Genomic DNA, 57,531 nt, shown 5'->3' with positions numbered 1-57,531 from the left:
ATGTCGAATTCTGCGCCATCGGCGCTATTTGTCGTTGAAACGGCGCCGTTGACCGTGAGGATCACCTCATCGGTCGGGGTGGCGATTTCGGCGGCGACGGGCTGGCCGATGGTCATGAGCAGAACAGCCGAAACCGCCGCGATGCGGCGTCTTGCGAAGGACAGGATCATCACACTCTCCCAAACCGGAACTTCTTGGCGGACAGGATAGCGCAACGCCCTGGATTCACGATTCCAATTACGGATGCATTCCCATCCGAAAGTATGGGACGTGGTGAAGTTAGTCGGGCCGGGGCCTGTGTATGATTGTTTTATCGCGTAAACGTCGTATCGTTAGGTCTGGGTGATGCAGGCCCTTGAACCGTAACTGTTTGTTTAGATGGCCCAAGGAATGTGTGTGTGGGCGAAGGAATGGAGCAAGGCAGTCAAATGAGCGCGTTGAACGGTATGGCGGCAGATAAGATTCGCATTTTGATCGCTGACGACCATGAAATGGTGCTGGATGTCTTTGCGATGTACCTGTCTTCGGCCTCGGACATGGCGGTGACAACGGCGAAAACGCTGGACGAGGCGGTGGAGCGGATCAGCGCGGAGGGGCCCTATGACGTGGTCCTGCTGGACCTGAACATGCCGGGCATGAATGGCGTGGCGGGTTTGCGCCGGGCGATCAAGCTGAACGCGGGCAAGCCGGTGGCCATCATTACCGGGAACCCCACGCCGCGCATGCTGGACGAGATCATGAATGCCGGATCGTCCGGCATCGTGCTGAAGACGACCGGGGTGCGGTCGCTGGCCAATGCCATCCGTTTCATGCATGCGGGCGAGCATTATATGCCGCTGGAGCTGGTGCGGGATCGGCATAACGCGGGCCGGACGACCAAGAACGGGCGCCTGTCAGACAAGGAGATGATGGTCCTGTCCTATCTGGCAGAAGGCAAGCAGAACAAGGAAATCGCCAACGATCTGAAGCTGGCGGAACCCACGATCAAGATGCATGTGACCAGCATCTGCAAGAAGCTGACGGCATCGAACCGCACGCAGGCGGTGATCGTGGCGCGGGATCTGGGCCTGATCTGAGGCTGCTGCGCGGCCCCTTCCCGGGCGTGACGCGGGACCTATTCACATGCGGTGGGGCCCCGGGTCAGGCCCGTGGCGCAATTGCCTTGAGGGCCGCCTTTCGTTCGCGGATCGAGATATAGGTAGCGCAGGCGATCAGGATGGCGACACCGAAGAACGTCCAGCCATCGGGGAAGTCGCCGAAAAACCACCAACCCGCGAGGGTGGCCATGATGATTTCGGTATAGGCGAGGGGCGCGAGGAGCGATGCCTCGGCATGGTCGTAGGCGCGCACGATCAGGAAATGGCCCACGGTCGCGAAACAGCCGATCAGGAAGAGGAGGCCCCATTGCGCGGCGGTCGGGGGGTCCCAGAGGGGGATCACGGCGAGGGTGGTGAGGATCGCACCCATCAGGCTGGTGTGGAAGGTGGTGACCATGGCGGGGGCGCTGCCCGCGATGCGGCGGGTCATGGCGAAATAGACGGCGAGGGAGGCGCCCGCGCCGAGGGCGAGGAGCGTGCCGGGGTTCAGGTCGGTGAAGCCGGGGCGGATGATGATAAGGGTGCCCACAAAGCCCACAGCCACGGCGGCCCAGCGGCGGGGGCCGACCTTTTCGTTCAGCAGGATGGGCGAGATGGCGGTGAGGATCAGGGGCTGAACGAAGAAGATCGCCAAGGCGTCGGCGATGGGCAGGTATTTCAGCGCCGAGAAGAAAAGGAAGGTCGCCGCGATGAGGAGGGCGGCGCGCAGCGTGTGGTAGGCCGGGCGATCGGGGCGGATGGCCGGAATGCCGCCGTGGCGCAGGGTGAAGGGCAGTGTGAGGAGTGCCGAGAACGCCATGCGGGCCCAGACGATTTGCAGGATGGGCATCCCCTGATTGCCCAGCATCTTTGCCACGACATCGAGGAAGGGCAGCACCGCCATGGCGCCCAGCATGAGGGCGATGCCGATGATCGTGCGGGGTTTTTCAGGATCCATCAGCGATGGGTAGCGGGCGGCGGCGGGGAAGCCAAGGGCGTTATCCGATCGGATTGCGGCGAAGCCAGTCGGCCACGAAGCGCGCCGCCGTTCCGGGGCGAAGGGGGCGGTCGGACCAGAGGCGGAGGCCTGTGGGAAGGGTGAGGCGCTGCGGGAAGGGGGCGATCAGGCGACCGTCCTTCAGGTGATTGGCGATCAGGGTTTCGTGGCCGATGAGAAGCCCTGCGCCGTTCACGCATTCCTCGACCGCCAGCGCATAGAGCGAGAAGGTGGGGCCTTGGGGGATGTGCGGCGGGTCGGGCAGGGTTTGCGCCCAGAGCTGCCAGTCGTCGGACCATGTCGCATCTGACAGGCAGGGATGGTGCGCGATGTCCTGCGGGGTTTTCAGGCGGGCCGCGAGGGAGGGGGCGCAGACAGGGAAGAGGGTGTCTTGGGTCAGGCGTCCTTCGGCGGCGTCCGAGTAGAAGAGCGAGAGGTCGTAGGGGCTGCGCTTGAGGTTGGGCGGGATTTCGAGGGCGGTGATGGAAACCGTGATGTCGGGCGCGGCCGCGCGCAGGGCAGGCAGGCGGGGGGAGAGCCAGAGTTGGGCGATGGCGGGCAGCGTGGCGATATGAACGATGCGCGGGGCTGCGGCAGCGCGGAGATCGTTGACGGCCTGACCAAGCGCGTCGAAGGCCTGCGTGAAGTGCGGCAGCGCCTGCTGGCCCAAGGTGGTGAGGCGGACGCCACGCGGGGTGCGAGTGAAGAGGGGCGCGCCGAGGGTGGCTTCCAGTTGCTTGATGTGGGCTGTCACCGCACCGGGAGTGACGCCCAGTTCCTGCGCGGCGGCGGCAAAGCCGTTGAGGCGGGCGGCAGCTTCGAACGCGCGCAGCGCGGTGAGGGGGAGGTCCTTGGGGCGGGGTGGGGAGACGGGCATCGCAAGACTTAGATTTTCTGAGCCTAGATTTCCGCATTTCTGATTTGCGGGCAAGGGGGGATGGTGGTCGGATGGGCGGGCAACAGAGGAGTTTCCGCCGATGACCCATCTTGAACGCCGCGGCTGGGTGCCTGCCGCCTGCGAGGATCATGTGATGACGCTGGCCGCGCAGGCCGCTGCCGGGACGGCCGAGGCGGTGGAGGCGCGGTTGGAGGCGCTGATGGCCTGGAACAGCGATATCCACGACCGGGAGTGTTTCAACCTGAACCCCGCAACCAATGTGATGAACCCGCGGGCAGAGGCGGCGCTGGCGCGGGGGTTGGGATCGCGGCCATCGCTGGGCTATCCGGGCGACAAGTACGAGATGGGGCTGGAGGCGATCGAGGAGATCGAGGTCATCGCGGCGGAACTGGCGGCAGAGGTGTTCGGCGCCTCGTTCGCCGAGATCAGGTGCGCGTCGGGGGCGATGGCGAACCTGTATGGCTTCATGGCGCTGGCGCAGGCGGGGGATACGATCATCGCGCCGCCCCCAGCGGTGGGCGGGCATGTGACGCATCACAAGGCGGGCTGCGCGGGGCTTTACAGGTTGGTGACGCATGACGCGCCGGTCAATGCAGATGGCTATACGGTGGACCTTGGCGCGCTGCGCGAGATGGCGTTGCGGGTACGGCCGAAGATCATCACCATCGGCGGATCGTTGAACCTGTTTCCCCATCCGGTGCGCGAGGTGCGGGCGATCGCGGATGAGGTGGGGGCATGGGTCCTGTTCGATGCGGCGCATCAATGCGGGATCATCGCCGGGGGTGTCTGGGCGAACCCGTTGGATGAGGGGGCGCATCTGATGACGATGAGCACCTACAAGAGCCTTGGCGGGCCTGCGGGCGGGTTGATCGTGACGCGGGATGCCGGGATTGCCGAGCGGCTGGACCGGATCGCCTTTCCGGGGATGACGGCCAATTTCGATGCGGCGAAGTCGGCGGCTCTGGCGATTTCGCTTCTGGACTGGCGGGTGCATGGCCGGGCCTATGCGCAGGCGATGGTGGATCTGGCGCGGGCGCTGGCGGGGGAGTTGGCGGCGTTGGGGCTGCCGGTCTTTGCTGCCGACCGGGGGATGACGACGAGCCATCAGTTTGCGGTGGAAGCGGCGGCGTTCGGGGGCGGTCAGGCGGCGAGCAAGACCTTGCGGAAGGCGGGGTTTCTGGCCTGCGGAATCGGGCTGCCGATTGCCGCGGTGGAGGGCGATCTGAACGGGTTGCGGATCGGGACGCCAGAGCTGGTGCGCCGGGGGGTGACAGTGGCGGATGCGCCGGCGCTGGCGGCGCTGATTGCCGAGGGGCTGCGGGGCAATGATCCGGGGGCCGTGGCCGCGCGGGTGCGCGAGATGCGGGCGCGGTTCACGGGCGTGCATTACATCCGGGGCTGAGGGCGCCCAGCAGGGCGTCCAGCGCGGGGCGCGGGTCTTCGGGGGCCTGCGCCAGAGCCATGCCATGCGCCCAGTCGATGAGGATGTCGCGCCAGAGTTTGGCCTTGGCTTCGGGGAGGGTCTGGCGGAGCAGCGCGTCGAGCGTGTCGGTGATGCGCTGCGCCCCTATCGGTAGGGGGCCGGGGATGCGGAAGAGGGCGAGCGTCAGGGTTGGGTGGCGGCGGATGGTGGCGGTGTAGGCGGTCAGGAGTTCACGGATCGTGGTGCCCGTGACGCCCCTGTAGGTGCGGTCGGCAAGGCTGTGGATCAGGGCGTCGCGGGTGCCGATATGGTGCTGGATCGCCATGGGGGTGACGTTCATCCGTGCCGCCAGGGCGCGGATTGTCAGGGCGGTTTCGGATTGGTCGAGGAGGGCGAGGGCTTCGGTCAGGATCGCGTCCTGCGTCAGGCGCGGGGTGGTGGGGCGGCCTGCGGTCATGCGATGCGCCATGTGGATTGGACGAGGCCGGAGGGGAAGGCCGTGGTCGCCTCATGGGTCAGCGCGATGTCGGCGGGGAGGGTGCCGAAGAGGGGGCGGCCTTGGCCCAGAAGGACGGGGACGGTGGAGATCGTCAGGGTGTCGATCAGGCCGTCGCGGAGGAAGGATTGGATGATCTGGCCGCCGTCGATATAGGCGCGGCGGTGGCCTTGGGCGGCGAGGTGGTCCATCGCCCGGTTTGGGGAGAGGTTGGCGAGGGTGACTTTGCCTTGCAGGTGGTCGGGGATGGAGCGCAGGCTGCGGGACAGGACAAGGACCGGAAGCGTGTAGGGCCAGTGGGCGAACTGCAGGATCGTCTCGAAGCTGCCGCGCCCCATGACGATGCAATCCATTCCGGCGATGAAGGCGTCATAGCCATGGTCTTCGGTCGGGTCATCGCGCGAGAGCAGCCAGTCGAGGCTGCCGTCGGGGCGAGCGATGAAGCCATCGAGGCTGGTGGCGATGAAGACGTGGCCGGTGGTGGGGCCGGTGGTGGGAAGCATGGGGAGGTTCCGATTTAATTATACGTTGTATAATTTCATCGGGGACTTCCGGCAAGTCACCAGAAACAGGGAAGGTCCGGCAGGGTTGCAAAGGCGGGGTCTTTGGAGATCAGGAGAAGGCCCGTGACTTCGCAGGTCGCGGCGAGGATGCGGTCGAAGGGATCGCGGTGATCCCATGGCATGGTCGCGGCACGCAGGCAGATGTCGGGCGTCAGGGGGGCGGGACTGCCACCCTGACGGTTGAGAATGGCGGAGAGGTCGTGGACATGACGCTCCATCTCGGGCCATTTGCCGAGGCGCACTTTCTGGCCGATTTCAAAGAAGGTGATGGGGCTGACCTGAACCGAGGTTGCGCCCGTGATCAGGGCGCGGGCGCGGGGGGAGAGGTTTTCGTCACCCGACAGGGACCAGACCCATGCATGGGTGTCGAGGAGGATGGCGGTCAATCGCGGGGCTCCCACCCGTCGAGTTCTTCGGGGGAAAGGGGGGCGAGGAAGTCGGGCGGCGTCCCGAGTTGCCCTGCAAGCAGGCCGAGGTGAAAGCCGCATTGCGGGATCGGAACCAGACGGACGACGGGCTGCGAGTCGCGGGCGATGACGACGTCTTCGCCGGCAAGGGCGGATTCGATCAGGCGCGACAGTTGGGTCTTTGCGGCGTGGATGTTGTATTGCATCGGATTACCCTAGCTAGGCTAGTCCATATAGCGCATCGGGCGGCAAAAAGAAACCCGCCGGATTGCTCCGGCGGGGATGGATGACACGGATGCGGCGCGGGCGTCAGATATCCAGCGTGTTCTCATGCTCCCAGCGGGAGAAGTGAGAGACGTAGCTGTTCCATTCCTGCGTCTTGAGCTTGAGGTAGGCAGAGGAGAATTCCTCGCCCATCATCGCTTTCAGCGTCTTGTCCTTGTCGTATTCGCGCAGCGCATCGAGCAGGTTCAGCGGCAGCTTCGGCGCGCCCTTCACGGTATGGCCCTGCTGATACATGTCGATGTCGTAGCGACGACCGGGATCGGCCTTTGTGCGGACGCCATCAAGGCCAGCTGCGATGATGACGGCCTGCAGGAGGTAGGGGTTGGCCGCGCCATCGGGCAGGCGCAGTTCGAACCGGCCGGGGCCGGGGACGCGGACCATGTGCGTGCGGTTGTTGCCCGTCCATGTCACCGTATTGGGGGCCCATGTCGCGCCGGACGAGGTGCGGGGCGCGTTGATGCGCTTGTAGCTGTTCACCGTCGGGTTGCAGATCGCGGCCAGCGCCGAGGCGTGTTTCATGATCCCGCCGAGGAAGTTGCGGCCCTGATCCGACAGCGACAGTTCCTTCGACGGGTCGGAGAAGGCGTTCTTCTTGCCGTCCAGCGACCAGACCGAGATATGGGCATGGCAGCCCGAGCCGGTGAGGCCCTTGAAGGGTTTCGGCATGAAGGTGGCGCGGAAGCCGTGCTTTTCCGACACCGACTTCACCATGAACTTGAAGAAGCTGTGTTTGTCGGCGGTTTGCAGGGCGTCGTCGTATTTCCAGTTCATCTCGAACTGGCCGATCGCGTCTTCATGGTCGTTCTGGTAGGGTTCCCACCCCATTTCGAGCATGTAATCGCAGATCTCGGAGATCACGTCGTAGCGGCGCATGACGGCCTGCTGATCGTAGCAGGGCTTTTCCGCGGTGTCGTAGATGTCTGACGCGGCGGTGCCTTCGGCGTTGAGGATGAAGAATTCAGGCTCCACCCCCGTCTTGACGCGCAGGCCTTCCTTGGCGGCTTCGGCGATCAGCTTTTCGAGCACGTTGCGCGGGGCCTGATCGACCAGCGCGCCTTCCATCGTGGCGCGGGCGGCAACCCAGGCCACGTCCTTCTTCCACGGCAGTTGAATGACCGAGTCGGGGTCCGGCACGGCCATCAGGTCCGGATGGGCGGGGGTGAGGTCGAGCCAGGTGGCGAAGCCTGCGAAACCTGCCCCTTCCTCGGCCATGTCATTGATCGCCTGCGTCGGCACGAGTTTCGCGCGCTGACCACCGAAAAGATCGGTGTAGGAGATCATGAAGTATTTGACGCCCTTGTCCTTGGCCCATTTGGCGAGGTCTTTGGCCATGTCTAGCTCCCTGTCCTTATTCAGATCGGCTTTGTGCCGTTGTTGTCAGAAACCGCCGTTGCGGCCCGGTATCCAATTGGTGCCCGCCAGCGGGACGCCGGCCATGGCGGCGGCTTCGATGGAGAGGGCGCAGAGGTCTTCGGGTTCGAGGTTGTGGAGGTGGTTCTTGCCGCAGGCGCGGGCGATGGTCTGCGCTTCCAGCGTCATCACCTTGAGGTAGTTCTTCAGGCGGCGGCCGCCGAGAATGGGGTCGAAACGCTTGAAGAGTTCGGGGTCCTGCGTGGTGATGCCGGCCGGATCCTTGCCTTCGTGCCAGTCGTCATAGGCGCCTGCGGTGGTGCCAAGCTTGTTGTATTCCGCCTCATAGGCAGGGTCGTTGTCACCCAGCGCGATGAGGGCGGCGGTGCCGATGGCAACGGCATCGGCGCCCAGCGCCATGGCCTTGGCCACATCGGCCCCGGTGCGGATGCCGCCCGATACGATGAGTTGCACCTTGCGGTGCATGCCAAGGTCTTGCAGCGCCTTCACGGCCTGCGGGATGCAGGCGAGGATGGGCATGCCGACGTTTTCGATGAAGACGTCCTGTGTGGCGGCGGTGCCGCCCTGCATCCCATCGAGCACCACCACATCCGCCCCGGCCTTCACCGCAAGGGCGGTGTCGTAATAGGGGCGCGCGCCGCCGACCTTTACATAGATCGGCTTTTCCCAATCGGTGATTTCGCGCAGTTCGAGGATCTTGATTTCAAGATCGTCCGGCCCAGTCCAATCCGGGTGGCGGCAGGCGGAACGCTGGTCGATGCCTTTGGGCAGGTTGCGCATCTGGGCGACGCGGTCAGAGATTTTTTGGCCGAGGAGCATGCCGCCGCCGCCGGGCTTGGCCCCCTGCCCCACCACGACCTCGATCGCGTCGGCGCGGCGCAGGTCGTCGGGGTTCATGCCGTAACGCGACGGCAGGTATTGGTAGACGAGGGTTTTGGAGTGACCGCGTTCCTCTTCCGTCATGCCGCCATCGCCGGTGGTGGTGGAGGTGCCAGCGGCCGAGGCGCCGCGACCCAAGGCTTCCTTCGCGGGGCCGGAAAGGGCGCCGAAGGACATGCCCGCGATGGTGATGGGAATGTCGAGGTGGATCGGATTCTTGGCATAGCGGGTGCCGAGCCAGACGTCGGTCGCGCATCTTTCACGATACCCTTCCAGCGGGTAGCGCGAGATCGAGGCCCCGAGGAACAGGAGGTCGTCGAAATGCGGCAGCTTGCGCTTCGATCCACCGCCGCGGATGTCATAGATGCCGGTGGCGGCGGCGCGGCGGATTTCGGCGTTGATGTCGTTGGAGAAGGTCCACGACTGCTTGGGCGGCGTACGGGGAAAATCGGACATTCTTCTTGCGGCCTCAGTAGGACGATGCGTTGTCGATATTGAAGGTGTAAAGCTTGCGGGCGGAACCGTAGCGTTTGAATTCCTCGGGTTTCGCCAGATGGTCGGCCTCGCCGCGTTTCAGCAGATCGGCCAGCAGGGCGAGGTGTTCGGGGCGCATTTCTTTTTCGATGCAGTCGGCGCCGAGGGATTTGACCGAGCCGCGCACGAAAAGGCGCGCCTCATAGAGGCTGTCGCCCAGCGCTTCGCCCGCATCGCCGAGGACGACCATGTTGCCCGACTGGGCCATGAAGGCGGACATGTGGCCGATACTGCCATGGACCACGATGTCGATGCCCTTCATCGAAATCCCGCAGCGCGAGGAGGCGTTGCCCTTGATGACGAGAAGGCCGCCGCGCCCGGTGGCGCCTGCATATTGGCTGGCGTCGCCGTCGATGATGACGGTGCCGGACATCATGTTTTCCGCCACGCCCGGGCCGGCAGAGCCCTTCACGCGGACGGTCGCCTGTTTGTTCATCCCGGCGCAGTAATACCCGGTGGAGCCGCGCACGGTGACATCGACGGGGGCATCAAGGCCCACGGCGATGGCATGTGCGCCTTTTGGGTTGATGATTTCCCAGGCGGTCTGGTTCGTCTGGCCCTTGAGGCCATGGAGCGTGGAGTTCAGCGCGCGCAGCCCTTGGGCGGCGAGATCGAATGTCTGCATGGTTCTCAGCGTTCCCAGAAATAGACAGTGGCGGGTTCGGGTTCCCAGACGCGGGCGTTGTCGATGCCCGGCAGGTTGACCATCGCGCGGTATTCGGAGCCGAAGGCCACGTATTGATCGGTTTCGGCCATGACGGCGGGTTTGCAGGCGATCGGATCGCGGACAACGCCAAAGCCGTTTTTTGTGCCGACGACGAAGGTGAAGAAACCGTCGAGGTCGGTCAGCGTGGCCTCCATCGCCTCGCCCAGTTTGGCGCCTTCTTGCAGCTTGTGGCTGATGAAGGCGGCGGCGACTTCGGTGTCGTTTTCCGTCTCGAACGTCATGCCCGCCTGACGCAGCACGCGGCGGACGGAGTTGTGGTTGGAGAGCGAGCCGTTGTGCACGAGGCACTGGTCCGCGCCGGTGGAGAAGGGGTGTGCGCCCATGGTGGTGACGGCGGATTCGGTGGCCATGCGGGTGTGGCCGATGCCATGGGTGCCGGACATGCGCGAGACTTCGAAGCGCGCGGCAACATCTTTGGGAAGGCCGACTTCCTTGTAGATTTCAATGCCTTCGCCCGCCGACATGACCTTTGCCTTGGGGCGCAGATCGCGCATGGCATGGCGTGCGGCTTCCAGCCGATCCTCGGGCAGTTCGAGGACCATGTGGGTGTCCTTGACCACGCCGGTCACCTTGCCCGCGATGGCCTTGCCCAGATCATCGGCCAAGGTCGCAAAATCGGCATCCGGGTTGGCGGATTGCACGGTCAGCTTGGCCTTGCCCTTTTCGGGGCGGCCATAGATGGCGATCCCGGCGCTGTCGGGGCCGCGGTCCGTCATGGTGATGAGCATGTCGGTGAGCATGGCACCGAGTTGCGGTTCCAGCTTGGGGTCTTTCAGGAAAAGACCGACGATTCCGCACATGGCGTCGACTCCTCTGCTTCGTCTGCTTGAGAGGAAGCTAGCATCGAAGGTGTCGCCGCTCAACTGGCAAGAAACTTTTTTAACTGCTGGGCAATGAATTTCTTTGGAACGTGTAAAAAATGGGCAATGCCCGGCATGCCGAGGCAGTGCCGGTTCGATTACGGGCGACTTTCAGGCCTGCGGGTAGCTGATGATCGACAGATAGCGGGCGGGGAGTTTCACGAGCACTTCCGGCCCATGCGGCGCATCGGCATCGAAGAACAGGCTGTCGCCGGGTTCGAGGTGGAAGAGGCTGTCGCCATGGCGATAGGTGACTTCGCCTTCGAGCATGAAGAGAAGCTCGATCCCGTCATGCTGGAAGGCGGGGAAGGTGTCGGACTCGGTGGTCAGGGTGATGATGTAGGGTTCCACCACCACGCCGGAACTGTTCGATCCGATATGACCCAGGAGGTGATACTGATGCCCGGCGCGGGTGCCGCGGCGTTCGATTTCGAGATGTTCGCCTGCCTTGACGTGCTGAACCTCGCGCCGTTCTTCATAGCCCCGGAAGAAGGAGGTGATGGGGGTAGAAAAGGCGTGTGACAGGATCTGCAGGGTGGTGAGCGAGGGCGAAGTGATGCCGTTCTCGATCTTGGACAGCATCCCGATCGAAAGACCGGTCACCGAAGCGAGATCGGCCACGGTCATGCCCTGCTGGCGGCGGAAGGCGCGGACGGAGCGGCCGATGGCCATTTCCAGATTGCGTTCGGCCAGTTCGCGGACGCGGTGGGGATCCTGGCTGAACACCGGTTTGGAGCGGGGGAGAGCAGCGTCGGACGCGGCTTCGGACGCGGTGTCGAGATCTTCCATCACTTCCCCCATAGTGAACATATACGAATGGTTTTTTACTATAGGGAAAAAAGCGCATTGGACAAGTCGGCAAGGCCGTCTGCAAACGGCGGCGCGGCATGTTGGGCCGCGCCCTGTGGCCATGCGGCAGGGAAATGAACCGCGGGACGGGTTGCCAGCCTAGAAGGCCGAGCGCGCGGCGGTTTCCAGAGCGTGGAAGAGCGAGGCCGCCGAAGAGCGGGGGCCGAGCACCGACAGATGGCCCGGCGCGCGGATCACGACGTAGCAGCCCAGATGTTCGATCACCGTCCGGGTGGCCGCGCCGGGGCCATGCGCGCGCAGGTCGAAATTGCAGAGCCGTTCGAACATGGCGGGCAGGTCGGGGGCCGTCACATCGAAGCGCGCCCAAGCGTCGGTCTGTTCGGTGAGGGAGGCGGTTTCGCCGAAATGGGGTTTCAGGATCGCCACGATATCCTCATGCGTGGCGAAGGGCGCCTCTACCATCCACATGTCGGGCGAGAGCCAGAAGGCGGCGAAGGTCGCGCCCTGCGCGGCGTGGCCGGAGCCGGGAAGCGGGATGCCTGCGGTATCCGCGATGTCGGCCACGGCCTTCCCCTCGCCCAGACGGGCGGCGAGGGAGGCAAGCGCCGTGTCGGTGACTTCGGTGATCGTTACGGGGCCGATGGTCACGCTGTGGGGCGTGTCGTGGCCGAGGGGCGTGATCGGGTGCAAGCGATGGTCAGCCACGGAGGCGGTCTCCTTCCGGGTCGAAGAAGTGGGGCGAGACGATTTCCACCTCCACCTCTGTCTTGGCGAGCAGGTTCACGGCGCGCATCTTCTGGCCGATGCGGGCGGTGCCGTTCTTGAGATAGCCCAGCGCGATGGAGGATTTGAGGTGGGGCGAATATACGACGGAGGTGAGCCAGCCGCCATCGTTGGCCGCCACCGGGGCCGCGCCGATATCGAGGAAATGGGAACCTGCGGTGAGCGGTTTTGACGGGTCCACCGGTTTGACGCCGACAAGGCGGAGGCCATCATCCGCGTTCAGCCCTTCGCGTTGCGACAGGACCATGCCGATGCTGTCTTTCTTCTTCGACACCATCTTGCCCAGCCCCATGTTGAGGGCGGTGGTCTGGCCGTTGAGTTCATTGCCCGCGACGTGACCCTTTTCGACGCGCATGACGCCGAGGGATTCGGTGCCATAGGCGACGGCGCCGAACTCTTCGCCTGCCTTCATCATCTCGCGGATCAGGGCATCGCCATAGCGGGTGGGAACGGCGATTTCATAGGCCAGTTCGCCCGAGAAGGAGATGCGGAAGAGCCGCGCGCGCAGGCCGCCACAGACAGTGATGTTGCCGCAGGCCATGTAGGGGAAGGCAGCATCGGAGATGTCCTGATCCACCACCTTTTGCAGCAGTTTGCGTGCATTGGGACCGGCGACGGAGAATTGCGCCCAAGCCTCAGTGGTGGAGATGAGCTGCACGTCCATGTCAGGATAGAGGCATTGGCGGACATATTCGAGGTGGCGGAAGACCGGGACGGCGTTGGCGGTGGTTGTCGTCATCACCCATTCGTTTTCGCCCATGCGGGCGGTGGTGCCGTCATCCATGACGATGCCATCCTCGCGCAGCATCAGGCCGTAGCGGACCTTGCCGATGGGGAGGGTGGAGAAGGTGTTGGCGTAGACGCGATCGAGGAAGGCGCCTGCGTCGCAGCCCTGAATGTCGATCTTGCCCAAGGTGGTGACATCGCAGATGCCGACGGAGGCGCGGGTTTGCAGAACCTCGCGGTCCACGGATTGGCGCCATGTGGTCTCACCCGCCTTGGGGAACCATTGGGCGCGGAGCCACATGCCCACCTCGACGAAGATCGCGCCTTGTTCGGCGGCCCATTTGTGGCTGGGCGTCAGGCGGGTGGGTTTGAATTCAGGCCCGCGCGAGCGACCTGCGAGGGCACCCATGGCGACGGGGGTGTAGGGCGGGCGGTAGATGGTCGTGCCGGTCTGCGGGATGGAGCGGCCGGTGAGTTCGGCCATGATCGCAAGGCCGAGGATGTTGCCGGTCTTGCCCTGATCCGTTGCCATGCCCAGCGTGGTGTAGCGTTTCAGGTGTTCGACGGAGGTGAAGTTTTCCTGTTTCGCCAGTTTGACATCCTTCACGGTGACGTCGTTCTGCTGGTCGATCCAGGCCCGCCCCTTGCCTTCGCCGACATACCAGAAGGGGGTGAGGTTGAGGGGGGCGTCCTCGGCCTTTGGCAGGTCGGGGGTGTGGGTTTTGAGGCCCAAGGCTTCAAGCGCGGCATTGGCCTGGGCAGCGCCTGTTTGCAGGGCGGCATGGGTGGAAAGCGCGCCTGCGGCTGCCCCTGCGGCAGTCAGGTTCTTCGGGCCGCCGGTGGGGGGCGTGAAGGCGTGGATCGCGTCGTTCCAGACCGGGCGGCCGCGGTGGTGGCTGGCGATGTTGAGGTTCGGGTTCCAGCCACCCGAGACGCCGAGGGCGTTGACGGAGAGGGTTTCCGAACGACCGTTCGCGTGGCGGATGGTGATGGATTTCAGGCCGAGTTTGCCTTTCGTGTCGATCACCTGCGCGCCTTTGAGGTGGCGGATACCGGGGAGGAGGTCGCCTTCCTGCCGCGTGTCGATGACGGCGGCGATGTCGATGCCCTTGGCTTGCAGGTCGGTCGCGGTGCGCAGGCCGTCATCATTGTTGGTGAAGACGGCGACGCGGTCGCCCACGGCCACGGCGTAGCGGTTGGCATAGGTGCGCAAGCTTCCTGCGAGGAGGATGCCGGGGCGGTCGTTGTTCTCGAACGCGATGGGGCGTTCGGTGGCGCCTGCGGCGAGGATCGCGTGGGCCGAATAGATGCGCCAGAGGATCTGGCGCGGCTTGCCGGGGGCCGGGATGGGGAGGTGGTCGGAGACGCGTTCGACGGCGGAATAGATGCCGTGGTCCATCGCGCCCAGCACGGTGGTGCGGGGCATGAGGCGGACGTTGGGCATCTGCGCCAGCGTGCGGACGGTATCTTCGGCCCAGTCGGCGCCGGAATGGTTGCCGACGGTGAGGGTTTCGGCGTTGAGGCGGCCGCCCATGCGGAAATCTTCATCCGCAAGGATGACGCGCGCGCCGGCGCGGGCGGCGGTGAGGGTGGCCATCAGGCCTGCGGGGCCAGCGCCGATGATGAGGATGTCGCAGTGGAGGAAGCCCTTGTCGTATTGATCGGGGTCTTCTTCGCGGGTCAGCGAGCCGAGGCCTGCGGCGCGGCGGATGATGGGTTCGTAGATCTTTTCCCAGAAGGCCGCGGGCCACATGAAGGTTTTGTAGTAGAAGCCTGCGGCGAAGAAGGGCGACAGGCGGTCGTTGATCCCCATGAGATCGAATTTGAGCGAGGGGAAGCGGTTCTGGCTGTTGGCTTCCAGACCGTCGAAGAGTTCCGCAACGGTGGCGCGGGTGTTGGGTTCCTGCCGCGCGCCGGTGCGCAGTTCGACGATGGCATTGGGTTCTTCGGACCCCGCCGAAAGCGGGCCGCGCGGGCGGTGGTATTTGAAGCTGCGCCCCATCAGGCGGACGCCGTTCGCCAGCAGGGCAGAGGCCAGCGTGTCACCCGGATGGCCCGTATAGGGGTGGCCGTCGAAGGTGAAGCGGAGCGTTTTCGTGCGGTCGATCTGGCCGCCCTTGATGCGGTTTTCTTGCGTCATTTGCTGCGCCCCCGGCTGCGGGCCACATCGCGGGCGAATTCGACCTTGGTGATTTCATGCGTCACGGTGTTGCGGGTGACGACGAGCCATGACCGGTCGCCCTGTTCGTGGAACCAAAGCTCGCGGTGTTCGCCTGCGGGGTTGTCGCGCAGGTAGAGGTAATCGTGGAAGGCGTCCTGCGCGGCGGTGGCGTCAGGGAAGGCCATGCCATCGGGCCGGTCGATCAGGGCGGCGTCGCCAAGATAGGTGAATTCCTGCGCGTCGCGGGGGCCGAGGAGGGGGTGGTTGATGATCATCTGCTTGCCCTCAGTGCAGGTTGGGCTGCGCGCCCTGCCCTTTTTCGTCGATCATCAGCCCCTTGCGGAAGCGATCAAAGCGATAGGCGGTGGCGGTGGGATGGGGTTGATCGGTGGCGAGGAGATGCGCGAAGCACCAGCCGGAGGCGGGGGTGGCCTTGAAGCCGCCATAGCACCAGCCGCCGTTGAAATAGAGGCCGTCGATATCGGTCTTGTCGATGATGGGGCTGCCATCCATCGACATGTCCATGATCCCGCCCCATGAGCGCAGCAGGCGGGCGCGGCCGATCATGGGGATGAGGGACATGCCGCCTTCGGCCACGTCTTCGACCACCGGCATGTTGCCGCGCTGGGCGTAGGAGTTGTAGCCGTCGATATCGCCGCCGAACACAAGACCGCCCTTGTCGGACTGGCTGACGTAGAAATGGCCTGCGCCATAGGTCATGACACCGTCGATGAGGGGTTTGAGGCCTTCGGATACGAAGGCCTGCAACACATGGGATTCGATGGGCAGGCGCATGTTCACATGGCTCATGACCTTGGACGAATTGCCCGCCACGGCGACGCCCACCTTCTTCGCGCCGATGAAGCCGCGCGTGGTGTCAACGCCCGTCGCGCGGCCTGCTTCCGTGCGGATGCCCGTGACTTCGCAGTTCTGGATCAGGTCCACGCCGCGCTGGTCTGCGCCGCGCGCATAGCCCCAGGCCACGGCGTCGTGGCGGACGGTGCCGCCGCGCCGCTGCATCAGCGCACCCTTGATGGGGAAGCGGGCGTTGTCGAAATTTAGGAAGGGATACATTGCGCGAACCTGATCGCGGTTCAGCAGTTCCGCATCGGCCCCGTGCAGGATCATGGCGTTGCCGCGACGGGTATAGGCATCGCGCTGGGCATCGGTGTGGTACAGGTTGATGATCCCGCGCTGGGACACCATGGCGTTGTAGTTGAAGTCTTGTTCCAGACCTTCCCAGAGTTTCAGGGAAAACTCGTAGAAGGGTTCGTTCCCATCAAGCAGATAGTTGGAGCGGATGATGGTCGTGTTGCGCCCCACATTGCCGCCGCCGAGATAGCCCTTTTCCAGCACGGCGATGCGGGCCTGTTTGAATTCCTTGGCCAGATAGTAGGCCGTGGCCAGACCATGGCCGCCGCCGCCGATGATGATGTAATCATAGGAAGATTGCGGTTCTGGGTCGCGCCATGCGGGTTTCCATCCCTTGTGGCCGGTGAGGGCCTCGGCGATCACACGGAAGCCGGAATAGCGCATCGGTACAGTCCATTCTGATGCGGGCCTTGCGGTCTGCGGCCCAGCGAACACTCCGCCGGAATATGCGCCGGGGCGCGCGAAAACCTCCATCCATTCCCGCCACGCAACCGCCCATATCCGACAGCAGCGATGATCCGCGCCCGGGCGGTTGGGATGTTTGGGCGGGGAGATCAGAACACCCAGCGACCGCTGAACAGAAAGCCCAGCAGGAAGCCCAGAACGATCAGGCTTCCCCGCGACAGCACGGGCAGAATGACGCGGGTCGCCGCGAACAGGGCTTTTGCAAACTGGGCTGACAGAATTGCCCCCTTCCTGCGCAGAGCATGGCTGCGGAACTGCCTTGGCAGATTTGCGCAGCTGGCGGCGGAAGTGCAGGGCGAAAGGTTGGGCCCGTGATCAGACCTTTGGCAGGGACAGGGTTGGCAAAAGGTCGGATGGGGCGGCGGACCCCGGTTCGGGGTCCGCTCGTCTGGTTCGTTGCGACGCTTATTCTGCGGCGCGGGTCACGCCGTCGCCAAAGATCGTGTCGCGGGCGACGCGCGCTTCGGCGGCGGTGAGGCTGCGGCGGGCCGATGGGCCATAGGCGGCGAAATCCATGTCTTCCAGCTGCGGGAAGAGCGACAGGATTTCTTCGCGTGCGGCTTCGGCCAGCGCACCCCAGCCGACATGGCCGGGATGGAAGCTTTCCGACGGTGCACCTTCGGCGTAGACGATTTCATGCGCGTCGAAGAGCATGTGGAAGTATTCCACCTGATCCACCTCTTCGGCACGGATCGTCTGGTCATTGACCAGCATCTTGGCGGCCACCAGCACCTCGGGTTCGTCGAACAGAAGTTCGGCTTGCCAACCGGACACAAGCATACGGTGCTGCGGCGACACGCGCAGGGTGCGGGTGTTGCCGAGGGTGCCTGCCTCGATCACGATCGGGGCAAAGCGGCCCTTGCCGGCGACGGTGCTGGACCCGATCCAACGGATCGGCTGATAGCCGTGGTCCATGGTCAGAACCAGATCGCCCGCGGCGAGATCTTCGATCGCCTTTTCGCCTTCCGCCGTCAGGATGCGGCTGCCCCGGGTGAAGCAGACAACGGCGGTGTTTTCGACGTTGAGCAGATCGCCCGCCACCGCCGCGCCGCCGTTCTGGATGCGCAGACCCGCCGCCCCTTGCAGGACGCCATCCGCCTGATCGGCGCGGAGCCATTCCAGCGGGTTGTCGAAGGTCGCGCCCGGATTGGCCGCGTTATAGGCGGCGAGGTTCGCCTCGTTGTAGAAGCCCGACAGATCGACAAAGTCGTTGTCATCGGTCGTTGCGCCATCGGTGCCCTGGATGCCGGTGGTGGCATCGAAGTCGGTGATGGTGTCGGTGCCTTCGGCAACGAAGAGGTCTGCCCCGATGCCACCGACCATGAGGTCGGCCCCGCCCCCCCCTGCCAGACGGTCGCGGCCTTCGCCACCCTGCAGGGTGTCGTTGCCGGTGCCGCCTGTCAGCGTGTCATTGCCTGCGTCGCCTGACAGCGAGTCGTTGCCGATGCCGCCGTCGATGCTGTCATCGTCCAGCCCGCCGAAGATGACATCGTTCCCGGCATCGCCGATCAGGGTGTCGTTGTCGTCACGCCCGAAGATGGTGTCGTTGCCCTCACCGCCGCGGATCGTGTCTTCGTTGTTGCTGACTAGCGGATCGCTGCCGTCATTGGGCAGATCGGCCGCGGTTTCGGTTGTGGACCCGCCATAGAGCAGATCATTGCCGACCCCGCCATCGACACTGTCATCGCCTTCTTCCGCGATGATGGTATCGTCGCCCTGCCCGCCGAGGATGGTGTCATCATCCACGCCCGCGTCGATGGAGTCATTCCCATCGCCGCCGTCGATCAGATCGGCATCGTCGCCCGTCAGGATCGTATCATTGCCGATACCGCCGAACACGGTGTCACGGTCATCGTTCGGGTTGGGATCGGACAGGGCGCCCGCCTCATCAGGGACCGCCGCCGTGGCGCGGGTGTTGATGAGGTCATTCCCGGCACCGCCGATGACCTGATCCCGACCGTCCCCTCCAAGGACACTGTCGTTTCCGTCGCCACCGTCGATCTGATCGTCACCCTCATTGCCGGCAAGGCTGTCATTGCCATCGCCGCCCTGGATCGTGTCATTGCCGAGGTTGCCTTCGACCGTGTCATCGCCGCCACCGCCGATGATGCTGTCATTGCCCTGGCCGCCCTGCAGGCTGTCGGCATCGTCGCCGCCATCCAGCGTGTCGTTGCCCGGACCGCCGATGAGCGTGTCACGCCCTTCGTTGCCGGTGACGCTGTCATCGCCATCCCCGCCGGTGAGCCGGTCGTCGCCTGCGCCACCAGCGAGCGTGTCGTTCGCGGCACCGCCATCCATGGTGTCGTTGCCGTCACCACCCGACAGAAGATCGCGCCCGTCGCCGCCATAGACGGAGTCGTTCCCCGAACCCGCATCGACGGTGTCGTTGCCTGCGCCTGCATCCAGCGTGTCGTTCCCGGCCCCGCCGAGGATGCTGTCATTGCCGCCATTTGCGGTGACGAGGTCGTCATCGGCACCGGCGTCGATGATGTCGTTGCCGGCACCGGTCGTGATGGTGTCGTTGCCACCATTCGTGCCGATGTCGATGGGACCATTGGCCCCCGCCCCGTTGACGGTATCGCCCGCAGACCCGGTGAGGACCCGTTCGATTTCCGCGAAGGTGACGTCGATCCCCGCATCGCCGTCCAACCCGTTGACGGTGCCGTTTTCCGGGTTGGCATCGAAGTTCACCGTCTGTGCCGTGGTGCCCGCGGAGAGATCGAGCAGATCGCCCGCATCACCATTGGCCGCATCATCCGGGTTTCCATCCGTGCCGTCGCTGCCGCCAAAGATCTGCGCGGCGAGGTTCGGATCAGAGGCATCGACGGTGAACACGTCATCGCCAGAGTTGCCGCTGGCTGTATCGGCCCCGCCGACGGTGATGTCGTCATCGCCCGCGCCGCCGACCACGCTGTCGGCCCCGGCCCCGCCTTGCAGCGTGTCGGACCCTGTGCCGCCTTGCAGCGTGTCATTGCCTGCACCACCTTCGAGACTGTCGGCTTCGGTCCCGCCATCCAGCAGGTCGTTGCCGATGCCACCCAGCAGGGTGTCGGTGCCTTCGCCGCCGGTCAGCGTGTCATTGCCGTTGCCGCCCGACAGGCTGTCGGCGCCTTCGTCGCCGGCAAGCGTGTCGTCGCCAAGATCGCCCGCAAGCGTATCGTCGCCCGCGCCACCGATGACGCTGTCATTGCCGACATTGCCGGTGAGGCTGTCATTGCCGGTGCCGCCATCGACGGTGTCATCACCCTGGCCGGCATCGACCGTGTCATTGCCCTGACCGGCAGCGATCGTGTCGTTCAGGCCATCGGCGCCGTCGATCTGATCGCCCTGGTTGTCCCGGAACGGCGTGCCGCCCGCACCCGAGGTGGGCGTCATCAGATCGCCCGCCGTGGTGCCATCGACCACGCCGTTGCTGTCCAGAAGGACGCGCTCGATTTCCGAGAAGGCGATGGTGACGGTCTGGCCGCCGCCGTTCTGATAGCTGGCCGTGCCGCTTTCCGCGCCGGAGAAGGCGACGGTGGCATTGGTCAGGCCGCGCAGATCGAGGACGTCACCGTTCCCGCCATTCGTCGGATCGGTCAGGTCTTCGCCCGCCTCGCCGCCGATGACGGTGATGCTTGCGTTGCCCGACAGGGCCGGGTTGACGCGGAATTCGTCGTCGCCATCCCCGCCATCGGCCCGGTCGCCCGCGCCGACGATGATGTCATCGTCATTGCCGCCCCCGAAGAGGCTGTCATTGCCTTCGCCGCCGGTCAGCGAGTCAGACCCGGCATTGCCCGACAGCGTATCTGCCCCTGCCCCGCCTTCGAGCGTGTCATTGCCCACATCGCCGATCAGGTCATCCGCGCCATCGCCGCCCCGGAGCAGATCCTGCCCTTCGCTGCCGACAAGGATATCGTTCCCTGCACCGCCATCGACAACATCATCGCCCTGCCCCGCAATGATCGAGTCGTCCCCGCCATCACCGTTGACCGAGTCGTTGCCCGCAGCGGCAAGGATGGTGTCGTTCCCGCCACCGCCAAGGAGGGTATCGTTGCCCTCTTCGCCGTTGAGGTTGTCGGCCTCGTCGCCGCCATCGAGCAGGTCATTGCCCGAACCGCCGAACAGCGTGTCGCGCCCTTCGTTGCCCGACAGGGTGTCATCGTCATCCCCGCCGACAAGGCGATCATTGCCTGCACCGCCTGCCAGCGTGTCGCGCCCGGCATCGCCGTTGAGCGTATCGTCGCCGATACCCCCGCTCAGGCTGTCATCGCCCGCGCCGCCCGACAACACATCGTTGCCCGCGCCGCCATCGAGCGTGTCAGCCCCGGTGTTGCCGATCAGGCTGTCATCGCCCGCGCCACCGGCCAGCACGTCGTTGCCGGTGCCACCATCCACGGTGTCATTGCCCTGACCTGCATCCACGGTGTCATTGCCCGCGCCTGCGGCGACACTATCGTTCAAGCCATCGGCCCCGTCGATCTGGTCGCCCTGCGGATCGGTGAAGGGCGCGCCACCCGGGCCGCTGGTCGGCGTCATCAGATCGCCGCCACCCGTGCCATCGACCACGCCATCGGCGCTGGTCAGCACCGTCTCGATTTCCGAGAAGTTGATCGTGACAAGCTGGCCCGATGTGTTGCGATAGGTCGCCGTGCCGCTTTCAGACGTGCCGCTGATCGGATCAGGATTGGTGTAGACCACCGCCACATCCGTCAGGCCACGCAGATCGAGCACATCTCCAATGCGCCCGGCAGGGTTGTTGGTGGGATCAATCACCGCTTCTTCGACCGTTTCGCCACCGATCACGGTGATCGGCGCCGCGCCGGCAAGCGTGGGGTCGATGGTGAATTCATCGTCACCCGCGCCGCCCTGGGCCACGTCGCCGGCGGCGGCCACGATGTCATCGTCGCCATCGCCCCCGATCAGCGAGTCATTGCCCGCGCCGCCCTGCAGCGTATCGGCCCCCTCACCGCCCGACAGCGTATCCGCGCCATCGCCGCCGATCATGCTGTCATTGCCGGTGCCGCCGCCGATGCTGTCAGCGCCGTCGCCGCCATTCAGCGTGTCGTTCCCGCCGTCGCCCGCCAGGGTGTCGTTCCCGGTGCCGCCGACGATGCTGTCCTGACCATCGCCGCCGGTGAGCCGGTCGTCATTCGCGCCGCCATCCAGCGTATCGTCGCCGGTGCCGCCGTTCAGCGTATCGTTGCCGTCATTGCCGGTCAGGCTGTCGTCATCTGCACCGCCGTCGAGGCTGTCATTGCCCTGATCACCCGCAAGCGTATCTTCGCCTTCGTTGCCCTGCAGCGTGTCGTCGCCACTGCCCCCATCGACCGAGTCGTCACCGCCGCCCGCGGCGATGGAATCGTTTCCGCCGCCACCAGCGACGGTATCGTCGCCTGCACCCGTGTTGAGGCTGTCATTGCCCGAACCGCCGGTTACCGTGTCGTTGCCCGACCCGGTATCCACCACGATGGGGCCATTGGCGGCGCCGCCATTGATCGTGTCATTGCCGGAACCGGTGAGCACGCGCTCGATCTCGGCAAAGCCGATGTCGGTTGCTGCATCGCCATCCAAGCCGTTGACGGTGCCGGTTTCGGGGTTGGTCCCGTAGGTCACCACCTGGCCCGACGTGCCGGAAGACAGATCGAGGATATCGCCGGCATCGCCATTGGCGGCATCTTCGGGCTGGCCCGAGGTGGCGTCGCCATTGCCGTCGATGGTGGCGTTGATGTCGGTTGCCGGATCGGTGGCATCGACGGTAAAGACGTCGTCGCCTGCCCCGCCAGAAGCGGTATCCGCGCCGCCGACGGCGATATCGTCATCCCCCGATCCGCCGTTCAGCGCGTCATTGCCGGCCCCGCCGACAAGCGTGTCTGCACCTTCATCGCCGTTGATGACATCGTTGCCGATGCCACCCGTGATGCTGTCAGCACCCGTGCCGCCAAACACGGTGTCATTGCCCTGACCCGCATCGACCCTGTCATTGCCTGCGCCCGCGGCGATGGTGTCGTTCAGTTGTGCGCCGTCCAGCTGGTCGCCCTCGGCATCGACAAAAGGCGTGCCGCCGGGCCCGGAGGTGGGCGTGATCACATCGTTGCCTGCGGTGCCGTCAACAACCCCGTTGGTATCGCGCAGGACACGTTCGATTTCAGAGTAGTTGATCGTGACCGTCTGATTGAGGTTGTTTACAAACGTGGCCACGCCGCTTTCGGCCCCTGTGGGCGTAACGGTAACCCCCGTCAGACCGCGAAGGTCGAGCACGTCCCCGGCGCCCCCGTTCGTGGGATCGGACAGGTCTTCGCCGGTTTCACCGCCAATCACCGTGATGGTGGCGTTACCCGTCGTCGTGGGGTCCACGCGGAATTCATCATCCCCCGAGCCGCCTTCGGCACGGTCGCCACTGGACACGATCAGATCGTCGTCGCCATCATTGCCGGCGAGGTTGTCACTGCCTTCGCCACCGGCCAGAACATCGGATCCGGCCCCGCCCGTAAGCGTATCGTTCCCGCTGCCGCCAGAGAGTGCGTCGTTCCCGGCATCGCCGTTGATCTGATCGTTGCCGGCATCGCCGTTGAGCGTATCGTTGCCTGCACCGCCAAACAGATGGTCGTTCCCGTCACCGCCGTTCACGGTGTCGTTCCCGACGCCGGGGGTCGCTGGTGCCGTGCTGACAACCCAGCTGTCGGTCAGGGCGTCATAGTTGATTTCGGGATGCGTGGTGATGCGGCCAAGGAAGGTGTAGGTCTCCCCCACCGTCAACGGCTTGTCCGTCACGAAGCCGACGGTGTTGTTGCCTTCCAGTTCGACAGCATAGACGTTGATGATCGTCCCGTCCGAGGCGCGGACGCAGTAGGCATATTCGGGCGTGAACCGCTTGCCTTCGGGTTCGGAAATGCCATTGAGGGTGATGGGCTTGGCCAGCACCTGATCGCCGTCGCCATCGTCGAACTTCTTGTCATCGTCGTTGACCCCGACCGCCACAGGCACCGCGTTGCTGTTGATGCGGAAGGTGGAGCCGGCGACATCCTCTTCGCCGCTGGCATCATCCGGGAAGGGGAAGTCATTCTTGCCCAGGTTGGTGACGGTGACCTGGTCAAGCTGCCAGACGAGGAGCGTGTGTTTTGCACCGGGTACTGGCGCGACGGTCTGTTCCACCGGGCCGACGCTGGTGGCACTGTCATCGCCGTAAAGGACATCGTCGCCGACGCCGCCTTCGACCAGGTCATCGCCCGCGCCGCCGGTGATCGTGTCGGCGCCTTCGCCGCCGCCGATCTGGTCATTGCCGACACCGCCGTTCAGGACGTCGGCACCCGTGCCGCCGTCAACCGTATCATTGCCCTGACCGGCGTTCACGGTATCGTTGCCCGCGCCGGCCGCGATCACATCGTTAACACCGTCTTTGCCATCGACCTGATCCAGCTGCGGATCGGTGAAACCGGGGTTCATCAGATCAGCCCCGCTGGTCCCGTTCACCACCCCATCTGCCGCAGGTGGCGTGACAAGCTTGCCGCCGCCGTCGATCGCGCCATCCTTGAAGAAGGTGATGTTGGTGTTGATCGTGCCGGTGACGACCGACAGCAGATCGGGGCCACCGTTGGGATAGATCAGGTATTGATCGCCGCCGCTCTGGACGAGGAGCACGGGGTAATCGACCAGCAGCCCGGTGACCAGCGCGCTCATCTTCCCGACGCCAAGGACACTGGCATTGTGCAGATCGGGAATGGCATCGAGCAGGCCGAACACGCCATCGGGGTTGTTGTGGTCGATCGTCTCGCCCCGGGTGATCAGGCCGTTGTTGTTCGGATCATCCGCGTTGAGCGTTCCCGACTGCGTCAGCACCTGACCCAGGTTCAAGGTCAGGTTGATGGTTTGCGTCGTTGCCGTGCTGAAGTTCAGCTGGATCAGGGCGGCAAGCGGTTGGATTGCGGTGCTGTTGATCTGGAAGGCCATGGTGTATCTCCATTCTCTCGCGCCTGGGCCGGGCCCGGCGGATCAATTCAAAGGGGGCGAAACGCGGGGAAGGCTGCGGGCGCGCTGGCGGCAGCGGGGCAACCGGCCGACCAGCGTCGGCAGCCGGTGGAGGGCGCAGACGCGGGCCACGCGTGGCCTAGGCGGACGCGGCGCGCGACATGCCGTGCCAAGTGCGGGCCGCCGAGCGCCGAGCGCGCGGACCGCGCCGCAAGGCGCCACAGCGTGGCCTGTCTTTCGGGATGGAGATTGCGGGCGGCATCATGCCCGTCCGCATAAGTGTGACCGCACGCCTGTCGCGGCGGTAGGAAGAACGAGGGCATGGCAGCTGCCTTTACTGATTACACACACACTGTCCCCTAAGCTGCCTTCCAGACCCGCCAGGATGCCGCCGCGTGCCCCCATCCCGCCTTGCACCGGAGCAGACCCGGCCAAATTGCGAGAAACGCAGCGCATCGGAGGCGACGGACAGCCGTCAAAGACCGATACAATTGAAACTGTTAGAGGTTTCTTCGGAATTCGTGGCGCGCTCAGTCGAAAACGGGGAAAAAACCCGTCGAAATGTCGGCAACGTCGGTTGGCGCCAGTCACCAGGCACGAAGTACTGCTTGCGACCCGTGGACAACGCCATTGGCGCCGCCATATTGTTTCCGATGTGCGTGGACGGCCATTGGTGGCGGGAAATTGTGACTCGCCCCACTGCCTTTGGCGGAAGCGGACCTTCGCGCCCTGCGCTGTGGCTGTTCTGGAGCGGTCAGACCCGTTGGTGCGGTGTAAAGGAAGCGCCGGGTTGCGGTGGCAAATGCCGTAATCGAGAACTGTGGGTTGAGTTTGTTAGGGTGTGAGTAGCCTATGAGTGAGCAGCGCAGCATTGTTTCTAACGCGCATGTGGTTTCTGCGTTTGGAACGAGCTTTTTCATACGCAGTGATTCGGCCGCGGATTACGTTTTGCACCCGGTTTTTCTGCGGTTCGCGATCCTTTGTGTCGGCATCCATGCCCTGCTGGACGAAAGCCATGCCACTGATCGCCTGATCGGTTGGCAGTTGCCGGTGCTATGGCTTTCCATGGCCCTGGCGGTGATCCTTGGCTATGTGCTGATCGGCGGGTGGATGCTGCACCTTTTTCGCAAGCGCCATGTCCGGCGGCTTTACACGCCGTTCATCCTGTTGCCGATCGTGATGATTGCCGAGATGACGCGGCAGGGTGTCGTGGTTCTGCTCCAGGCGGGGGATTGGCTGCCTGTCCCGATCTTTCTGATGTCCGTGACGCAAGATTTTCTGGTGCTTCTCCTTATGGACATGATGCATGTGCAGTTCGTGGTGCCCCAGCACCCGCTGGCGCAGGTCGAACAACAGGCAGAGACACCAGCGCCCGCAGGATCGCGGCAGCAATCCCCGCCGGTCGAGGCTGCGCGTCCGCAAGAGATGCGGCAGGCCGTGCCATCATCGGGCGAACCCGACCGGTTGCCGGGGGACGCGACCAGCGAGCCGCCCGTGGCACCTGATGCCTTTGCAGACCGCACCATCGTACGGATCGCGGATCGCGTCTTTACGATAAGCGAAATCCAATCGGTGCGGACGGAAGACCATTATCTGAACGTGGTCACACGCACGGCGCGCAGCATGGTGCGGGCAAAGCTGTCAGATGTCGCGGCACTGCATGACGGGCGGTACGGCGTGCAGGTGAACCGGTCGCAATGGGTGGCGTTTTCGGCCATCGCATCGGTGCGTGACGAGGAGAACGGTCAGATCACGCTTGAGCTTGTGAACGGCGACAGCGCGACTGTGTCCCGCACGCGGCGGCTGATGTTCATGCAGCTGTTCAACACGCAGCGGGCGCGGGAGCCGTAACGGGGGCGCGAATCATGCGCGGCGCGGGCCAGGGAACGCCGGGTTTGCGCATGGCTGGGACGCGCCCGCGCCGGGTGTCAGGTCGGGCCAGGCGCCGGAAGTTGCCCTGGCAAGACCCCGGCCCGCGTTGCGCTGCAGCATTCGGCAGGTGTCTGAAACTGTTTCACGATTGCGGATGCGGGCGCCCGGCAGGGCTGCCATGCTGCAGAGCAGCGACCGCCCCCGGACAGAATTCTTGCATATAGTATTACTTTTGCTACCGTAAAGAGAGCCACCTGAGGAGAGTGGCATCGACATCCAAGGGAGGAATAGATGAAGGGAATCAAGACTCTCGCGCTTGGCGCGGGACTGGGAAGCCTGTTGCTTTCCGCAGCGTGGGCGGAAGGATTGGACGGCAAGGTGATCGGCTTCTCGCAGATCGGATCGGAATCCGGCTGGCGCGCGGCAGAGACGAGCGTGACCAAGGCCGAGGCGGAAGCGCGGGGGATCGACCTGAAGTTCGCCGACGCGCAGCAGAAGCAGGAAAACCAGATCAAGGCCATCCGGGGCTTTGTCGCGCAGGGCGTGGACGCGATCCTTGTGGCGCCTGTCGTGGCGACCGGCTGGGAGGAAGTGCTGACCGAGGCGAAGGAAGCCAACATCCCGGTCGTGTTGCTGGACCGCGGGATCGAGGCGCCGGAAGACCTGTACCTGACATCGGTCGCGTCGGATCAGGTGGTGGAAGGCCGGGTCGCGGGCGAGTGGCTGGTGGCCGCGGTCGGCGACAAGCCGTGCAATGTGGTGGAACTGCAGGGGACGGTCGGTTCGTCGCCCGCGATCAACCGCAAGCAGGGCTTTGAAGAGGCCCTCGCGGGCAAGGACAACCTGGCGATCATCCGCAGCCAGACCGGCGATTTCACCCGCTCCAAGGGCAAGGAAGTGATGGAAGGCTTCCTGAAGGCCGAAGGCGGCGGCGCGAATATCTGTGCCGTCTACGCCCATAATGACGACATGGCGGTGGGCGCGATCCAGGCGATCAAGGATGCCGGGCTGAAGCCCGGGGCGGATATTCTGGTTGTGTCGATCGACGCTGTGCCAGACATCTTTTCCGCCATGGCGACGGGCGAGGCCAATGCAACGGTGGAACTGACGCCGAACATGGCCGGCCCGGCCTTTGACGCGCTGCAGGCCTATTGGGATGCGGGCACGGTGCCGCCGAAATTCATCATCACGGAAAGCAAGCTCTATACCCCGACCGACGATCCGCAGGGGGAGTATGAGCGTCGTAAAGACCTCGGATACTAAGGTTTCCTCCCCGAGGCGCCGCCGGGCGCGGGTTTGCCCCCGCCCGGCGGAATTGCGTTATCCGCCGGATCGGCGGACAGTGAGATGATGGGAAGCGAGGGGGCTGGCATGGCCGAGGAGATGGCGGCGCCGGGCGGAAGGCCGGTGCTCGAGGCGCAGGGGATCGTGAAGATCTTTGGCCAGCACCGGGCGCTGGATGGCGTCGATTTCACGGCCCATGCGGGAGAGGTTCATGCCCTGCTGGGAGAGAACGGCGCGGGCAAATCGACACTGATCAAGATCCTGACCGGGGCCTATCAGCCCGATGAGGGCGAGTTGCGGCTGGACGGGACGCCGATCCAACTGCGCAACCCGCTGCACGGGCAGAGCTTTGGCATCGGAACGGTGTATCAGGAGGTGAACCTGCTGCCCAACCGTTCGGTGGCGGAAAACCTGTTCCTTGGCCGCCAACCCACGCGTTTCGGCCTTGTGGACCGGGCCGGGATCGTGCGGCGGGCGCGCGAACTGCTGGCGCGGTACGGGCTGGATATCGACGTGCGGGCGGAGCTTTCGGAGTTTTCGGTCGCGGTGCAGCAGATCGTGGCGATTGCCCGGGCGGTGGAACTGTCGGGCAAGGTGCTGGTGCTGGACGAACCCACGGCCAGCCTTGACCGCAACGAGGTGGAACGGCTGTTCGACGTGGTGCGCGGGCTGCGGGCGGATGGGCTTGCCATCATCTTCATCACCCATTTTCTGGATCAGGTCTTTGCGCTGGCCGACCGGGTGACGATCCTGCGCAATGGCACGCGGGTGGCGACGCAACCCTTGGCGGCGCTGAACACCACGGATGTGGTGCGGATGATGTTGGGCAAGGACATGGCCTTTGAGCATCACCCTTCGGCGCTGGCGGGCGGGCCGCGCGGTGCGGTGCGGGTGGAGTTCAAGGGGATCGGACGCAAGGGGATGCCGCCCTTCGATCTGGCCATCCATGAGGGCGAGGTCGTGGGGGTGGCGGGGCTGCTCGGATCGGGACGGACCGAGGTGGCGCGGCTGATGTTCGGCGTGGATGCGGCCGAGGGCGGCGAGGTGCGGGTGGATGGTGAGGCGGTTTCGGTGCGCAATCCGGCGCAGGCGGTGGCCGCGGGTTTCGGCTTTTGTCCCGAGGATCGCAAGCTGGACGGCATCTTTGGCGATCTGTCGGTGCGCGAGAACATCATCATCGCGCTGCAGGCAAAGCTGGGCTGGTTCCGGGCGCTGAACCACGAGGATCAGATCGAACTGGCCGGGCGTTATGCCGAAGCGCTGGATATCCGGGCGGCAAGCCATGACATGCCGGTGAAGCTTCTGTCCGGGGGGAACCAGCAGAAGGTGATCCTTGCGCGCTGGCTGGCGATTGATCCGACGTTCCTGATCCTGGACGAGCCAACGCGGGGCATCGACGTGGGCGCCCATGCCGAAATCGTGCGGACAATCAACCGCCTGCGCGAGGAGGGGCTGGCGCTGTTCGTGATCTCGTCCGAACTGGATGAGGTGGTGGCCTATTCGAACCGGGTGGTGGTGATGCGCGACCGCGAGATGGTGGCGGAACTGGAGGGCGATGCGATCGCCCCGGAGGCGATTGTCGAGGCGATTGCAGGCACGACACGGGAGGCACGGGCATGACGCGGCCGACGATTGATCTGCGCCCGACGACGCAGCCGCCCTATCCGCGCGCGCGGCCGATCCATGCCTTCTTCACCCGTCCGCAGGTCATCGCGCTGATAGCCGTGCTGCTGGTGAACTGGATGCTGTTTCCCGGTTTCTTCACCATCACATGGCAGGACGGGCGGCTGTTCGGCAGCCTGATCGACGTGCTGAACCGGGGCGCCCCCGTGGCCATTCTGGCCATCGGGATGACGGCGGTGATCGCGACCAAGGGGGTGGATCTGTCGGTGGGCGCCGTGATGGCGATTTCCGGCGCGGTGGCGGCGACATTGGTGAGTTCCGGCGTGTCCGCCCCGGTTGCAGTGGCGGCGGCGCTGGGGGCCGGGCTTCTGTGCGGGCTGTGGAACGGGATTCTGGTGACGGTGCTGGACATCCAGCCGATCATCGCGACGCTGGTCCTGATGGTGGCGGGGCGCGGGCTGGCGCAGCTTGTCACCGAAGGGTCGATCGTCACCTTTTCGGACCCGGTGCTGGTGTTCATCGGGACGGGGTCGATCCTTGGCCTGCCCACGCCGGTGGTCATTGCGCTGCTGCTGATGATCGCGGCCACGCTGGCGGTGCGGCGCACCGCGCTTGGCCTGCTGATCGAGGCCGTGGGGGTGAACCGGTCGGCGGCGCGATTTGCCGGGCTGTCTGCCGGGGCGCTGCTGCTGATCGTCTATACCTTCGCCGGGTTCTGCGCGGCGGTGGCCGGGCTGATCGTGGCAGGCGACATCCGGGGGGCGGATGCCAATAATGCGGGCCTGTGGCTGGAACTGGATGCCATCCTTGCGGTGGTGATCGGGGGCACATCCCTGCTGGGGGGGCGGTTCTCCATTCCCATGGCGGTGCTGGGCGCGATCATCATTCAGGCGATGAACACCGGCATCCTGATTTCGGGCTTTTCGCCCGAGTTCAATCTGGTGGTGAAGTCTGCCGTGATCATCGTGATCCTTGTCCTGCAATCGCCATTGTCGGCGCGGATGTTCCGTGGCCGGTCGGGCGGCAATTCCGGAAAAGCGAAATGAACCGTAGCCTGCGCCCGCTTCTGGCGACCGCCCTGATCTTCCTGTTCGCCTATCTGATGGCGGTGGGCCAGCATCCGGGGATGCTGTCCACCCGGGTGGTGGGGAATTTCCTGACCGACAATGCCTTTCTGGGGATCGCGGCGGTGGGGATGACCTTTGTCATCCTGTCCGGCGGGATCGACCTTTCGGTGGGGGCGGTGATCGGGTTTACCACGGTGCTGATCGCCGTCTTGATCATGTGGGTGGGTCTGCACCCGCTGGCGGCCTTTGCGGTGGCGCTGGCCGTGGCGGCGCTGTTCGGGGCGGTGATGGGGGCGGCGATCCATTACCTGCGGGTGCCCAGTTTCATCGTGACGCTGGCAGGGATGTTCCTTGCGCGGGGCGGCGCATCGGTCCTGTCGCCCGACAGCATCGGGATCGAGCATGACTTCTACACCGCCGTGTCGCGCAGCTACATCCTGATGCCGGGCGGTGGGCGGCTTACGGTGATCGGGATGATCATGCTGGCGGTCTTTGCTCTGGCCATCCTTCTGGCACATCGGACGCGGTTCGGATCGAACATCTATGCGCTGGGGGGATCGGAAACCTCGGCCGCGCTGATGGGTGTGCCGGTGGCGCGCACGACGATCGCGATCTATGCGCTGTCATCGGCGCTGGCGGGTTTGGCGGGGGTGGTGTTTTCGCTTTACACATCGGCGGGGTATTCGCTGAACGCGCTGGGGGTTGAACTGGATGCCATCGCAGCGGTGGTCATCGGGGGCACGCTGCTGACGGGCGGATACGGGTTCGTGGCGGGCACGTTCATCGGCGTGATGCTGCAAGGCTTGGTGCAGACCTACATCGTGTTCGATGGAACGCTGTCGAGTTGGTGGACCAAGATTGTGGTCGGTGTGCTTTTGTTTATGTTCATCGTGCTGCAGCGGCTGGTCTTCCGGGCCGGGCCGCGAAGAACCTGATCCCTTGGACCGAGAAAGATGAGCGAACCCGGGAGCCTGATCCGAACGCTCTCTGGGCGGCAAGCGGCGCGGAACTTCCATTCTTATGTGATCAACGAGGTCGGGCGGGCCATCGTGGCCGGAGAGATGCCCGTGGGATCAAGCCTGCCCGGCGATGCCGAGATGATGGACCGCTTCGGCGTGTCGCGCACCGTGCTGCGCGAGGCGCTGAAGACGCTGGAGGCGAAGGGGCTGGTGGAGGCGCGGGCCAAGGTGGGGACGCGGGTGCTGCCGCAGTCGCGGTGGAACATGTTCGACCGGCAGGTGCTGACCTGGAAGCTGGAAAGCGGGCCGACGGAGGGGTTCCTTGCCGCCTTCGACGTGATCCGTGAAAGCCTTGAGGTGCAGGCGGCGCGGCTGGCGGCGCGCAACCGCGAGGCCGAGCAGATCCGGCTCATGCAGTACTGGAAGAACCAGCTTTCGGTGCAGTCGCATCAACCCGAACCCTTTGCGCTTGCGCTGTTCGAGATCCATCGACTGGTGGCCGAGGCGTCGGGCAATCCCTTTCTGCGGGCCGCCACGTCCGTGATCGAATTCGGGGTGGCCGTGGCGGTGCTGGCGCGGCTGGATGGTGATGGCAACGCGCCGCGCGAGGGTTTGGCAGGTGCGGTGGCGACCGAGTACGACGCCCTGGTGGGCGCCGTTGATCACGGCGACGAAGAGGCGGCGGCGAAGCGGATGCTGTCTATCTTGCAAGGACGAAGCGGACGCGCCTGAGGGCGGCAATTGCGAGGTGGACAGGATACATGGGATCGGCCAGCATATCGGAACCGTGACGGACAGATGGGGAGGAGCAGGGCAGGTTGGCCCCTGCAGAGGGATCAAGGTCCGCACCAAGCGGGCCGAAAAGGGAGGAGGGATCAGATGAAAACGATGAAGGGCCCGGCGCTGTTTCTGGCGCAGTTTGCGGGCGATGCTGCGCCGTTCAATTCGTGGCGGTCGATCACCGCTTGGGCGGCGGATTGCGGCTATGTGGGCGTGCAAGTGCCAAGCTGGGATGCGCGGCTGTTTGATCTGGAGAAGGCTGCGACGTCGAAGGATTACTGCGACACATTCAAGGGCGAGGCGGCCGAGAACGGCATCGCCGTGACCGAGCTTTCCACCCATCTGCAGGGCCAGCTTGTGGCCGTGCATCCGGCCTATGACACGGCCTTTGACGGCTTTGCCGCCCCTGCCGTGCGGGGCAATCCCAAGGCGCGTGCAGAATGGGCCGTGGATCAGGTGAAGAAGGCGCTGAGCGCGTCACGCAACCTTGGCCTGTCGGCCCATGCGACGTTTTCCGGCGCGCTGGCGTGGCCTTTCGTCTATCCGTGGCCGCAGCGCCCGGCGGGGCTGGTGGAAGAGGCCTTTGACGAATTGGCGCGGCGCTGGCTGCCGATCCTGAACCATGCCGAGGAATGCGGGGTGGATGTCTGCTATGAGATCCACCCGGGCGAGGATCTGCATGACGGCATCAGCTTTGAGATGTTCCTTGATCGGGTAAAGGGTCACGGCCGCGCCAACATGCTGTATGATCCCAGCCATTATGTGCTGCAGCATCTGGATTATCTGGACCACATCGACATCTATCACGACCGGATCCGCATGTTCCATGTGAAGGATGCCGAGTTGAACCCGACGGGGCGGCAGGGGGTTTATGGCGGTTTCCAATCCTGGGTGAACCGGGCGGGGCGGTTCCGCAGTCCGGGTGACGGACAGGTGGATTTCGGCGGCATCTTTTCAAAGCTGACCCAATACGGCTTTGACGGCTGGGCCGTGGTGGAATGGGAATGTTGCCTGAAGCACCCCGAAGACGGCGCTCGGGAAGGGGCGGCCTTTGTCGCGGCCCATATCATTCGCGTGACGGAAAAGGCCTTTGACGATTTCGCCGATGCCGGAACGGACCGCGCCGCGAACCGCCGGATGCTCGGCCTGGAATGAAGCGGCTGGAATGAGCGGGCGGGCCGGGGTGCGCCCGCGGCCCGCCATACGGTCTTGGACAAAAATCAATAAGCGAGGTGCTTTCATGCCCATTGATGCCGCACATACCGCCCGCCCGGAGCGCCTGCGCCTCGGGATGGTTGGGGGGGGCCGGGACGCGTTCATCGGTGCCGTTCACCGCATCGCGGCCCGGATCGACGACCAGTACGAACTTGTGGCTGGCGCGTTCTCGGCCGATCCAGAGAAGGCGCTGGCTTCGGCCGCCGATCTGGGGGTGGCGCGGGCCTATACGAGCTTTGCCGACATGGCCGCGCGCGAGGCGCGGCGGAAGGACGGGATTGACGCGGTGGCCATCGTCACGCCGAACCACATGCACGCCCCGGTGGCGATGCAGTTCCTGCGGCGGGGTATCCATGTGATCTGTGACAAGCCGCTTACGGCAACTTTGCCCGAAGCAAAGCGGCTGGCCAAGGCGGCGGAGGCGTCGGGCGTGGTCTTTGCGCTGACGCATAATTACACGGGCTATCCGATGGTGCGGCAGGCCAAGGCCATGGTGGCGGCGGGCGAGCTGGGCGAGATCCGCGTGGTGCATGTGGAATACCTGCAGGACTGGCTGACCGAGGCGGTGACCAACAAGCAGGCCGAATGGCGCACCGATCCGGCGCGGTCGGGGGTGGGCGGATCGACGGGCGATATCGGCACCCACGCCTTCAACCTTGCGAATTTCGTGACCGGGCTTTCGCTGGAGGCACTGGCGGCGGACCTAAGTGCGTTCGTTCCGGGGCGGCGGGTGGATGACAACGGCCATGTGCTGATGCGGTTCCGGGGCGGGGCGAAAGGCACGCTCATGTGCAGCCAGGTGGCGCCAGGCAACGAGAACGGGCTGCGGCTGCGGGTTTACGGATCGAAGGGCGGTCTGGAATGGGCGCAGGAAGACCCGAACTATCTGTGGTTCACGCCATTCGGACAACCCAAGCGGCTGATCACGCGGGGCGGGGCCGGTTCGGGGCCGGAGGCGGGCCGGGTCAGCCGTGTGCCGCCGGGCCACCCGGAAGGGTATCTGGAAGGTTTCGCCACGATCTACACCGAAGCGGCGCGCGCGATCCGCGCGGCCAAGTCGGGCACGCCCCTGCCGGAGGGGACCACTTTCCCCGGCCTGCGGGAGGGGCTGGAGGGCGTGGCCTTCGTCGATGCCTGTGCCCGGTCCTCGGCGCGCAATGGGGCTTGGGTAGGGTTGAACCTCTGACGGTGTAGCACAGGGCGGGGCCGCGCGACGGCATGTTCACGACGCGGCTGCCGCCGTGCTTTGGATTGGCCGCGTTGACGGGGAATTTGCGTCAACCCGAACCATCCTGACCGCGCGGCGCCAAACCCGGATAAATGGATCATCGCGGTCGGGATGACTTGCGTCATCCTGCTGCGCGGCGCCGACCAGGAGGTCGGGTTGGCGGCGGGAAGGTGCATCGCGGCCCTGGGGAAGTGAGTGCGCTTCTTTCGCCATAGCCGGGCTGTGCCGTTCGCTGGTGCTGCGGCGCCCCGACCGCGACCGGAATGACGTGCCGGATCGTTGGCGGTGCTGCAATGGTCAACGCGGCCGGAGGGACGTGGTGCTGCGCGGCGAAGCCCGGTTCACCCCATGGCTTCGAGCCCAAGGCTGCGTGTTGTCTGCCTCGCGGCAAGCACGAAGTCCTGCAGGAACCGCTGGGCGACGGGGCTGTGGACGCGGCCCGCCCGCCAGAGCAGGCTGACCGTGCGCAGGCAGGCCGGATCGCGCAGGGACCGGGCGGTCAGCGCGGCGGGCAGATTGACCGTGGCCAGTGCGGGCAGAAGCGTGACGCCCATGCCCGATTGCACCATGGCGATCAGGGATGCCACGTTGCGCACCGAAAAGCGCGCCTCTCGGACGAGTGCCTGAAACCCGTCTGACGGCAGGCCGCGGGCCGCCTCGTTCACGATGAGGGATTGGCCTTTCAGATCATCCCAGTCGAGCACCGGCCCCTTGGCGGCAAGCAGGCTGTCCGTGCGACAGACCAGAAGGAAGGGATCGCGGAAAACGGGCCGCGTGGCGATGCCGGGCTGATCGGCCGAAAACCCGGCTATGCCGAGATCGACCTGCCCCGTCTCGACCAGAAGGCGGACATCGGTGCTGTCGGTATCGACCAGTTCGACATCAAGATCGGGACGGGTGGAAATGAATTCCTGCAGGAAGGCGGGCAGCAGCATCGTCGCCACCGATGGGACAGAGGCGATGCGCAAGCGCCCGCTGCGCGCCTTGGACTGCGCGTCGATCCGCTCCATCGCGCGGTCGTAGTCGCGCAACAGGACAACGGCCTGATCGTAGAGGAAGCGCCCCATGTCGGTGAGGCTGGACTTGCGATCGGTTTCGAACAGCGGGCATCCCAGCCGGTCTTCGATCTGTTTCAGCGTCATGGACAGGGCCGAAGGCGTACGAAACAGCCGTTCCGAGGCATCCTTGATGTTGCCGTGATCGGCCACTTCGACAAAGGCGCGCAAGGCTTCGAGGCGGATCATGTTCAATTTCCCTGAAATCTACCAAAGAAGTACTGCGTTGAGTTGAAGCGAGCAATCGGAATGCTGCGTCAAGGCAGGATGGAGGTTGCGGATGTCGCTGCGGATCGGGCTGGACGAGATAGAGGCTTTGGCCTTGCGGATACTGATCGGCGCCGGGGCGAGCCGGGCGCAGGCGATGCCGGTGGCACGATCCATCCGTCTGGCCGAGCGGGACGGTGTGCGGTCGCATGGATTGATGTATCTGCCGATCTATGCCGAGCATCTGGCCTGCGGCAAGGTGATCGGCAGCGCCGAACCGCAGCTTGCACAGCCGCGACCGGGCGCCGTGACCGTGGATGCGGCGCATGGCTTTGCCCATCCAGCCGTCGATCTGGGCCTGCCCGTGTTGATCGAGGCCGCGCGCACCTGCGGCATCGCGGCGATGACGCTGCACCGGTCGTATAACTGCGGCATCCTTGGCCATCACGCGGAGCGGATCGCCGAGGCGGGGTTGGTCGGTCTTTGCTTTACGCATGCGCCGGCCTCGATCGCGCCACCGGGCGGGCGGGTGCCTGTGATCGGGACCAATCCCTTTGCGCTGGCGGTTCCGGACGGTGTTGGCGGGGCGCGGTTCGTGCTGGATCAATCCGCCAGTGTCGTGGCGAAGTCAGAGGTGATCCTGCGGGCAAGGCGGGGCGAGGCGATCCCCGAAGGTTGGGCCCTTGACGCCGACGGTGCGCCGACGACGGACCCGGACAAAGCGCTTAAAGGGTCGATGTTGCCAGCGGGTGGGACGAAGGGTTTCGGCATGGGGTTGCTGGTGGAGGTTCTGGCATCAGCGCTGGCCGGGGCGGTGGCCAGTCGGGAGGCCAGCCCGTTTTCCGGGCCGGTCGGTGGGCCGCCGGGGACGGGGCAATGCTTCATCGCGCTGGATCCAGCCGCCTTTGCCGCGGGTTTCACCGACCGCATGGCCGGCCTCGTTGCCGCGATCGAGGCGCAACCGGGCGCGCGGCTGCCCGGGGCGCGGCGGCAGGCCGCGCGGGCGCGCACGATGCGGGACGGTGTCGAGGTGGATGGCGATCTCGCGCAGCGCCTTGGGGTTCAGCAAAACTGAAATCAATCTCATTCGTTGTCGTTTGATTGAAGTTCAACCCTGCCGGACACTGCCGCCACAAGGGGCATGGAAAGCCCTGCCTAACAGAGAGGTTCGCGATGACACGGAAGATAGGTTTCCCCGCGCTGGCCGCACTTGCCGTTGCGGGAATGACGCAGGCCCAGCCCGCCGCCGCACAGGATTGCGGCACGGCCGGAACGATTACAGTGGCCGAAATGACATGGCTTTCGGCGGCCACGCTGGCGCATGTGGCGCAGAAGATCATGGCGGCAGGCTATGGCTGCGATGCGCAGCTGGTTCCCGGGGACACGGTGCCGACGGCGACGTCGATGCTGACCCGGTCAGAGCCGACGGTGGCGCCCGAACTGTGGGTGTCTACCGTGCAGGCGCAATGGGACGAGATGCAGGCGAAGGGAAATGTCTACAAGGCGTCCGATGTCTTTGCGGGCGGGGGTCAGGATGGGCTGTGGGTGCCGGATTACGTGCTGGAGCAGAACCCGCAGATCAAGACCATCGAGGATCTGGCTGCAAACTGGCAGATCTTCGAAGACAACCAGAGCCCTGGCAAGGGACGGCTGTACAACGGGCCGCCCGGCTGGGCGAGCGAAGTCATCATCACCAACTATTACAAGGCGCTGGGGCTTGAGGACGAGTTCGAACTTTTCTCGCCGGGTTCGGGGGAAAACCTGAAGGCGTCCATCGCACGGGCGGTGGCGCAGCAGGAACCCTGGGTTGGCTATTACTGGGGGCCGTCGGATGTGGTCGGGAAGTTCAACCTTGTCCGCCTCGGGATGCCCGAGAGTGACCGGGAAAAATTCACCTGCCTGACCGATGCCAACTGTGCCGATCCGCAAGTCACCGGCTGGGCCGCGGGAGAGGTGGCGGTGGCGGTGGTGTCGGATCTGAAGACGCAGGCACCGGCGGTGGCGGAGTTCCTGTCGAAGATGCAGGTCCCGAATGACGAGATCAGCACCGTCCTCGCCTGGGGGGATGACAACGGGGCCACGGCTGAGGAGGTCGCCGAACATTTCCTGGCGGAATACGAGGCGATCTGGAGCGCGTGGGTCCCCGCCGAGGTGGCAGCGAAGGTGAAGGCCAGCCTCTGAGCAGCGCCAGCGCGTGCCGCCCCCCGTTGGTGGAGCGGGCGGCACGTCATTTTGAAGGACGACAGCCATGACCTCCGGCTTCCCGGAACTTTGGGATACGCGCAGCTTTGGCCGCGCCCTCGACGCCGCCTTCAACGGTATCGTCGCCAACTGGGGCGAGACGCTGGAAATCATTTTCATGCCCGTGTTGCGGGCCATCACCGGGCTGGAGCGGGGCCTGCAATTCCTGCCCTGGTGGGTGGTGGTTGCGCTGTTCTGCGCCGCGACCTGGGGGGCAGGCCGAAAGGTGGTGCCGGTAATCGTTGTCGCCGCCCTGCTGGTGTTGCTGGGCCTTCTGGGCGTTTGGAACGACGCGATGGCGACAGTTGCGCTGATGTTGGCTGCAACCGTCCTGTCGGTGCTGATCGGCGTGCCTTTGGGGATCGCCATGTCGCGATCCGACCGGGTGCGGGGTGGCATGTTGCCCGTGCTCGACATCATGCAGACCATGCCGATCTTCGTCTATCTGATCCCGTTCGTCATGCTGTTCGGCCCCGGCAAGATCCCGGCCCTGCTGGCGACCATCGTCTTTGCCATTCCGCCTGTCATCCGGCTGACCGACCTGGGCATCCGGCAGGTGGATGCCGAGATCGTGGAGGCGGCGCGCGCCTTCGGCGCCTCACCGCGCCAGCAGTTGTGGACGGTGCAGGTGCCGCTGGCCATGCCGACGATCATGGCCGGAATCAACCAGACCACGATGATGGCGCTGTCCATGGTGGTGATCGCGTCGATGATCGGGGCGGGGGGGCTGGGCTATCAGGTGCTGCAGGGCATCCAACGCCTTGAGGTGAGCCGGGGTCTGATCGCGGGGCTGGGGATCGTCTTGCTGGCGATCATCTTTGACCGCATCGCACAAAGCTATGGCCGCCGCGTGCAGGCGAACCTGCATCGGGAGGGGAAGTGATGCGCCCGGTGAAGATCAGGGTCGAAAACGTATCAAAGGTCTTTGGCCGTGATCCGGCAGGCGCCTTGGCAAAGGTGCGGGCGGGAATGGACAAGGGGCAACTGAAGGCCGAGACGGACCATGTGCTGGGCCTGCATGACGTCACGCTGGACATCCGGGCGGGCGAGACCTTTGTCATCATGGGACTGTCGGGGTCGGGGAAAAGCACGCTGATCCGTCACTTCAACAGGCTGATCGAGCCGACCGGGGGACGTATCCTGTTCGATGGGGACGATATCCTGAAATACGACGCGGCGCGCCTGCAGGCCTTCCGGCGGCGCAAGGTCGCGATGGTGTTTCAACGTTTCGCGCTGCTGCCGCATCGGACGGTGGCCGAGAATGTGGCCTATGGGCTGTTTCTGGATGGCGTGCCCCGGGCCGAGGCCCTGCGCCGCGCGGGCGAGCAGATTGCGCTGGTGGGTTTGTCGGGGTTCGAGGGCAGCTATCCGGCGCAGCTTTCGGGGGGCATGCAGCAGCGCGTTGGGCTGGCACGCGCGCTGGCCACCGATGCCGAGGTCCTGCTGATGGACGAGGCGTTTTCGGCGCTGGATCCGCTGATCCGCCATGACATGCAGGTGCAGTTGAAGGAACTGCAGGCGCGACTGGGCAAGACCATCGTCTTCATCACCCATGATCTGGACGAGGCCCTGATGCTGGGCGACCACATCGCGATCCTGAAGGACGGCACGCTGCGGCAGGTGGGCACCGGGGCAGAGATCCTTGCCCGCCCGGCTGATGACTATGTGGCGCGCTTTGTGCGCGACGTGAACCGCAGCCGCATCCTTTTGTGCGGCGCCTTTGCCGATGCGGGCCTGAGCACCGCGCCGGATGCGCCGGTGATCGGGGCAGAGGCGACGCTGGAGGCCGCTTTTGCCGCCTTCGCGGGCGGGGCGCCGGTCGTGGCGGTGCGCGATGGTGACGGGCGGATCGCCGGGGCGCTGACACCGCAGCGCGTGATGGAAGCCTTGGCGCGGGGGCAGGGATGATGGACTTGGAAACACGCAACTACATCGCGGGCGACTGGTGCGAGGGGGAGGCGACGGTCGCCAATGTAAACCCGTCGGACCTGTCCGATGTGATCGGCAATTATGCGCAAGGCTCGGCCGCAGACATGGATCGCGCGGTGGCCGCTGCGCGCGACGCGCAGCCGAAATGGGCCGCCGCGGGAATCCAGCGACGGCATGACGCGCTGATGCAGATCGGCACGGAACTGATGGCCCGCGCGGGCGAGATCGGCGCAGTCCTGTCGCGGGAGGAGGGCAAACCTTTCGCCGAGGGGAAAGGCGAGGTCTATCGTGCGGGCCAGTTCTTCACCTGGTTCGCCGCCGAGGCCTTGCGCTGCCACGGCGACCAAGCGGAAAGCGTGCGCCCGGGGATAGAGATCGAGGTTCGGCGCGAACCCGTGGGCGTGGTGGCGATCGTGACACCGTGGAACTTTCCCGTGGCGACGCCCGCGTGGAAGATTGCCCCGGCGCTGGCCTATGGCAATGCCGTGGTGTGGAAACCCGCCAACCTGACCCCGGCCTCGGCCGTGGCGCTGACGCAGGTGATCGCGCGGGCAGGGTTGCCTGCGGGAGCGTTCAACATGGTGCTTGGACCCGGGCGCGCGGTGGGCGATGCGCTGGTGGGCCATCCGGACGTGGCGGCGGTCACCTTCACCGGATCGGTGGAGGTAGGCCAGGGCATCGCCGCCCGCGTGCTGGCAAATCGTGCCAAGCTGCAGATGGAGATGGGGTCGAAGAACCCGATGCTCATCATGGATGACTGCGACATGGAGTTGGCCGTGGCACATGCCTGCAATGCGGCCTTTGGCGGGACGGGGCAGAAATGCACCGCCGCGTCGCGCCTGATCGTGCATCGCAAGGTGCTGGAGGCGTTCACCGCCCGGCTGGTCGCCGCCACAGAAGCCCTGCGGGTGGGCCATGCGCTGGCCGAGGGCACGCAGATCGGCCCTGTGGTGAGCGCGGCACAGCTGGCCGCCAATCTGGACTGGGTGGCGCGGGGCAGGGCGGAAGGGGCAGAGGTTCTAACTGGCGGGGACGCGCTGGAGCGCCCGACGAAAGGCCACTACATGGCGCCCACCATTCTAGCCGGAACCAGCAACAGCATGCAGGTGAACCGCACGGAACTGTTCGCCCCGATCACCTGCATCCTTCCCGCCGACAGCTATGCCGAGGCGCTGGCCATCGCCAATGACACGCCCTTCGGACTGACCGCCGGGATCATGACCCGCAGTCTGGCACGGGCGGCACATTTTCGTGCCAACATGCGTGCGGGCTGTGTCATGGTAAACCTGCCCACGGCGGGAACGGACTATCACGTTCCCTTCGGCGGGCGCGGAATGTCGTCCTTTGGTCCGCGTGAGCAGGGACGCTATGCCGCCGAGTTCTTTACCACGGTCAAGACCGCCTACATGGCGGCAGGGGCGCCGGAATGAGTTACCTGATCGACGGGCTGCAGTATTCGAATTGGTCCGAGGCCATCTTTCACGAACTTCGCGCAGGTGGCGTGGATGCCGTGCATGTGACGCTGGTCTATCACGAGAACTTTCGCGAGACGGTGGCAAACATCGAACGCTGGAACCGCTGGTTCGAGCGCTGGCCGGAACTGATCTTTCAGGGCTTTACCGCCGATGACATCGCAACGGCGCGCGCCAGCGGGCGGACGGCGATCTTTTTCGGGGCGCAGAACCCTTCCTGCATCGAGGATGACATCGGTCTGGTCGAGGTGCTGCACCGGCTCGGGCTGCGGTTCATGCAGTTGAGCTACAACAACCAGTCGCTTCTGGCGACGGGCTGCTATGAGACAGAGGACACCGGCCTCACCCGGATGGGCCGCGAGGTCGTGGCCGAGATGAACCGCGTGGGCATGGTCGTGGACATGAGCCATTCGGGGGAACGCTCAACTCTGGCGGCCGTGGAGCAATCGGCACGGCCTATTGCCATCACCCATGCCAATCCGGCCCTGTGGCACCCCGCACGGCGCAACAAATCGGAAACGGTGATCGGGGCCTTGGCGGAAACGGGGGGGATGCTTGGCTTTTCTCTCTATCCGCACCATCTGGCGGGCGGCTCGGCCTGCCGGATCGAGGACTTCTGCACGATGATCGCCCGTACTGCCGAACGGTTCGGGACGCATTTCATCGGGATCGGCACCGATCTGTGCCAGAACCAGCCTGACAGCGTCGTGGAATGGATGCGGACCGGGCGCTGGACCAAGGCCATCGACTATGGCGAAGGCAGCAAGGACGCGCCGGGCTTTCCCGCGATGCCGGGCTGGTTCCGGGACAATCGCGATTTCAGGAATATCGCTGATGGGTTGCGGGTGGCCGGGTTCTCGACCGCCGAGGTGGAGGCGATCATGGGCGGCAACTGGGCGCGGTTCTTTGGAACGTCCTTTGGGGCGGCCGCAGCGGGGACCGTGGCGAAGAGGGCGGCGGAATGACCATCGCGGAACGCAAGGATACGGAGACGACCATTCCGCTGCGCGATCCTGATTGCGTGATGCGGCTGTTGCGCATGGGATCGGCCCATCCGATGCGGCTGTCCTTCCTGCGTGTTTTGTTGCGGCGGCTGAAGGCGGAAGGCTGGCGTTTCGACCGCCCCCTGTGGGAGGTGGACAGCCGGGGTGTGGGGCGCGCGGTGTATCGCGCACGCGGGCCGGAGCGGACCTATTGTCTGGTCGCATTTGCCCATGACCTGCCCGATGAGATGCGGTCGGACCGCGTGATCGCCACCGCATGGGACGCCACCTTTGCGCTGGTCGATGGCGAACCGACGACCCGCGATCTTGACCGGCTGGCGGCCAATGTCCCCGTGCAAGAGGCAGGTCGCATCAGCGCGCGCGAGCTGTGCCTGAGCCGGGCCAACCGTTCCGTCCGGCTGTTTTCGCATGTCGTTGACCGGCTGGCCGAGGGGCGGCAACCCGACATCGCGGAAATCGACGCGGTGGGCTATCTGATGCGGACGACCGCCGTCTATGGTTCGGGCAAGTTCGGCGCAGCGGACCGGGATCAGATCGCCGATCGGCCAGAGTTGCAGGCGCCCTTCCAGGCCGAGATGCTTTCCGTCTGGCTGATCCGTGCCTTTACGGTGGATATCGCAGAGCATCTGGCGCGGGTGAAAGGCGGAGACCGGGCTGTTCCGCTGGCCCGCGATTTGCGGCGCAGATTGGGTGTTGGCAACTCTACCGGGTTGGGCATGGCGCCTTTCCTTGTCCGCCATCCGCGCCTGTTGAACAACTGGATCACCGTGCGCGAAACCGCGCTGGCGCGCGTGCGCGCGCTGCCCGCGGTTGATCCTTCCGCGCTTGAGGGGTTCTTGGCGGCCCTGGCCAGCGCGACCGAAAACGCCCGGTCCTGGCACAGCGATCATCCGGCGCAAATCGCGAAGCTTTCCCAGTTGCGGGCCGATCTTGCCTGCATCGCGGATCATGTCGCCACGGGCTGGGAGAAAGATGGCCACCGGCCTTGGGATGCGCTGTGGCGGTGGGCCGAGGCGCGATTGTCGATGGAAGGGCAGGAATGTCTGGTGTCCCTCATGCTTGAACCGCAGGGTGCATGGATCGACGATCTGTCGGACCACCTGCATGCCGATGAAGAGGCGGGTTTCGCCATCGACGGAGCGCTGACCGTGGCGCGTCTGCGCGATGTGCTGGCGCGTGACTATGGCTGGGTGGGCAGGTTCGACTTTGACGACCCCGCACAGGTGGCGCGGTTCTGGTATGTGTCGGAAGAAAAGCTGGAACCCCGGCTTGGCAACCGCCACGAAGAAGCCGGACAGGAGCGGGAGCAACCGCTGGGCATCGCGCGGGCCATTCGCGATCTGGCGGCTGCTCTGGAGGGCTGGCCAGAGGACGGGCCCGTCGCGGCCTTCCTGCTGCGTCATCCCGAGCATCGGCATATGGTGCGCCGGATCCAGATGCTGCAGGGTCTTTCCTATGCCGAAATCCGTGACAATGTTCTGGATCATGGCATGCTGCCCATCGACATCCTGCGCTGCAAACTGGCGTTCTTCGGTGCCAACCGGTTTGATCCCCGCTCTGACCGCTGGGTTCGGATCAGCCTGTTTCAGGGGCAGCCCTTTCCTGACGAATTGGCCGGCTGATGGTCGCATCGCTGGACATGGCCCATTCCGAGATCCGCACCCTTGTGACCAAGGCGGCGCGGGGGGCGGGTTTGCCATGGGGTCTGGCGGAGGAGGCGGGATGGGCTGCTGACTGGCTGTCGCGCCGCGCCCTTCCTGCGGCCGATTGGGCAGCGGCATGGCTGGCGGCATGTTGCGAAGGCAGGGGCGATCCCGTCACCTTTGGCGCGGCATTGGCCGACAGCCTGCCAAGCGGGATTGCGGCAGGCAGCACCGTGGCGATACCCGACGGGTTGGCGGGGCCTGGCTATCTCTTGCCGTTTCTGCATCGGGTGGCAGGAACATTTGGCAGCGTGGGGATCACCGATCCCAGCGGGATTGTCGTCAGTGTCGAGGCTTCGGGCCATGTGATGTTTGGCCCGGCTTGGCGTGACACATCCAGAAGCTGGGAAATCGGACCGGCCCGCCCGCTGCGCCAGTGGGCGGACCGCGCAATCGCCGCGGCATCGGTCATCGACTGCCTCGACGGGCTGGCTTTGCGGACGACCGTGCCGCCATCGGCTGCGTCCCGCAACAATGCCGGGGCGGGGACATCCGACAACGACTGATCGGCGGGAACGGCAGCATGGTCCCGCGACAGCGCGACCCTGTGCCTTTTGGCAGGCCTCTGGACAAAGGCACCGCTCACGCAGGGCCTTTGCCGTTCGTTTGGGTTGGGGATCAGCGCTCCACGCCGGCGTCAGGTGTCATAGATCCATGTAGATGTGCTTTTCCGCCTTGGCGCCCGGATGGGTGACCGCGCCCCAGCGGGCACCGCCGACGAGCTTGGCGAATTTCCAGATGGCGCCTGTGGCATATTGGGTGGGGCGTGGGCCAGACCACGCGGCACGCCGGGCGGCGAGTTCCGCATCGCTCAGTGCCACGGACAACTCGCCGGTGATCGCGTTGATGGTGATGACATCACCCGTCCGGATCAGCGCGATCGGCCCGCCATGGGCCGCTTCGGGCCCGATATGGCCGACGCAGAAGCCACGGGTCGCGCCGGAGAACCGGCCATCGGTGATGAGGGCGACCTTCTTGCCCATCCCCTGCCCCGAGATGGCTGCGGTGGTGGCCAGCATCTCGCGCATGCCGGGGCCACCGGCGGGGCCTTCGTTGCGGATCACGATGACCTCGCCCGCGCTATAAGCGCGGGCGCGGACGGCCTCGAATGCCTCTTCTTCGGATTCGAAGACGCGGGCGGGGCCGGTGAAGACCTGTTCCTCTGCGGTCATGCCCGCGACTTTGACGATGGCCCCGTCGGGGGCGAGGTTGCCGCGCAGGCCGACCACGCCGCCCGTGGGCGTGAGCGGTGTTGATGCGGGATAGATCACGCGGCCGTCCGCCTCGCCACGGATATCATCCAGCTCCTCGCCCAATGTCCGGCCCGAGGCGGTGATGCAATCGCCATGGATGAGGCCGAGCTTCTGGAGTTCCTTCAACACGACCGGAACGCCGCCCACCTCGTAGAGGTCCTTTGCCACATATTTCCCGCCCGGACGCAGATCGCAGAAATAGGGCGTGTCGCGCATGATATCGGTCACGTCGAACAGATCGAAATCCACCCCTGCCTCATGCGCGATGGCGGGCAGGTGCAGCGCGGCATTGGTGCTGCCCCCGGTGCAGGCTACGATGCGCGCGGCATTTTCCAAGGATTTCCGGGTGACGATATCCCGGGCGCGGATGTTCTTCTCGATCAGGCGAAGGACGGCTTCGCCGCTGGTATGGCCGTAATGGTCGCGGCTTTCATAGGGGGCTGGCGCCCCGGAAGAGTTCAGCAAGGCGAGGCCGATCGCTTCGGACACACAGGCCATGGTGTTGGCCGTATACTGCGCGCCACAGGCCCCCGCACCCGGGCAGGCCACCCTTTCGAGGATCGCCAGTTCGGCATCCGACAGGTTGCCTGCCTGATGCCTGCCCACGGCTTCGAACACGTCCTGCACCGTCACATCCCGCCCATCGAGGCGACCCGGCAGGATCGAACCGCCGTAGATGAAGACGGATGGCACGTTCAGCCGCACCATCGCCATCATCATGCCCGGCAGGGATTTGTCGCACCCGGCCAAGCCCACCAGCGCATCGTAGCAATGACCGCGCATCGTCAGCTCGACCGTGTCGGCAATCGCGTCGCGCGAGGCGAGCGAGGAGCGCATCCCTTCATGCCCCATGGCGATACCGTCGGTCACGGTGATCGTCGTGAATTCGCGCGGCGTCCCCCCCGCCGCCTTCACGCCGGCCTTCACCGCCTGCGCCTGACGATTCAGCGTGATATTGCAGGGCGCCGCCTCGTTCCAGCAGGTGGCGACGCCGACCCAAGGTTGATGGATTTCCTCTTCGCTCAGCCCCATGGCGTAAAAATAGCTGCGATGGGGTGCGCGCGCGGGGCCTTCGGTGACATGGCGGCTCGGCAGGCGGGATTTGTCGAAACGGGAGGTCATGGTCGGGCTCCTTCAGGGGTTGCAACTGGGGCAATGGGCGGGATCAGCAAAGCCTGCGCGGGGTAGGACAACCTCATGCCGGCAGGCGGTGCAGCCATGCACATCTGCCGCGATCAGGCCGGTCTCGGTTTCGCAGTCACGGCAGATCAGGCCGGCGACTGTGCGCAGACGGCCGAAACCCGGTGCGGCGCAGGCCGGGCATGGGGTGTTCAGACGGGCGGCCAGCCGTCCGGCAAGTTCCCCGATCACCGCCATCCGTCGCGGGTTCATATGCGCGCGCATGTCGATCTGAAGATGGGCCTGGCCCGATTGGGCCAACGCCTGTGCCACCGCCTTGTCGAAGGTGGCGGGATCGGTGATCCCCTTTGCCACCGGCGCCATGGCCTGTACGGACTGCACGATCACGGCTTGGGCGGGAAAGCCTGTCCGCGCGAGAAAGGCCACGGCGTCCTTTGGCGAAGTGACGATCTGCTGATCGTAGCTGGGGCGTTCGTCGGTCATCGTCTCGATGATCTCGTGTCCGGTTTCCGTATCGAGCCAGAGCAGGAGTTCCTGTCCGATGGGCAGGAACGGGATCACGGGGTGGGGGCCATAGGCCCCTTCAGAGGCCAGACCGACCGGCAAGCCTGTCACCTCGGCGGCGGCGCGCGCCTTGGATCGGGCGGCGTCCGCCATGGTTCCCATGCGGGCGATCTCGCCGGAGAAGGTGCCGAAACGATCTGTGTCGATGGCGGCCCGTTCGACCGTGATGCCGATGCGTGCGAAATGCGGCGCGATCGCCGCCTCTTTGCCGTGCATCGTTCCTAGCGCCACGCGCTGTGGCAATCCCATGTCACAGACCCTGCCAGAACGCGGTCATCTGCCAGACCAGCGGCACCCCCGCGATCAGCATGAAGGGGAAGGTGATGCCCAGCGACGACGTCAGATAGACCGAGGGATTGGCGTCGGGAAACGTCGCCCGCACGGCAGCGGGGGCGTCGATGTAGCTGGCCGATGCCGCCACCGCGCCAAGGACGAAGGCCGATCCCATCGGCAGACCCGCCAGCGTGGCAAGGCCGCTGACCGCAAAGCCGTTGACCATGGGCATGGCCAGCCCGAAGGCGAGCATCCGTCCGCCGACCTTTGCGAAATCGCGCAACTGCCGCCCGGCGGTCATGCCCATTTCCAGCAGGAACAGCACGAGGACACCACGGAAGAGATCGACAAAGAACGGCTCTACCTTGGCGAAATTCGCTTCACCCGAGGCAGCACCTATCACCAATCCGCCCCCCAACAGCAAAAGCCCCCGCCCCCGCAACGTTTCCTTCAGGATCGCCGACAGGGCCACACCTTGCACGCCTTGCGCCCGTGACAGTGCAACCCGACCATAGAACAAGGCCACCAGAATGCCCAATTCCATCAAGGCGACAAGGCCTGTGACATAGCCCTCCATCGGGAAGCCCGCGCCTTCGGCATAGGCCCGGGCCACCACGAACGTCACGGATGATACCGACCCGTACAAGGCCGCCACCCCGGCGGAATCCACGATCGACAGCCGAACGATATAGCGCGCGACGACGAAGATCAGCAGCGGGATGAACAGCACGATCGCCGCCGTCACCGTCACCGCGCCAAGAACATTGGAAAGGTCTGCGGTCGCCAGTTCGCGCCCGCCCTGCAAGCCGATGGAGAACAGAAGAAAGATCGCAAAGATACGGATCACAGGTTCCGGGATTTCCAGATCGGACCGGATCAACGTGGCGATGATCCCCAGAATGAAGGACAGGGTGATCGGCGAAATCAGGTTCTCGATCAGGATGGCATCCATGGTCTGCAAAGCTCCGCTCGGTGTGCCGCGCCGTTTTGCCGAACGGCATTTGAAAAGAGAAACGCGAAGTTTACATCACATTCATTCGAAAACCCGATAGGTTGCACCCATGCACGATGTCGATACCTTTGTTCTGCGCACCTTCCTGGCGCTGGCGGAAACCGGCAGTTTTTCACGCGCGGGCGTGATGGTGGGGCGGTCGCAATCAGCCGTTTCGGAACAGATCCGCAAGCTGGAAGAGTTGTTTGGCCGCACGCTGCTTGAACGGACGACGCGCAGCGTGCGTCTCACCGCCGAGGGTGAGCATCTGCTGGTTCATGCCCGTGCGATGGTCGCGCAGGCGGATGCGATGCTGGCGCGCTTTCGCGCCCCTGACATCGCGGGGGAGGTGCGATTTGGCAGCCCAGAAGATTTTGCCTCTGCCTATCTTCCCGACATCCTTGGCGTTTTCGCAGCAGCCCATCCGGCGGTGGAACTGCACGTCACCTGCCAGTTGACGCTGCCCTTGGTCGAGGAGTTCGAGGCAGGCGCGCAGGATCTGATCATCGTCAAGCAAGACCCGGAAAAGCGCTATCCGGCATCACGTCCCATCTGGCGCGAAAGGCTGGTCTGGGTGGCCGCGACATCGCTTTCGCGGCCCTTTGCCGAGGCAACGCGCGGCCCCCTGCCATTGGTTCTCAGCCCTTCGCCTTGTGTCTATCGCAGCAGGGCGACCCGCACCTTGGAAGCCAGCGGCGTGACGTGGAGCGGTGTATTCACGTCACCGTCGTTCTCCGGGCAGGCTGCGGCGGTGCGGGCGGGTTTGGGCTATGCGGTGATGCCGCGCGCCATGGTGCCGACCGAACTTGTCGTTCTTCACGATTGGCCGGAACTGGCCGAGGTCGAGATCGCCCTGCTTGGGCAGGCAAGACTCCCACCCGCCGCCGCCGCCCTTGCAGGCTTCATCGAAGAGCGCGTCGCCCGTCGATGAAGGCGCCGTTTTGATCATCGGCTTGCGAGGTGACTTTTCTTTGGTCACTCGGGGCCCGATGCGGCCGCCTCATGATCGTTTTCAACGACTGGCGGGAGTGTTGGGAGGGCCAGTCGCGCCGGGCCATGGGGGCAGACAGAACAAGGCGCGTAAAGACCAGCACGCGATCATCAGCGCCACGCAGCGGCATTGGGCGACCCGGCGGCGGCCTTGCTGCCGATCAATCAGCCTCGCTGGCCAGCAATAGGCGCCCGCGTATCTGATTGCGCTGCATCATCGTCTTCACAAGGTCACGAAACACCTCTTTCACCGCCCGGGCCGAGAGGGATAGTTCGGAAAACTCATGCCAGACAAATGACAAGGTCCGCTCGATCCCCGGATCGACAATGCGGGAGGCCACCATAAGCCCGGCCTCGATTTCCATGGCGAAGGCCGAATAGGGCACCACTGTATAGGCACGCCCGCTGAGCGCGATGCTGCGAAACACCGACAGCGAGTCCTGTTCCACCACCACGTTCAGCCGGTGACCGATGCGCGCTGCCGTGTGTTCCATTTCGATGCGCAACTGGTTCTTGCGACCGCCCATCACCAGCGGCAGATGCTGCAGGTTGGAAAAGGCAATCTCTTCGCCCGCTTCTGGCGGGCGGGTGCGTCCCACAAGATACAGGTCCTGCGCCAGCACGGGTTCGGACGCCGCGCCGACCAGCGTCGAGACATTGGGCAGGAGCCCGAAATCCACCTGGCGGGATGTGACCAGCGTATCGCTTTCCACACGCATCAAGTCGAGGATCACCAGCCTGATCTGCGGATGGGCCTCACGCACGGCCCAATAAAGCTGCCCCGCCAGAAGCGGCGCGGCCGAGGCCGCCAAGACCACCCGCACCTCGCCCGTGAGGCTGGACTGGGCATTGACCGTCTCTTCGCGGACCTGATCCACATGGCGGAACAGCGACAGGGCTCCGTCATATAGGCGGGTGCCTGCTTCGGTCAGGGTCACGCCCTTGGCGCTGCGCTCCAGCAGCGTCAGGCCAAGTTCCTGCTCAAGTGCCCGAATATGCGCCGAAAAGGCCGGTTGGGCAAGGCGCACATTGCGCGCCGCAGCAGAGATGCTGCCGCTGCGCGCGGCTTCGACGAAGTATCGCAGATGGTCCAGACGCATGGCAAGCCTATCGCGACTTGATATGGAAACTATCGCGAAATAATATTTTCGCGATGCCTTTTTGTAAATTATTTCTGTATCAGGGCAGGGTCTGCTGCCGACAAAAGGGCAAGCCAGGATGAAATACAGCGCGCAAGTCCAAAGCATTTTTGGCACCAGGATTGGCGCTGCGCCCTTGTTTTCCTTCTGGAGCCACTTTCCCGATGCCGATCTCGATGCCGACCGTCTGGCCGAGGCCACCATCGACTTTCAGCGCGCGTTCGATCTGGATTTCGTGAAAACCGCCCCCAATGGCATGTATGCCGTCGAGGACCTTGGCGTTCAGGTCGATTTCTCGGACGTGCCGCAGGGCGGTGTCGCAAAGGTCACTGAAACCCCCTACGCCACCCCCGACGCCTGGTTGCGCCTGCCCGAAGCCGATCTTGCGCGCGGCGCGCTGGCGCGCGAGTTGCGCGCCCTGCGTCTGATGCGGGCGGCCATGCCCGGCGTGCCGATCGTCTTTACCGTCTTCAGCCCGATGACCATCGCGTCCAAGCTCAGCCGCGGCCGGATCCACGCCCAGATCGCGGAGCGCGTCTCGCTCGAGGCCGTGCATGTCGGATTGGACCGCATCGCCCGCAGCGTCAGCGCCCTGTCGCAGGCCGCCATCGAGGCCGGCGCCGATGGCGTATTCTTTGCCCATCAGGACACCGGGCGCGACCTGCTGTCTTATGATGATTTCTGCGAGTTCGTGGTGCCCTATGACATCGAGGCGCTTTTGGGTGCGCAGCGGGGGCGGTTCAACATCCTGCATGCCCATGGCGCACAGATCCGCTTCCGCGAGATTCAGGATTACCCGGTGCAGGCGCTGAACTGGCACAACTGGGAAACGCGGCCAAGCATGGCCGCTGGCATGCTCACCTCGGGCAAATGCATCGTGGGCGGGGTGGATCGCTGGTCGATCACCCGCAATGACGTGCCCGCCGTGCAGCGGCAGATACTGGAAACCCTTCGCGCGGTCGCGGGACAGGGCGATCTGATCATCGCCCCCAGCTGCGCGATCCGCGCCGGGTTTTCGGCCCAGACCATGCATGCGATCCGCGATTTCGTCCGCAGTCTGACCGGCCCCGATGCCGCGCAGACCGTGGCTGCCTGATACCGTGACTGCCAAAGATCACGGAGGGCCGGACCGTCGGCCTGACCAAGAAAGACACCGACACAACAGCATGAGGAACAGATGAAACGCTCGAATATCCTTTTTGGCCTTGCCCTGGCCATGAGCTTTGGCCAGCCGGCGCTGGCAGAGTTTCCCGAAAAGCCCATCGAGATGATTGTGGCCTTCGCGCCCGGCGGCGGCACGGATGTGGCGGCGCGCTCCATAGCCATGTTCATGGAAAAGCATCTGGGCAATGGCGCATCGATCGCGGTCATCAACAAGCCCGGCGCCGGTGGCGAAATCGGCTGGACCGCGCTGTCGACGGCCGAACCCGATGGCTATACCATCGGCATGATCAACCCGCCCTCTTTCGTGGCGCTCGCCGTCGAGGGCAAGGCGAAATACACGATGGATGACTTCCAGCCCATCGGGAACATCGTGCTTGACCCCGGTATCCTGGTTGTCGGCAAGGACAGCCCCTACGAGTCCCTCGGCGCATTGGTCGAGGCGTCGAAGGCCGCGCCGGGCGCCATCGTGGTGGGCACCTCGGGCGCTGCCGGCTCTTCCGAGCATATCGGCATCCTGAACCTGAACCGTGCCGCCGGAACCAGCTTTACCCCGGCCTTCTTCGGATCGACCGCGCCGGTGCGTCAGGCCCTTCTCGGGGGCCATGTCCCGGTTGCCACCATGAACCTGTCCGAAGCCCTGCCGCTGGTGCGCAGCGGCGACATCCGCCTGCTGGGCGTCATGTCAACCGAACGGTCGCCCTATCTGCCGGATGCGCCCACGTTCAAGGAACAGGGGTACGACCTGATCGTGACCGCATCGCGCGGGCTGGCTGCCCCCGCAGGCACCCCGCCCGAAGTGGTGGAGAAACTTCAGGCTGCGCTCAAGGCAGCGATGGAGGATCCCGAATATCTGAAGGCCGCGGAAGAGGCTGAGATCCCGCTTGCCTATCTGGATGCGCCCGCCTACCGCACCTTGATCGACCAGATCACGGGCGAACTGGCCGAGACATGGAAGGTCACCCCTTGGCGCTGATCTCCTCCCCCTCCCGACGCCGAGGAGAGCTGGGCTTTGCGGCGGTGCTTCTTGCCGTCGCAGGCCTCTGCTTTGTCACAGCGGGCGATTATCCCGGTGCGAGCGGCACCTATCCTAGGGTGCTTTCTGTCCTGCTGGGCTGTGGCGCAATCGTGGTTCTGGCGCGGGCCTGGCGGCAGAACGGTGACAACGGCCGGGTGCCGTTGATGGCGAACCCGGGCCGCTGCCTGCTCGGCTTTGCCGCCATGGCGCTGTATGTCATCGGGATCGACCTGCTGGGATACATCCTGCCCAGCTTTGCCCTTGTTGTCCTGCTGCCGCTGCTGCTGGGCTATCGCGATCTGCGTCTGACCGTTCTCGCCGCCCTTGGCGGGATAGGCTTCATTCTTCTGGTCTTTGCTGTGATCCTCGAACGCCCGATGCCTTCGGATCTGTTCGACCCGCTGCTGGAGATGCTGCGATGATCGACGCCCTGCTTAGCGCGCTGCCGCATGTGCTGGCGCCTGCCAACCTGTTTGCCGTGCTGCTGGGCACCGTTGCGGGCCTGCTGGTCGGCGCGCTGCCCGGCTTGACCGTGACGACCGGCCTTGCCGTGCTGATCCCGCTGACCTTCGGCATGGATCCGCTGTTTGCCCTGGGCATGATGGCCGGCATGTACAATGGCGGGAGCTATGGCGGCGCCATCCCCGCGATCTTGCTGCGGGTGCCGGGGACACCCGCGTCGGTCGCCACGCTGCTTGATGGCTATGAGATGACGAAACAGGGCAAGGCGGCCTATGCGCTGCAGGTCGCTGTCGTGTCAGGCGTCATCGGCTCTGCGCTGTCGGCGGTCGCGCTGATCGTCTTTGCGCCGTCGCTGGTGAAGGTCAGCCTCATGTTCGGGCCTGCCGAGTATTTCTGGGTCGCGCTGTTGGGTCTGGCCACGGTCGCTTCGCTTTTGGGCGATGACTTCGTGAAGGGTCTGATCGCAGCCGTGATCGGCCTGCTGATCGGCACCATGGGTACAGATCTCGCCACCGGGACGGAACGCTACACCTTTGGCCGGTTGGAATTTGCCGATGGTCTGGATATCGTTGTACTTCTGACCGCGCTTTTCGCGGTACCGCCGGTGATCCGGATGATCGAAACCGCCAGCCATCAGGGGATGTCGAAGGACCTGCTGAAGCTTCGCAAAGAGGGGTCGGTGCTGCGCGACTGGCGGCGCTATCTCCCGGTCTGGTCGCGGTCTTCGGTCATTGGCATCATCATCGGCATTCTGCCCGGCGCGGGGGGTTCGATGTCCTGCTATCTGGCATACAACGATGCCAAGCGCCGCTCGCCCAATCCCGAAAGCTTTGGCAAAGGCAACCCCGAAGGTGTTGCCGCCTCGGAATGTGGGAATGGCGCGGACAATGCAGCCTCGCTCATCCCTGCCCTGTCGCTGGGCATTCCCGGATCGGGCGTCGCGGCGGTGATCCTCGGCGGCTTGCTGGTGCATGGGCTGCGCCCCGGACCGCAATTGTTTTCCGACCATCCCGATGTCGTCTATGGCTTCATGCTGCAGATGCTGCTGTCCGCAGGGCTTTTGATGCTGGTCGGCGGGCTTGCCGCAACCCGGATCTTCGGCCAGGCCTTGCGCCTGCCGCATGTGGTGTTGGCCCCGCTTATCCTGCTTTTCGTTGCCATCGGTGTCTATGCAGTGAACAATGCCATGTTCGATCTTTATCTGCTCTTGGGCATCGGGGTTTTCGCCTATGTGATGGACCAGCTGGATTATCCCAGTGCGCCGATCATCCTCGGCGTGATCCTTGGCCCGATCGCGGAAAGCCAGCTGTCCCTTGCGCTGACCATCTCGGGTGGCAATCCCTTGGCGCTGGTGTCTTCGCCCATGTCGATGATCATCGTGGCGCTGACGCTGTTCATTCTCTGCGTGCCGCTCTGGGGCATGTGGAAGGGCCGACGCAGCGCCGCCTGATGACCAAACGGATGCGGGGGGCAGTTCCCCCGCGCCCCCCACCTGAAGGTTTCCCCATGACCCCCATCGTCACAGAGGCGGCGCCCGCCGCCATCGGCCCCTATTCGCAGGCCATCGCCTGCTACGGCTTTCTCTTCGTGTCGGGCCAACTGCCGATTGATCCTGCAACCGGCGCCTTCCCGTCAGAGGATCCGGTGGACCAGATGCGACAGTGCCTGAAGAACATCGCAGCCATTGCCGCTGCGGCGGGCACCGACCTGCACCGCACCGTCAAGACCACCCTGCTTCTGCGCGATCTGACGCGCTTTGCCGAGATCAACGCTGCCTATGCGGAGGCCTTCGTGGCCCCCTACCCCGCCCGCGCCACCTTTGAAGTTTCGGCCCTGCCCAAAGGCGCGCAGATCGAGGTCGAGGCCGTCATCGCCTTGCCGGAGACCTGACATGCGGGCTGACTGCTGTTTTACCGAGACCCTTCCCTCGGGTGAAAACCCGGTTCGCGACTGGGGCCGTCACGCGATCGAGCTGCTGCTGGGCGATGCGCGCCGATCGGCCGATACCCATATGATCAAGCCTGTTTTCACGGGCCTTCCGGGCATCTCCATCTATTTCAAGGATGAAAGTAGCCATCCCACCGGCAGCCTGAAACACAGGCTGGCGCGGTCTCTGTTCCTTTATGGCATCTGCAATGGGCACATCGGCCCCGAGACCACGCTGATCGAGGCCTCCTCCGGGTCAACCGCCGTGTCTGAGGCCTACTTCGCCCGTCTTCTGGGCCTGAAATTCATCGCCGTGATGCCGCGTTCGACAAGCCATCCCAAGGTTGCGGCAATCCGGCAGTTCGGTGGCGCCTGTCATTTCGTGGATCACGCGGCTGAAGTCTATGCCGTCGCCGAACAGCTTGCCCGCGAGACCGGCGGTCATTACCTCGACCAGTTCACCAATGCCGAGCGTGCAACGGACTGGCGCGGCAATAACAACATCGCGCAAAGCATCTTTGATCAGATGCAGGCCGAGGCAGAACCCGTGCCCGATTGGGTGGTGATGAGCGCAGGCACCGGCGGGACCTCGGCCACCATAGGGCGCTATATCCGCTATCGCAATCTGGCGACGCGGCTTTGCGTGGTGGATGTCGAAGGCTCTGCCTTCTACGAGGCCTGGCGCAGTGGCGACAGGGGGGCAACCGCTGCGGGCAGCCGGATCGAGGGGATCGGACGGCCGCGGGTCGAACCGTCCTTCATTCCGGGCGTGATTGATCACATGATCCGCGTGCCTGATGCCGCGTCCTTTGCCGCCGCGCATGTGCTTTCCGAACGGCTCTTCCGCCGGGTGGGCGGATCGTCGGGAACCAATTTCTATGGCCTGCTCTGCATCGCCGCGCAGATGCGCCGCGAGGGGCGCACCGGCGCGCTGGTGACGCTGATCTGTGACAGTGGTGACCGCTATGCCGCCACCTGTTTCAACGATGACTGGCTGGCCGAGCAGCAGATCGACATTGCCCCCTGGCGCGCCCGGATCGAGGATTTCCTCGATCATGGCCGCTGTCTTCCAGCCTGACGGCGGCATCGGATGCGGGTATTGATCCTTGGGGCCGGCGGTATCGCCCGCGGCATGGCCGCGCTGCTACACTTTGGCGGACATCAGCCCTTGCTCTGGTCGCCGTCGGGCAAGGGCGTTGTCGATCTTGCGCAGACCGACCTTCAGGCCAGCGGCGCGCTACAGGCCCGGTTCCGCGTTGATCTGGCCTACGATCTTGCAACGGCCGTGAAGGCCGCAGCGGTCGTGGTGGTGGCGTTGCCGGCGAATGGGCACCGTCGGGTGATGGATCTGGCGATCCCGCATCTGACGAAAGAGCATTGCGTGATCGTCAGCGCGCAACTCTCGCTGGGGGCGGCCTACCTGCGACAGGAGCTTGTGGCGCGAAGTATGGATGCGACGGTCATCGGCTGGGGCACCACGGTTGTCATGGGGCGGCAAAGCGCGCCGGGCTTCGTGCAGATCGGTGGCTTGCGTCCCGCGGTGCCCATGGCTGTTCTGCCCAGTTCCCGCATGGACAGCGCGCTTGCCCTGTGCCGCACCCTCTTTGGAGATCGCTTTCAGCCCGAGCCCGGCCTGTTGGCCATCGCGCTCGGCAATCTCAATCCGCCCGTGCATCTGGCCAATGCGCTCTGCAATCTGACGCGGATCGAGAACGGCGAAACCTGGTTCAATTACAACGGCATGACGAAGTCAGTCGCGCGCCTCATCCTAGCGCTGGATGCCGAGCGGCAGTCAGTGGCGCAGGCCTTCGGCCTGTCGGTGCGCAGCGTGGAAGATCATTTCCGCATGAGCTTTGGCCTGCCCGACGGAATGGCCCTGGCTGAAATGGCGGCACAGATCCATCAAAGGCGCGGTGGGCCACCCGGACCCGTGACGCTGGACACGCGATTCATCACCGAAGACGTGCCCTTCGGGATCGTGGAGATCATCACTCTGGCCGCAGCTGCCGGGGTGGCGGTACCCTTGCATCAGGCGGGTCTGGCACTGGTCGATGCCCTTTATGGAACAAAGTTCGGCGAACAGAACGATCTACTCCCCGCCGTCAATCTGGCGGCACTGATGGGTTGATCCAGCCCTCACGCTCACTCAGCCCCGCCCAGATTGCCATGTTGGTCTGCGCCTCACACGTGACCGTCTAAACGTCGCGATGCGCTTGGGCCTTTGGTCGGGGGCGGCGTTCGGCCCGGCTGCAGCCACGTCAAGGGACGCTGCGCTCTGCGGGGGGAGTTGACCTGCCACTGGTCTATCATCCAGTTGCGACCGGAGCCGGTAGCTGATCTACGCCCTTCGGCGCGGGTTGAGCAATCACCCGGCGCGCGGAACTTTCATCGCGTGCAGCGGGACGGGCGATTGCG

Annotated in this window: 48 protein-coding genes (1 of these 48 only partly in view); 26 read left to right on the top strand and 22 right to left on the bottom strand. The window is 64.9% G+C overall.

What is annotated here, in order from left to right; genetic code table 11:
- Positions 1–170 carry the beginning of a molybdopterin-dependent oxidoreductase gene (locus GU920_RS16300; RefSeq protein ID WP_161768184.1) on the bottom strand. 352 nt of this gene lie to the left of the window's left edge, so 170 of the gene's 522 nt are visible here — the first part of the coding sequence; the start codon lies at positions 168–170; its stop codon lies beyond the left edge, outside the window.
- Between the two features lie 258 nt (positions 171–428).
- Between GU920_RS16300 and GU920_RS16295 the strand changes: the two genes are divergently transcribed.
- The gene (locus tag GU920_RS16295; protein ID WP_394351571.1) at positions 429–1,076 is read left to right on the top strand and encodes a response regulator transcription factor; all 648 of its coding nucleotides are present in this window, start codon (positions 429–431) and stop codon (positions 1,074–1,076) included.
- A 64-nt stretch (positions 1,077–1,140) separates the two neighbouring features.
- On the opposite strand, the gene GU920_RS16290 is transcribed toward GU920_RS16295, so the two are convergent.
- Both GU920_RS16290 and GU920_RS16285 read right to left on the bottom strand, forming a co-directional pair.
- Positions 1,141–2,034, bottom strand: coding sequence for a DMT family transporter (locus tag GU920_RS16290; RefSeq protein ID WP_161768182.1), 894 nt, complete (start codon positions 2,032–2,034; stop codon positions 1,141–1,143).
- A gap of 40 nt (positions 2,035–2,074) precedes the next feature.
- Positions 2,075–2,950, bottom strand: coding sequence for a LysR family transcriptional regulator (locus GU920_RS16285; RefSeq protein WP_161768181.1), 876 nt, complete (start codon positions 2,948–2,950; stop codon positions 2,075–2,077).
- 100 nt (positions 2,951–3,050) lie between these two features.
- On the opposite strand from GU920_RS16285, the gene GU920_RS16280 reads away from it, so the two are divergent.
- A complete protein-coding gene (locus GU920_RS16280; RefSeq protein ID WP_161768180.1) occupies positions 3,051–4,373 on the top strand; it encodes a serine hydroxymethyltransferase in 1,323 nt (440 codons plus the stop codon).
- Here the strand turns inward: GU920_RS16280 and GU920_RS16275 are convergent.
- From GU920_RS16275 to GU920_RS16210, 14 genes are all read right to left on the bottom strand, one after another.
- Positions 4,345–4,851, bottom strand: a complete 507-nt coding sequence (locus GU920_RS16275; protein ID WP_161768179.1) for a TetR/AcrR family transcriptional regulator — start codon at positions 4,849–4,851, stop codon at positions 4,345–4,347. The two genes, GU920_RS16280 and GU920_RS16275, sit on opposite strands and share 29 nt — an antisense overlap.
- Complete coding sequence (locus tag GU920_RS16270) at positions 4,848–5,393, bottom strand: dihydrofolate reductase family protein (RefSeq protein ID WP_161768178.1); 546 nt, start codon at positions 5,391–5,393, stop codon at positions 4,848–4,850. The genes GU920_RS16275 and GU920_RS16270 overlap by 4 nt, the downstream gene beginning before the upstream one ends.
- Before the next feature lie 56 nt (positions 5,394–5,449).
- Positions 5,450–5,839, bottom strand: a complete 390-nt coding sequence (locus GU920_RS16265) for a type II toxin-antitoxin system VapC family toxin (RefSeq protein ID WP_161768177.1) — start codon at positions 5,837–5,839, stop codon at positions 5,450–5,452.
- Complete coding sequence (locus GU920_RS16260) at positions 5,836–6,066, bottom strand: type II toxin-antitoxin system Phd/YefM family antitoxin (protein WP_161768176.1); 231 nt, start codon at positions 6,064–6,066, stop codon at positions 5,836–5,838. The genes GU920_RS16265 and GU920_RS16260 overlap by 4 nt, the downstream gene beginning before the upstream one ends.
- Positions 6,067–6,169: 103 nt before the next feature.
- A complete protein-coding gene (gene glnT, locus GU920_RS16255) occupies positions 6,170–7,477 on the bottom strand; it encodes a type III glutamate--ammonia ligase (protein WP_161768175.1) in 1,308 nt (435 codons plus the stop codon).
- A gap of 45 nt (positions 7,478–7,522) precedes the next feature.
- The gene (locus GU920_RS16250) at positions 7,523–8,851 is read right to left on the bottom strand and encodes an FMN-binding glutamate synthase family protein (protein ID WP_161768174.1); all 1,329 of its coding nucleotides are present in this window, start codon (positions 8,849–8,851) and stop codon (positions 7,523–7,525) included.
- Between the two features lie 13 nt (positions 8,852–8,864).
- On the bottom strand, positions 8,865–9,554 hold the full coding sequence (locus tag GU920_RS16245) for a GltB/FmdC/FwdC-like GXGXG domain-containing protein (protein ID WP_161768173.1): 690 nt from the start codon (positions 9,552–9,554) through the stop codon (positions 8,865–8,867).
- Between the two features lie 5 nt (positions 9,555–9,559).
- Positions 9,560–10,456, bottom strand: coding sequence for a class II glutamine amidotransferase (locus tag GU920_RS16240; RefSeq protein WP_161768172.1), 897 nt, complete (start codon positions 10,454–10,456; stop codon positions 9,560–9,562).
- A gap of 171 nt (positions 10,457–10,627) precedes the next feature.
- Positions 10,628–11,188: a helix-turn-helix domain-containing protein gene (locus tag GU920_RS16235; protein ID WP_235933370.1), complete on the bottom strand. Its 561-nt coding sequence runs from the start codon at positions 11,186–11,188 to the stop codon at positions 10,628–10,630.
- A 276-nt stretch (positions 11,189–11,464) separates the two neighbouring features.
- Positions 11,465–12,031, bottom strand: coding sequence for a sarcosine oxidase subunit gamma (locus GU920_RS16230; protein ID WP_161768170.1), 567 nt, complete (start codon positions 12,029–12,031; stop codon positions 11,465–11,467).
- Complete coding sequence (locus tag GU920_RS16225) at positions 12,024–14,975, bottom strand: sarcosine oxidase subunit alpha family protein (RefSeq protein WP_161768169.1); 2,952 nt, start codon at positions 14,973–14,975, stop codon at positions 12,024–12,026. The genes GU920_RS16230 and GU920_RS16225 overlap by 8 nt, the downstream gene beginning before the upstream one ends.
- Positions 14,972–15,271, bottom strand: coding sequence for a sarcosine oxidase subunit delta (locus GU920_RS16220; RefSeq protein ID WP_161768168.1), 300 nt, complete (start codon positions 15,269–15,271; stop codon positions 14,972–14,974). Before GU920_RS16220 ends, GU920_RS16225 begins: the two co-directional genes overlap by 4 nt.
- A 10-nt stretch (positions 15,272–15,281) precedes the next feature.
- Entirely contained in the window at positions 15,282–16,532 is a 1,251-nt protein-coding gene (locus GU920_RS16215; protein ID WP_161768167.1) for a sarcosine oxidase subunit beta family protein, read from the bottom strand.
- Positions 16,533–17,018: 486 nt separating this feature from the next.
- Positions 17,019–24,542: a Hint domain-containing protein gene (locus tag GU920_RS16210; RefSeq protein ID WP_161768166.1), complete on the bottom strand. Its 7,524-nt coding sequence runs from the start codon at positions 24,540–24,542 to the stop codon at positions 17,019–17,021.
- A 966-nt stretch (positions 24,543–25,508) separates the two neighbouring features.
- Here GU920_RS16210 and GU920_RS16205 point away from each other — a divergent pair.
- The 8 genes from GU920_RS16205 to GU920_RS16170 all read left to right on the top strand — a co-directional run bounded on the left by GU920_RS16205 (position 25,509) and on the right by GU920_RS16170 (position 34,546).
- Complete coding sequence (locus tag GU920_RS16205; protein WP_161768165.1) at positions 25,509–26,411, top strand: LytTR family DNA-binding domain-containing protein; 903 nt, start codon at positions 25,509–25,511, stop codon at positions 26,409–26,411.
- A 312-nt stretch (positions 26,412–26,723) separates the two neighbouring features.
- Positions 26,724–27,695 (top strand): galactofuranose ABC transporter, galactofuranose-binding protein YtfQ, encoded by a 972-nt coding sequence (gene ytfQ, locus GU920_RS16200; RefSeq protein WP_161768164.1) that lies wholly within the window; start codon positions 26,724–26,726, stop codon positions 27,693–27,695.
- Between the two features lie 108 nt (positions 27,696–27,803).
- Positions 27,804–29,336 carry a sugar ABC transporter ATP-binding protein gene (locus tag GU920_RS16195; protein WP_201744200.1) on the top strand — a complete coding sequence of 511 codons (1,533 nt, stop codon included), beginning with the start codon at positions 27,804–27,806 and terminating at the stop codon, positions 29,334–29,336.
- A complete protein-coding gene (locus tag GU920_RS16190) occupies positions 29,333–30,385 on the top strand; it encodes an ABC transporter permease (RefSeq protein WP_161768163.1) in 1,053 nt (350 codons plus the stop codon). Before GU920_RS16195 ends, GU920_RS16190 begins: the two co-directional genes overlap by 4 nt.
- Complete coding sequence (gene yjfF / locus GU920_RS16185) at positions 30,382–31,341, top strand: galactofuranose ABC transporter, permease protein YjfF (RefSeq protein ID WP_161768162.1); 960 nt, start codon at positions 30,382–30,384, stop codon at positions 31,339–31,341. The genes GU920_RS16190 and yjfF overlap by 4 nt, the downstream gene beginning before the upstream one ends.
- An 18-nt stretch (positions 31,342–31,359) precedes the next feature.
- Positions 31,360–32,097 carry a FadR/GntR family transcriptional regulator gene (locus GU920_RS16180; protein ID WP_161768161.1) on the top strand — a complete coding sequence of 246 codons (738 nt, stop codon included), beginning with the start codon at positions 31,360–31,362 and terminating at the stop codon, positions 32,095–32,097.
- A 147-nt stretch (positions 32,098–32,244) separates the two neighbouring features.
- Positions 32,245–33,300: a sugar phosphate isomerase/epimerase family protein gene (locus GU920_RS16175; protein WP_161768160.1), complete on the top strand. Its 1,056-nt coding sequence runs from the start codon at positions 32,245–32,247 to the stop codon at positions 33,298–33,300.
- Between the two features lie 85 nt (positions 33,301–33,385).
- On the top strand, positions 33,386–34,546 hold the full coding sequence (locus GU920_RS16170; protein WP_235933359.1) for a Gfo/Idh/MocA family protein: 1,161 nt from the start codon (positions 33,386–33,388) through the stop codon (positions 34,544–34,546).
- Positions 34,547–34,929: 383 nt separating this feature from the next.
- Here GU920_RS16170 and GU920_RS16165 read toward each other — a convergent pair whose 3' ends face one another.
- Positions 34,930–35,832, bottom strand: coding sequence for a LysR family transcriptional regulator (locus GU920_RS16165; RefSeq protein ID WP_161768159.1), 903 nt, complete (start codon positions 35,830–35,832; stop codon positions 34,930–34,932).
- A gap of 91 nt (positions 35,833–35,923) precedes the next feature.
- Here GU920_RS16165 and GU920_RS16160 point away from each other — a divergent pair, with 91 nt between their 5' ends.
- The 8 genes from GU920_RS16160 to GU920_RS16125 all read left to right on the top strand — a co-directional run bounded on the left by GU920_RS16160 (position 35,924) and on the right by GU920_RS16125 (position 44,705).
- The gene (locus GU920_RS16160; protein WP_161768158.1) at positions 35,924–36,925 is read left to right on the top strand and encodes an Ldh family oxidoreductase; all 1,002 of its coding nucleotides are present in this window, start codon (positions 35,924–35,926) and stop codon (positions 36,923–36,925) included.
- A 98-nt stretch (positions 36,926–37,023) separates the two neighbouring features.
- The gene (locus GU920_RS16155; protein WP_161768157.1) at positions 37,024–38,031 is read left to right on the top strand and encodes a glycine betaine ABC transporter substrate-binding protein; all 1,008 of its coding nucleotides are present in this window, start codon (positions 37,024–37,026) and stop codon (positions 38,029–38,031) included.
- A gap of 67 nt (positions 38,032–38,098) precedes the next feature.
- Positions 38,099–38,974, top strand: a complete 876-nt coding sequence (locus GU920_RS16150) for an ABC transporter permease (protein WP_161768156.1) — start codon at positions 38,099–38,101, stop codon at positions 38,972–38,974.
- Positions 38,974–39,999 carry a quaternary amine ABC transporter ATP-binding protein gene (locus tag GU920_RS16145; protein ID WP_161768155.1) on the top strand — a complete coding sequence of 342 codons (1,026 nt, stop codon included), beginning with the start codon at positions 38,974–38,976 and terminating at the stop codon, positions 39,997–39,999. Before GU920_RS16150 ends, GU920_RS16145 begins: the two co-directional genes overlap by 1 nt.
- On the top strand, positions 39,999–41,450 hold the full coding sequence (locus GU920_RS16140) for an aldehyde dehydrogenase family protein (protein WP_161768394.1): 1,452 nt from the start codon (positions 39,999–40,001) through the stop codon (positions 41,448–41,450). The genes GU920_RS16145 and GU920_RS16140 overlap by 1 nt, the downstream gene beginning before the upstream one ends.
- On the top strand, positions 41,447–42,457 hold the full coding sequence (locus GU920_RS16135) for a membrane dipeptidase (protein WP_161768154.1): 1,011 nt from the start codon (positions 41,447–41,449) through the stop codon (positions 42,455–42,457). Before GU920_RS16140 ends, GU920_RS16135 begins: the two co-directional genes overlap by 4 nt.
- Positions 42,454–44,118 carry a hypothetical protein gene (locus GU920_RS16130; protein ID WP_161768153.1) on the top strand — a complete coding sequence of 555 codons (1,665 nt, stop codon included), beginning with the start codon at positions 42,454–42,456 and terminating at the stop codon, positions 44,116–44,118. The genes GU920_RS16135 and GU920_RS16130 overlap by 4 nt, the downstream gene beginning before the upstream one ends.
- Positions 44,118–44,705 (top strand): DUF3726 domain-containing protein, encoded by a 588-nt coding sequence (locus GU920_RS16125; protein WP_161768152.1) that lies wholly within the window; start codon positions 44,118–44,120, stop codon positions 44,703–44,705. The genes GU920_RS16130 and GU920_RS16125 overlap by 1 nt, the downstream gene beginning before the upstream one ends.
- 138 nt (positions 44,706–44,843) lie before the next feature.
- Here GU920_RS16125 and ilvD read toward each other — a convergent pair whose 3' ends face one another.
- Genes ilvD through GU920_RS16110 form a run of 3 tightly spaced genes read right to left on the bottom strand, consistent with a single transcriptional unit; the run spans position 44,844 to position 48,381 of the window.
- A complete protein-coding gene (gene ilvD / locus GU920_RS16120) occupies positions 44,844–46,574 on the bottom strand; it encodes a dihydroxy-acid dehydratase (protein WP_161768151.1) in 1,731 nt (576 codons plus the stop codon).
- A 12-nt stretch (positions 46,575–46,586) separates the two neighbouring features.
- The gene (locus GU920_RS16115) at positions 46,587–47,387 is read right to left on the bottom strand and encodes a DUF6671 family protein (protein WP_235933357.1); all 801 of its coding nucleotides are present in this window, start codon (positions 47,385–47,387) and stop codon (positions 46,587–46,589) included.
- A gap of 19 nt (positions 47,388–47,406) precedes the next feature.
- The gene (locus GU920_RS16110; RefSeq protein WP_161768149.1) at positions 47,407–48,381 is read right to left on the bottom strand and encodes a sodium-dependent bicarbonate transport family permease; all 975 of its coding nucleotides are present in this window, start codon (positions 48,379–48,381) and stop codon (positions 47,407–47,409) included.
- 109 nt (positions 48,382–48,490) lie between these two features.
- Between GU920_RS16110 and GU920_RS16105 the strand changes: the two genes are divergently transcribed.
- The gene (locus GU920_RS16105) at positions 48,491–49,351 is read left to right on the top strand and encodes a LysR family transcriptional regulator (RefSeq protein WP_161768148.1); all 861 of its coding nucleotides are present in this window, start codon (positions 48,491–48,493) and stop codon (positions 49,349–49,351) included.
- Between the two features lie 220 nt (positions 49,352–49,571).
- Here the strand turns inward: GU920_RS16105 and GU920_RS16100 are convergent, their stop codons facing one another.
- Positions 49,572–50,510, bottom strand: a complete 939-nt coding sequence (locus tag GU920_RS16100) for a LysR family transcriptional regulator (protein ID WP_161768147.1) — start codon at positions 50,508–50,510, stop codon at positions 49,572–49,574.
- A 175-nt stretch (positions 50,511–50,685) separates the two neighbouring features.
- On the opposite strand from GU920_RS16100, the gene GU920_RS16095 reads away from it, so the two are divergent.
- The 7 genes from GU920_RS16095 to GU920_RS16065 all read left to right on the top strand — a co-directional run bounded on the left by GU920_RS16095 (position 50,686) and on the right by GU920_RS16065 (position 57,244).
- Positions 50,686–51,645, top strand: a complete 960-nt coding sequence (locus GU920_RS16095; protein ID WP_161768146.1) for a uroporphyrinogen decarboxylase family protein — start codon at positions 50,686–50,688, stop codon at positions 51,643–51,645.
- Between the two features lie 81 nt (positions 51,646–51,726).
- The gene (locus GU920_RS16090) at positions 51,727–52,686 is read left to right on the top strand and encodes a tripartite tricarboxylate transporter substrate binding protein (RefSeq protein WP_161768145.1); all 960 of its coding nucleotides are present in this window, start codon (positions 51,727–51,729) and stop codon (positions 52,684–52,686) included.
- Complete coding sequence (locus GU920_RS16085) at positions 52,662–53,150, top strand: tripartite tricarboxylate transporter TctB family protein (RefSeq protein WP_161768144.1); 489 nt, start codon at positions 52,662–52,664, stop codon at positions 53,148–53,150. Before GU920_RS16090 ends, GU920_RS16085 begins: the two co-directional genes overlap by 25 nt.
- Positions 53,147–54,640: a tripartite tricarboxylate transporter permease gene (locus GU920_RS16080; RefSeq protein ID WP_161768143.1), complete on the top strand. Its 1,494-nt coding sequence runs from the start codon at positions 53,147–53,149 to the stop codon at positions 54,638–54,640. The genes GU920_RS16085 and GU920_RS16080 overlap by 4 nt, the downstream gene beginning before the upstream one ends.
- Positions 54,641–54,696: 56 nt before the next feature.
- Entirely contained in the window at positions 54,697–55,080 is a 384-nt protein-coding gene (locus GU920_RS16075; protein ID WP_161768142.1) for a Rid family detoxifying hydrolase, read from the top strand.
- 1 nt (position 55,081) lies between these two features.
- Positions 55,082–56,194, top strand: a complete 1,113-nt coding sequence (locus tag GU920_RS16070; protein WP_161768141.1) for a PLP-dependent cysteine synthase family protein — start codon at positions 55,082–55,084, stop codon at positions 56,192–56,194.
- Positions 56,195–56,206: 12 nt separating this feature from the next.
- Entirely contained in the window at positions 56,207–57,244 is a 1,038-nt protein-coding gene (locus GU920_RS16065) for an NAD/NADP octopine/nopaline dehydrogenase family protein (RefSeq protein WP_161768140.1), read from the top strand.
- The last annotated feature ends 287 nt before the right edge of the window (positions 57,245–57,531 follow it).

Origin of the sequence: Paragemmobacter ruber (assembly GCF_009908315.1) — a bacterium.
Taxonomy (GTDB): Bacteria; Pseudomonadota; Alphaproteobacteria; order Rhodobacterales; family Rhodobacteraceae; genus Paragemmobacter; species Paragemmobacter ruber.
Note: the sequence above shows the minus strand (reverse complement) of the source record. Positions and strands in the feature narration are given on the sequence as shown.

What these genes read in the sequence shown, in the direction of transcription:
- GU920_RS16085 (WP_161768144.1), top strand. Translation starts at nt 52,662, where the DNA reads ATGGAAGGTCACCCCTTGGCGCTGATCTCCTCCCCCTCCCGACGCCGA.
- GU920_RS16240 (WP_161768172.1), bottom strand. Translation starts at nt 10,456, where the DNA reads ATGTGCGGAATCGTCGGTCTTTTCCTGAAAGACCCCAAGCTGGAACCG.
- GU920_RS16210 (WP_161768166.1), bottom strand. Translation starts at nt 24,542, where the DNA reads ATGGCCTTCCAGATCAACAGCACCGCAATCCAACCGCTTGCCGCCCTG.
- GU920_RS16250 (WP_161768174.1), bottom strand. Translation starts at nt 8,851, where the DNA reads ATGTCCGATTTTCCCCGTACGCCGCCCAAGCAGTCGTGGACCTTCTCC.
- GU920_RS16130 (WP_161768153.1), top strand. Translation starts at nt 42,454, where the DNA reads ATGACCATCGCGGAACGCAAGGATACGGAGACGACCATTCCGCTGCGC.
- GU920_RS16235 (WP_235933370.1), bottom strand. Translation starts at nt 11,188, where the DNA reads ATGGCCATCGGCCGCTCCGTCCGCGCCTTCCGCCGCCAGCAGGGCATG.
- GU920_RS16140 (WP_161768394.1), top strand. Translation starts at nt 39,999, where the DNA reads ATGGACTTGGAAACACGCAACTACATCGCGGGCGACTGGTGCGAGGGG.
- GU920_RS16175 (WP_161768160.1), top strand. Translation starts at nt 32,245, where the DNA reads ATGAAAACGATGAAGGGCCCGGCGCTGTTTCTGGCGCAGTTTGCGGGC.
- GU920_RS16225 (WP_161768169.1), bottom strand. Translation starts at nt 14,975, where the DNA reads ATGACGCAAGAAAACCGCATCAAGGGCGGCCAGATCGACCGCACGAAA.
- GU920_RS16090 (WP_161768145.1), top strand. Translation starts at nt 51,727, where the DNA reads ATGAAACGCTCGAATATCCTTTTTGGCCTTGCCCTGGCCATGAGCTTT.
- GU920_RS16220 (WP_161768168.1), bottom strand. Translation starts at nt 15,271, where the DNA reads ATGATCATCAACCACCCCCTCCTCGGCCCCCGCGACGCGCAGGAATTC.
- glnT (WP_161768175.1), bottom strand. Translation starts at nt 7,477, where the DNA reads ATGGCCAAAGACCTCGCCAAATGGGCCAAGGACAAGGGCGTCAAATAC.
- GU920_RS16270 (WP_161768178.1), bottom strand. Translation starts at nt 5,393, where the DNA reads ATGCTTCCCACCACCGGCCCCACCACCGGCCACGTCTTCATCGCCACC.
- GU920_RS16195 (WP_201744200.1), top strand. Translation starts at nt 27,804, where the DNA reads ATGGCCGAGGAGATGGCGGCGCCGGGCGGAAGGCCGGTGCTCGAGGCG.
- GU920_RS16215 (WP_161768167.1), bottom strand. Translation starts at nt 16,532, where the DNA reads ATGCGCTATTCCGGCTTCCGTGTGATCGCCGAGGCCCTCACCGGCCAC.
- GU920_RS16145 (WP_161768155.1), top strand. Translation starts at nt 38,974, where the DNA reads ATGCGCCCGGTGAAGATCAGGGTCGAAAACGTATCAAAGGTCTTTGGC.
- GU920_RS16065 (WP_161768140.1), top strand. Translation starts at nt 56,207, where the DNA reads ATGCGGGTATTGATCCTTGGGGCCGGCGGTATCGCCCGCGGCATGGCC.
- GU920_RS16100 (WP_161768147.1), bottom strand. Translation starts at nt 50,510, where the DNA reads ATGCGTCTGGACCATCTGCGATACTTCGTCGAAGCCGCGCGCAGCGGC.
- yjfF (WP_161768162.1), top strand. Translation starts at nt 30,382, where the DNA reads ATGAACCGTAGCCTGCGCCCGCTTCTGGCGACCGCCCTGATCTTCCTG.
- GU920_RS16105 (WP_161768148.1), top strand. Translation starts at nt 48,491, where the DNA reads ATGCACGATGTCGATACCTTTGTTCTGCGCACCTTCCTGGCGCTGGCG.
- GU920_RS16260 (WP_161768176.1), bottom strand. Translation starts at nt 6,066, where the DNA reads ATGCAATACAACATCCACGCCGCAAAGACCCAACTGTCGCGCCTGATC.
- GU920_RS16290 (WP_161768182.1), bottom strand. Translation starts at nt 2,034, where the DNA reads ATGGATCCTGAAAAACCCCGCACGATCATCGGCATCGCCCTCATGCTG.
- GU920_RS16180 (WP_161768161.1), top strand. Translation starts at nt 31,360, where the DNA reads ATGAGCGAACCCGGGAGCCTGATCCGAACGCTCTCTGGGCGGCAAGCG.
- GU920_RS16280 (WP_161768180.1), top strand. Translation starts at nt 3,051, where the DNA reads ATGACCCATCTTGAACGCCGCGGCTGGGTGCCTGCCGCCTGCGAGGAT.
- GU920_RS16110 (WP_161768149.1), bottom strand. Translation starts at nt 48,381, where the DNA reads ATGGATGCCATCCTGATCGAGAACCTGATTTCGCCGATCACCCTGTCC.
- GU920_RS16275 (WP_161768179.1), bottom strand. Translation starts at nt 4,851, where the DNA reads ATGACCGCAGGCCGCCCCACCACCCCGCGCCTGACGCAGGACGCGATC.
- GU920_RS16135 (WP_161768154.1), top strand. Translation starts at nt 41,447, where the DNA reads ATGAGTTACCTGATCGACGGGCTGCAGTATTCGAATTGGTCCGAGGCC.
- GU920_RS16245 (WP_161768173.1), bottom strand. Translation starts at nt 9,554, where the DNA reads ATGCAGACATTCGATCTCGCCGCCCAAGGGCTGCGCGCGCTGAACTCC.
- GU920_RS16070 (WP_161768141.1), top strand. Translation starts at nt 55,082, where the DNA reads ATGCGGGCTGACTGCTGTTTTACCGAGACCCTTCCCTCGGGTGAAAAC.
- GU920_RS16190 (WP_161768163.1), top strand. Translation starts at nt 29,333, where the DNA reads ATGACGCGGCCGACGATTGATCTGCGCCCGACGACGCAGCCGCCCTAT.
- GU920_RS16150 (WP_161768156.1), top strand. Translation starts at nt 38,099, where the DNA reads ATGACCTCCGGCTTCCCGGAACTTTGGGATACGCGCAGCTTTGGCCGC.
- GU920_RS16170 (WP_235933359.1), top strand. Translation starts at nt 33,386, where the DNA reads ATGCCCATTGATGCCGCACATACCGCCCGCCCGGAGCGCCTGCGCCTC.
- GU920_RS16155 (WP_161768157.1), top strand. Translation starts at nt 37,024, where the DNA reads ATGACACGGAAGATAGGTTTCCCCGCGCTGGCCGCACTTGCCGTTGCG.
- GU920_RS16080 (WP_161768143.1), top strand. Translation starts at nt 53,147, where the DNA reads ATGATCGACGCCCTGCTTAGCGCGCTGCCGCATGTGCTGGCGCCTGCC.
- GU920_RS16295 (WP_394351571.1), top strand. Translation starts at nt 429, where the DNA reads ATGAGCGCGTTGAACGGTATGGCGGCAGATAAGATTCGCATTTTGATC.
- GU920_RS16285 (WP_161768181.1), bottom strand. Translation starts at nt 2,950, where the DNA reads ATGCCCGTCTCCCCACCCCGCCCCAAGGACCTCCCCCTCACCGCGCTG.
- GU920_RS16165 (WP_161768159.1), bottom strand. Translation starts at nt 35,832, where the DNA reads ATGATCCGCCTCGAAGCCTTGCGCGCCTTTGTCGAAGTGGCCGATCAC.
- GU920_RS16160 (WP_161768158.1), top strand. Translation starts at nt 35,924, where the DNA reads ATGTCGCTGCGGATCGGGCTGGACGAGATAGAGGCTTTGGCCTTGCGG.
- GU920_RS16125 (WP_161768152.1), top strand. Translation starts at nt 44,118, where the DNA reads ATGGTCGCATCGCTGGACATGGCCCATTCCGAGATCCGCACCCTTGTG.
- ilvD (WP_161768151.1), bottom strand. Translation starts at nt 46,574, where the DNA reads ATGACCTCCCGTTTCGACAAATCCCGCCTGCCGAGCCGCCATGTCACC.
- GU920_RS16075 (WP_161768142.1), top strand. Translation starts at nt 54,697, where the DNA reads ATGACCCCCATCGTCACAGAGGCGGCGCCCGCCGCCATCGGCCCCTAT.
- ytfQ (WP_161768164.1), top strand. Translation starts at nt 26,724, where the DNA reads ATGAAGGGAATCAAGACTCTCGCGCTTGGCGCGGGACTGGGAAGCCTG.